Here is a 55,236-nt window from a genome sequence, read left to right as displayed (position 1 = left end):
GGGGGCGTCGAGCAGGGCAGCCAGGCGCGCGGCTTTCAGGGCTGGCCAGTCGGCGGCGCTGGCGGGGCGGATGATCATGTTGTTCAAATCTGCAGGCGTCCTTAACTGGTCGGCGCGGCCGTGGACGACGAAATCTTTTTATACGCTTCAGCCAGCATCGTGACGGTCGCCACACCGTTCACGCTGCGCGCCTCGATGATCGTCCCGTCCGTAGCGATGGTGACATCGCCGTCTGCATAGCTGGCAGGAAAGCGCCGCTCGGTGATCTTGTTGCTGAGGACATTGCGTGCGTAGCGCAGCGCCACGAGCCGCTCGCCTTCCTGCTTGATGACGACATAATTCGGGACGGTGGTGCGTTCCAGTTTCCACGTGCCGATAAAGTCTTCGACGGGGGCGGCGCTGGCGTGCAGCGCACAGCAGGCGGCGAGGGCGCCCAGCAGCAGTTTTTTCATGGTATAGACAGCCTATGCAAGAGTGGCCTGCGGCGCAGGAAAATACGTCCATCATGCTTGAATGGCATGGCAGCTCTCCATGGGATGGCGCCAGTCATTGAAGTATTTGGCAATATTAACAGGAACCCAAACTTGCGCATTCGTATTTCTTGCGTGCGACTTAAGATTGATCCCACACTTCGATGGTGAGCAACTGGCCTGGCACGCAGGCGGCAATGCGTTCCGGATGCACGGTAATGCAGCCGGGCCAGCCCGTTAGCCGGTCCTGTGGAAATTCGCCATCCTGCGCTTCGGCAATGCCCGCCAGCAGCAGGGGTGCGATGATGTCGGCCGAGGCCGTGTAGCGGTTGGGGAAACCGTTGAAGGTCAGCTGGGTCGCCTTGCCTTGTGTGCACAATTGCGCGATCCAGTCCGCGCCGAACAGGCCCGCTTCCCAGCTGGCCAGGAAGGCTTCCTTGTTGACTTTCGTCATATCGGCCAGCTGTTCCTGCGTTTGCGTCGAGATAATGGTCCACCAGCCTGACATGGGCATTCCTTGTAAAAAGTGAAACGAATCAGCGGGTCATGGCGCGGCGCAGCAGGTAGCTGAGGCCATCGACGGCGGCCACCATCAGCAGCATGGCGACGATGACGGTGGCGGCGTTCTGCATCTGGAACAGCGACAGATGATATTTCAGCATCTGCCCCAGGCCGCCCGCGCCGACGACGCCGAGGATGGCGGCGGCGCGGATATTGTTTTCCCAGCGGTACAGGGTGTAGGACATCATTTGCGGGCTGCATTGCGGCAAGGTCGCGTACAGGAAGGCCACGGCGGGGCGCGCGCCATTGATGCGCAAGGTGGCGGCCGGCAAGGGCGGGCAATTTTCGAAGGCATCGGCAAACAATCGGCCCAGCACGCCTACTGTGTGCAGAGCCAGCGCCAGGGTCCCTGCGAACGGGCCCAGGCCGGCGGCGATCAGTAAAATCGAGGCCCACACCAGTTCCGGGATCGAGCGCAGCACGTTCAGGATGGCGCGCGTGGCGTTGCGCGCCAGGTTGCCGAAACGGCCGCTGGCGGGCAGGGCCAGCAGCGCACCCAGAAGTGCGGCGATGACCGTGCCGATGGCCGACATGGCCAGCGTCTCGAACGTGGCGACGCCGACTTTCATGAGGAAGGGGCTGGCCAGCTCCGGCGGGGCGAAGCCGTGCAGGAAGTCGGCGCTGGTGCGCACGGCGTCGGCACTGAAGAATTCATCCCATTTCAGGGGCAAGGTGGCGAAGCTGGCGATGACCAGCAGCACCAAGCCGGCCAGCAAGGCCCAGGTCGACCAGCGCACGGGAGCCGGGACGGGCAGGGCGGGCAACATCGGTTCCGTCTTCATGCCAGCCTCCGGCGCAGCATGGCGGAAACGGCGTCGGCGCCCGCCACCAGCAGCACGAACACCATCAGCATGGTGGCCAGTTCACTGCCCGCCATCATCTTCATCGATTCATCCATGCGTTGGCCCAGGCCGCCCGCGCCGACAAAACCCATGACGACGGAGCCGCGGATTGCACATTCCCAGCGGTAAATCGTGTACGACACCAGCTCGGCGGCCGATTCGGGCAAGGCACCGTACAGCAGGGCTTTTAATCTGCCGCTGCCGTTGTGAAGCAGGGCGTTGCAGGCGGAAGCGTCCGACGATTCGAGGATTTCCGCATACACCTTGCCCAGCATGCCGCAATAAGTCAGCGCGATGGCGATCACGCCCGCCGTCGGTCCCAGTCCCACGATGCGCACCAATAACAAGGCCCAGACCAGTTCCGGCACGCTGCGCAGCAGCACCAGCAGCGCACGGACTGCGTGGCGCACGGTGGCGGCCAGCGGTGAAACCTTGCCGCTGCCGATGCGCGAAATCGACAGGCGCTCCGTCACCAGCAGGGTCAGAGGGATGGCGCCCAGCATGGCCATCGCCATGCCAGCCGTGGCCATGGCGATGGTTTCCCAGCTGGAAATGGCCACCAGTTGCAGGAATTCCAGCGAGTGCGCGGGCGGCACGAAGCTGGCAAGGAATTGCCAGGTGGCCGCCAGGCTTTGCGCATCCCATAAAATCCACGGCTTGAACTCGGCTTGCACCAGCATCGGCCACAGCACGAGCAGCACGACGGCAGCGGTGGTCAGGCGCCCGCGCCAGGCAGGATCGCGCGGCAGGGTGGAGACCTTCAGCAACGGGGCCTCGCCGCGTTGAGATCGACGTCCACAGGCTCGAATGCGGGCGCCGGATCGGCCTTGTTGCGGTACAGCTTCTCTATCATGGCGTCGCTGACCTCGCTGCTGGGCAAGTCGAAGACGACCTGGCCGTCGCGCAGGGCGACGATGCGCGTAAAACAGGCGCGGGCGATGTCCACCTGGTGCAGGCTGCAGATCAGGGTGGCGTTGCGCGCCGTCGCTTCGGCCTGCAGCACATTGATCGTCTGCAAGGCCAGTGTGGGGTCGAGCGCGGACAAGGGCTCGTCGACGAGGAAGACCTCGGCATTCGACACAAGTGCGCGGGCCATGCCGCAGCGCTGGCGTTCGCCGCCGGACAGGCGGTCGACTCTCGCATACAGCTTGTCCTGCAGGTTGAATTTGCCCAGGGCTACCCACGCGGCGCGCGGATCGACGGGCGCCAGCAGCGAACGGATGGCCATCCACAAGCTCCATTGTGGCAAGCGGCCCGCCAGCACGGCGTTGACGACCCGCTGGCGCGGCGGCAAGGGCGGCGTTTGCGGCGCCAGGAACAGGCGCGCGCGCAAGGCGTGGCGCTCGGCGCTGCCGACTTGCCAGGGCGAAGCGCCCAGGATGTCCAGGGTGCCGGACTCGGGGCGCAGCGCGCACGCCAGCGTGTGCAGCAGGCTGGTCTTGCCGGCGCCGGAAGGGCCGATCAGGGCGATCTGTTCACCTTGGGCCACGTCCAGGTCCAGGTTGCGCAGGGCCAGCGCATTGCCGGCGGCGCCCGCGTGGTGGACGCTGACCTTGTGAAGTTGGAATGTCATGCGATGTTTCGGTGTGGGGGAGTGTGTCGGATGCGTCCGCAGGACGTCATCCGACAAGTTTCGGCAGTTACTTCAACAGCTTCGCATCGCGCGCGGCCGCTTCGATATCCTTGTAATTCTCGGCCTTGGTCGGAATAAATTTGGTGGCGCGCTGCAACTCGAGGATTTCCTTGCCTTCCGGCGTGGATGGGTCCAGCGCCAGGAAGGCGTCCGTCAGCTTCTTGCGCACGACGGGATTCATGTCGGCGCGCACGCTCCAGTTGTAGTCGTAGTAGCCGGGCGTCGTGTAGAACACACGCACCTTGCTTGGATCGACTTTTTTCGCTTCGACCAGCTTTTCCCACACGGAAATGTTCAAGGTGCCCGCATCGACCTTGCCGCCGGCCACTGCCGCCACGGTAGCGTCATGCGCGCCGGAAAACGCGATGCGCTTCATGTCGGTGTCCGGGTTGATCTTGGCGGCCAGCAAGTAGTAGCGTGGCATCAAATGGCCGGAGGTCGACGATTCCGAGCCGAACGTGAAGTTCTTGCCTTTCAGGTCAGACAATTGATTGATGTCCTTGCTGGTGGTGACGAACACGGAGCGGAATTTCGTGTCTTCCTCGCGCTGCACCAGCGGCACGATCTTGCCGCCGCTGCGCACGTTCGCTTGCACGAAAGTAAAACCGCCGAACCAGACCATGTCGAGCTTGTGATTGATCAAGCCTTCCACGGAGGCCGCGTAATCGGTGACGGGCGTAAATTCCACCTTCATGCCCAGCTTTTTCTCCAGGTAGCTCCCCAGCGGCTTGAACTTGCGCTGCAATTCCGTCGGCGCTTCGTCGGGGATGGCGGACACGCGCAACACTTGCTGCGCCTGCGCCAGGCCACTGTGGATGGCCAGGGTGGCGGCGACGGTGGCCAGGATGGCGGGGAACTTGTTGAATGAGTTGGAGAACATGGTCATGGGACTACCTTTAAAAAATTGTTCATTAATATACGGAAACCCCGGTACTGCCTTCCTGCATCTCGCCGATGACGACGGCGTCGCCAAAGCCTTCGGCACGGAAAATCGCCAGCACTTGCTCGACAGCTTCCGGCGCACAGGCCACCAGCAGGGGGCCGGCCGTTTGCGGGTCCGTCAGGATCGCCTTGTCCATGGCGCTTAAACTGTCGTCCAGCGCCACTTGTGCGCCGTAGCCCTGCCAGTTGCGGCCGGAAGCGCCCGTGATGTTGCCATTCTGCGCCAGTTGCTGCACTTGCGGCAGCAGCGGCACGGATGCCATGGCGATGCGCGCCTGCAGCTTGGCGCCGCGCGCCAGTTCCAGGGTGTGACCCAGCAAGCCAAAGCCCGTCACATCCGTCAGTGCATGCACGCCGTCCAGCAGGGCCAGTTTCTTGCCCGGGGTATTCAATTTGGTGGTGTTGGCTATCAGCGAGGCGTAGCCATCCGCATCCAGCGCATTTTTCTTCAGCGCGGCCGACAAAATGCCTACGCCGATCGGCTTGCCCAATACCAGTTTATCGCCTGCGCGCGCGCCCGCGTTGCGTTTCACTTGCGACGGGTGCACCAGGCCCAGCACAACCAGACCATAGATCGGTTCCACGGAATCGATGGTGTGGCCGCCCGCGATGGGGATGCCGGCCTGGGCGCAGATGGTTTCGCCGCCCTTCAAGATGAGGCCGATGGTTTCCACCGGCAGCTTGTTGATCGGCATGCCGACCAGGGCCAGCGCCATGATGGGCGTGCCGCCCATGGCGTACACGTCGGAAATGGCATTGGTGGCGGCGATGCGTCCAAAGTCGAACGGGTCGTCGACGATGGGCATGAAGAAGTCCGTCGTGGCGATCAGCGCCTGCTCGTCGTTGAGCTGGTAGACGGCCGCGTCATCCGAGGTTTCTATGCCGACCAGCAATTCCTTCGGCAGGGGAAAACCGCCGCTGCCTTTTAGAATGTCGGCCAGCACGCCGGGCGCAATTTTGCAGCCGCAGCCGCCGCCATGGGCAAATTCGGTCAATCGGATGGGTGTATTGGGTGTTGCTGCGCTATCGGACATGGTCGTCATCCTGCTCAAGAAGTCATTAAAAGCTGCGCCAGCGCTTACGCGGCGGTGGCGGTACGGGGTTCGCCGACGATAGCACATAATGCGCGCGCGGCTTGCTCAAAGGCATGTTCTGAAATGTCGGGCAAGACCAGCGGCGTCGCCTGGGCGTAGCGGATGAAGTTGCGGGCGATCGATTGCCGGTAGACGGGGTCGTAATGCTGGACCAGCAACGCTTCCACCAGCTCGGCCATGCGGCCAGACGCGGCCAGTTGCTGCCAGTTGGCAATTTTCTCCTTGCCATGCAGCTGCGTCAACAGGGCCAGCTGCGCATTGAGGCGTGCCGGATCGCCGACGAAATGCGCATAGTCTTGCATCAGCAATTGCACGCGTTCCCCGATGTCCAGGCGCACGTCGGTGCAATCGGCCGCGCGCATCTTTTCCATCAGTGCGTCGGGCACGCGCAAACGGCCCACTTTCTTGCTTTCCGATTCGATGAAGACGGGCAGTTGCGGGTCGAAACGGCGCAGTTGCTGCCACAGCGCGCTTTCAAACGCTTTTTGCGAGGGCTGGTCCGCGTCCGGCAATCCGCCCAGCACGGAGCCGCGGTGGGCCGCCATATCTTCCAGGTCGATCACTTGCGCGCCTTGCCTGTCGAGCACCTGCAACAAACGGCTCTTGCCGCTGCCCGTGGGACCGCACAGCACGTTGATGAAGTCGAAGCGTTCGGGCAGGGTGGCCAGTTCGGCGTTCACGTGGCGCCGGTAATCCTTGTAGCCGCCCTCGAGTTGCGTGACGGGCCAGCCGATGCGCGCCAGGATGTGCGCCATGGCGCCGCTGCGGTTGCCGCCGCGCCAGCAGTAGACCAGCGGCTTCCAATGCTGCGGGTGGCCGAGAAAACCCTCTTCGATATGCCGCGCAATGTTCTTGGCGATCAGCGCCGCACCCAGCTTCTTCGCTTCGAAGGCGCTCGTCTGCTTGTACAGCGTGCCGACGCGCACGCGCTGCTCGTCGTCCAACACGGGCAGGTTGATGGCGCCCGGCAAATGGTCTTCCGCGAACTCGGACGGGCTGCGCACGTCGATGACGGCATCGAACTCGTCCAGGCGGTGCAAGAGATCGCTGAAAGGCTGAACTGCAGGGTATTTCATCGTGGCGCGGCTGCTTGGAAAGGGGAAAGACGTATTATCCCCGATAAATGCCGCTGGCGTGGCGGTTTAGCCCAGCAGATGTCCCAGCAGCGGCGCCAGCAGCACCGTCACGACGCCCGAGAAAATCATCGTCAGGCTGGCAACGGCGCCTTCTTCCGTACCGACACGGCGCGCCACGGACAAGCCGAAGCCATGGGCCGCCGCGCCATACGGAGCGCCACGGGCGATGCGCATGCGCAAGGGCAGCAGTTTCAGCAGCGGTTTGCCGAGCATCAAGCCGAACAAGCCCGTCATGACGACGAAGATGCCCGTCAGCTGGGCCGAGCCGCCCATGTGGCGCGACGCTTCCAGCGCGAACGGCGTCGACACGGAACGGGCCAGCAGGCTGCGCGCCATGTCGCCATGCACACCCAGCAAGCGGTCCAGCAGCAGGGTGGCGGCGACCGATGCCACGATGCCGGCGCAGCTGCCCAGCGACAGGGCCAGCCAGTGTTTGCGGATCAGCTTGCGCTCCTGGAAGATGGGCAGGGCGAAGGCGATGGTGGCGGGGCCCAGCAGCCACGGCAGCCAGCGCGTCTCGCCGAAATACGTGGCGAACGGCGTCGAGGTCGCCTGCACGACGACGATCAATATCGCCGAGGTGCAGATGGCGGGCGTCAGCAAAAAATGCGGATGGCGGCGGTGCACGGCCTGGTTGGCGTAGAACAGCACCAGGGTCAGCAGCAAAAACAGCAGCGACAGGAGCAGGGTGCTCATGCTTGCGCCCTGGCTGCGCGCTGGCGCAGCAGTTTTTGCAGGCGCAGCTTGCGCTCATAGCGGCACACCCATTCCACCGTCAACGCCGTGGCCAGCATCACGCTGGCAAAGCCCAGGCCGATATTCACGAACAGCATCAGACCTTGCGACTTCAATAATTGTGTAAATTGCACCACGGATACGACCAGCGGAATGAAGAACAACAGCATGTTGGCCAGCAGCCAGTTCGCGCCCAGTTCGATGGCGGCAGGCCGCACCCAGCCCGCCAGCAGCAGGGCCACCAGCACGAACAGGCCCACCACGCCGCCGGAGAACGGCAAGTGCAGGGCGGAAGCGGCCTCGTCGGCTAGCCACCATGCGGCGATCAGCACGCCAACTTGCCACACGGTATGCACGGGCCGGCGCCAGGCGGGGGCATGCATCAGGGGCGTGGAGACAGGGTGTTGCAGGGCTGGGGCTTTCACGGCGGGCTTTCAAACGGCTGGGGGACGTTTTCATTGTAGTGACCCAACATCAAAAGATAAAATGACTTAAACTCATGATTATCATTCGATATTGGAATGCATCATGGATATCCGCTCCTTGCGCTACTTCGTCGAAGTGGTCGAGCAAAACAGTTTTACGCGCGCGGCCAGCAAGTTGCACGTGACGCAGCCCACCGTCAGCAAGATGATCGCGCAACTGGAACAGTCGCTGGACCTGGCCTTGCTGGACCGCGCCGGTAAACGTTTTACCCTGACGGACGCGGGCAAGGTGGTGCTGTCGCGCGCGCATGAGCTGCTGGCCCTGCACGCGGAACTGAAGGTGGAATTGCGCGACCTGCAACATCTGGAACGGGGTGAACTACGGGTCGGCGTGTCGCCGCAGACGCATTCCACCCTGGCACCGTGGCTGGCCGAATACCACCAGCGCTATCCGGGCATCGAGCTGAAAATGTACGAGAGCGGCACGCAAGCCATCGAGCGCGACTTGCGCACCGGTACGGTGGAACTGGGCACCATGCTCGACTATCCGGGCAATGCGGCCACGTGGCAGGATTTCGAGGCGCTGCCGCTCGTGCGCTCGCCCCTGTGCCTGCTGGCTGCACCCGGCTCGCCGTGGCAGGGACGCTCTTCCGTGGCCCTGGCCGAGCTGGCCGACAGTCCCTTCATTTTCTACGGCGCCGCCTTCGCCTTGAATGACATCGTGCTGGACGCCTGCCAACGGGCCGGATTCGCCCCGCGCATCACGGGCCGCAGCGGCCAGTGGGATTTCATTGCCTCGCTGGTGAGGCTGGGTGTGGGCATCTGCCTGCTGCCGAAGATGTATTGCGACACCCTGGAGCCAGCGCAGTTTGCCGTCATTCCCCTGGCCGGCCCGCCCGTGGAGTGGAATTTGATGCTGGCCTGGCGCCGCGGCGGACGGCTGTCTTTCGCCGCGCGCGCCTGGCTGGAGCTCGTCAGGGCGCGCATGGCGCAGCCAGGGCGATTACAATAGGCGCTCGCCAACCACCGCCAAGAATATGAAGAACACAGGTAAAGCCAGACTGAAACGCACGGCAGGCTCGCTGCTGCTGGGATTGCTATGCACCATGGGCCTGATGAGCGAAATGGGCCATGCCCAGGCCGCCATTCCCGTGTATGGCTATTTCGTCAAGAATGCCTATCCGCACGACACCCAGGCGTTTACCCAGGGCTTGCTGTTCAAGGATGGCCATCTGTATGAAAGCACGGGCCAGAACGGCCAGTCTTCGCTGCGCAAGGTGGAATTGACGACAGGCAAGGTGCTGCAGAAAAGCATGCTCGATAAAACAGTGTTCGGTGAAGGCATCACGGACGTGGGCGATGAAATCCTTGGCCTGACGTGGATGTCGCAGACAGGTTATGTCTTCGACCAGAAAACCTTCAAACTCAAGCGCAAATTCAGCTACCAGGGCGAAGGCTGGGGCTTGGCCAGCGACAGTCAATTCGTCTACATGAGCGACGGCACCTCCGCCATCCGCGTGCTCAATCCGAAAACCCTGGCCGAGGTGCGCCGCTTCGAAGTGAAGGCGGAAGGCCGCCCCATCGAACGCCTGAACGAGCTGGAAATGGTTGACGGGGAACTGTTTGCCAATGTGTGGGGCGCGGACGTGATCGCCCGCATCGACCCTGCCAGCGGTAAAGTTGTCGGCTGGATCGACCTGACAGGCTTGCTGCCGCCCGGCCAGCGGGGCACGGCCAATCCCGACGCCGTGCTCAACGGTATCGCCTGGGATGCGCGCGGCAAGCGCTTGTTTGTCACGGGCAAACTGTGGCCGAAGCTGTTCGAGATCGAGCTGATCGAAATCCAGCGCCATTGATGTTTCCTACCGGACAGTGTTGCTGACGAGGAATCGTCTATGATGCTAATCCTTCGCCCAGTGCGACCTTTACAGGATGCCATGCTGTCCCTTTCTTTTCCCCTGCGCCGCCTGGCGGCCGCCGCCAGCCTTGCTGTCGCCATCTTGCCCGCCGCGCAGGCGCAAGCGCCGTATGTGCCGGTGAGCAAACAGTACGGCGACTTCGTCGTCACGCATGACCGCTTCGACCCGCTCGTCACTTTGTCTTTCCGCCAGCACGGTTACTGGCCCGGCGGTGCGCGCGAAGTGGTGGAAGTGCGGCCCCTCAAGGCCACGCGCGAAGGCCAGCCCATGCTGCTGGCCTTTACCAAGGGCTATACGGGCCAGGGCACGATCCTCATCGGCGTGCAGAATGGCGAGCCGCTGATGCGCCCCCTCAGTCCCATGCAGCGCGACAACATGGTGCGCACGGAGCGCGACCCCGAATGGGGCGTGCCGCAGCCGGGCCGCAGCGAAGTGCTGCTGTTTGCCCGCGACGGCCGCGCGCTCGATACGGGCACGGGCGAACTGTTGTGGTTTGACGTGCAGGACACCGTTACCGGCGATTACGCGCCCGCCATGCTGGTCTCCGTCTCGCCCGACGGTCGGCGCGGCGCCTATCTCGCCAGGAAGCTGACCAAGCTGCAGATTATCGTTGCCACGCGTGACGACGGCGTGGCCGGCGTCCTGGCCTTGCCGCCCGACACCTATCAACGGTGGCTGAAGCCCTTGTCGGAAGCCGCTTCCGAACAGGCGGGCGCCGCCATCAAGGCGCGCCAGGGCCGCACGGATTCGAACCGCATCCGGCGCGAGCTGGAACTGGCCTGGTTCGGCCAGCAATTTCAATGGAAACAAGGCAAGAATGGCTGGCAAGTGACGGGGCTGGGCCTCGCTTCCGCGCCGCCGGAGGGAAAACAGCCATGACAAACCCTAAACTTATCGCCGGCTGCTTCGCCGCCTCCTTGCTGGCCGGCTGCGTGCACGGCGAAATGTTCCCCAAGGACTATCTGGCGCAAGATATCGACAAGCAACAAGCGTTGCTGGAACTGGACGTGGTCTTCGGGCAAGTTCCCGATGACAAGCTGACGTCGAGCGTGACGGCCCGCAATACCGTGGAATACACGGGCGCGCCGCATATCGTCGTGCCGTTTTACCAGAAGGGCCTTGGCTTCGACCAGGGTTTTGCCGGCACCTATATCTTTGCCGTCGTGTATCCGGTTGCCAAGGTCGAGACGGCCACGGCCAGCAGCCGCGTCTTTGGCCAGAAACTCGATGGCCAGCAGCCGGGCAGCCCGCGCTACCGCTTCCGCGTGCCGGGCAAGGCGCAGTGGAACAGCAATGAAACCTTCATGCTGAGCTTTGAGCGCAAGGGCCGCCGCGAAGAAATCACTTTCCGCTTCAGCAACGAGCAAAGCTGCCCGTCTGCCTTCCTGGCCACCACGCCAAAATTTGGCTTCCCCATCAAGGTCGTCGCCACCTTCAAGGATAATAAAGGCTGCCTGAAAGTGTGCGACAGCCGCGACCAGTGGCCGGGTTTTTGCGCCTTCCAGCCGCCGCCGGCGGCTTGAGCGGCAATGGCGACAGAGTAATACCTGCAGACGTAAAAAAGGCCGATGAAAATCGGCCTCGATGACATTACATGTGTTGCTTAGCGGTAAAACGCTTCGACTTTGCCCTTCAGCTTGATCTGCAGCGGACGGCCGCGGCGGTCGAGGGACTTGGTGGAAGCGACCTTGATCCAGCGTTCGCTGATGCAATATTCTTCTACGTCAAGACGTTCCTTGTCGTTGAAGCGGATGCCGACGTCATTCTCGAACACGGCTGCAACGTGGTAAGGGCTGCTAGGGTCGATCGACAGGCGATCGGGCAATGGGGGTAAGGTGGTGGTATCGTTCATGGGCGTAATTATCACCCAGAATGCCGATCCAGACAACGGGGAGCGCAAGCTTATCTGGGCGCCTGCGACATGGCGCAGCCGTATTTCCCGTCCCGGCCTTGCTTCTGCCTCTACAGATGCCGCGTTTCCTGCGGCGGCGTGTCCCACTCGTCATGCCAGCCATCGACAAAGGTGACGGGCACCCGGGCCAGTTCGGCCACCGAGGCATCGTCGAGGCAGTTGACGCTGATGCCGACAAACGGGCCGCTGCGCGCAGAATCGCCGCGGCAAAACGGGCGCACGCCACAGTGGCGGCAAAAATAGTGCCGCTCGCGGCCCACGCCGAAGCGGTATTCGCTCAAGGCCGCTTCACCGGCCAGCAGGCGGAAGGCCGTGGGCGGCACTTGGCTGGCCCAGCAACGGATTTTCAGGCAATACGAGCAGTTGCAGCGCAGGCTGGGGGCCGCCAGGTCGATCTCGGCCGCGAAACGCACACTGCCGCAGTGGCAACTGCCATGGTAGGTTTTTTTCATCGTGGCCCACTTTACAGCGTTGCCGTACTGTCATGCAACTGCTGGAATTGCGACAACTGCTGCTGCATCAGCCGCGCATACTGGCCGCCAGCGCGCAGCAGCTCGGCGTGTGTGCCTTGCTGGCAAATCCTGCCCTGGTCCATGACGATGATGCGGTCCGCTTTCACGATGGTGGAGAAGCGGTGGGCGATGATGATGGTGGTGCGTCCTTGCATCAGCGTATCGAGGGCGCGCTGCACCTGCTGTTCGCTGGCGGCGTCGAGGGCGCTGGTGGCTTCGTCCAGGATGAGGATTTTCGGCGCGCGCAGAATGGCGCGGGCAATCGCGATGCGCTGCTTCTGCCCACCGGACAATTGCACGCCCCGTTCGCCCACCAGGGTCTCGTAGCCGTCAGGAAAGGCCGCAATGAAGTCGTGGGCGTGCGCCAGGCGCGCCGCCGCGACCATCTCTTCGCGCGTCACTTGCCGGTCCGGCACGGCAAAGCCGATATTGTCGCCGATGCTGCCGGAAAACAGGGCCGGTTCCTGTTCCACCACGGCCATTTGGCGGCGCAGCTGCGCCACACCGAGCACGCGCGCATCGATGCCGTCGAACTGCAGGCTGCCCGCGTCAGGCTGGTAATGGCCCAGCACGAGGCTGGCGATGGTGGACTTGCCCGCACCCGAAGCGCCGACCAGGGCGATTTTTTCGCCCGCACGTATGGCCAGACTGACGCCGTCGAGTGCCGTGACCTGCGTGCGCTCGGGATACGAAAAGCGCACCTCGCGCAGCGCGATATGGCCGGCCAGTGGCGGTTGCGGCGCCGCCTCGGACACGGCACGGTGGCTGCGCAGAATCTCGAAGATGCGGTCGGTCGAGCCCATGGTGCGCATCCAGGTGTTCCAGAATTCGCTGATGGAGCCGGCCGTGTCCGTCACCATGCTGGCATAGATGACGAAGGCCGTCAGCTCGCCCACGCTCAGGCTGCCCTGGCCGATCAGGTGGGCGCCGAAGCACAGCGTGGTCAGCAGCGCAACAAAAGCCAGCAGCCCTTGCGCGCCCTGGAACACAGCCAGCAGCCGCGTGCCGGCCAGGGATACGCCCAGCAGTTCTCGCATGGCTTGCGCGTAGCGGGCCATGGCGCCGCCTTGCTGGTTGAACGCTTGCACCAGGCGCGCATGGGCAAAGTATTCCTGCGCCACTTTGCCGCTGGCGGCCAGGCTGGCTGAAATGGTCCGCGCGCGCTGCCGATAATTGCTACCAGACAACTTGCCGAGATACAGGCTGATGGGAATGAACAGGGCCAGGGGCAGGCTCAGCATCGGTGACAAATGCAGCAGCATGGCAATGCCGCCCACAAAGACGCACAGCGAGCGCAGGGCATTGGCCGCGCCGATGGTCAGGCTTTCATGCAGTGCCGACACGTCGGACGTGAGCCGGCTGTTCAGTTCGCCACCATGGTGCTTGTCGAAAAAAGCGATGGGCTGGTTGATCACCACGTCGAACAGACGCCGGCGCACGCCCATGACGATCATGTGGCCGCTTGACTGCAGCAGGTAGAAGCGCGCGGCCGAGGCCAGCGCATACAGCAGGCTGAAGACCAGCATGGCGGCGACCATGCCCGACGTGACGCCGCGCCGCGTCAGTGCCGCCACGTTGTCGATGAAATACGCGATGGCTTGCGGGAAGGCCAGCTGCGCACCCACGGTGAGGGCCATGCACAGCAAGCCGGCGGCAATGCGCCAGCGCACGAGATACAGCAGGCGCAGGCGTTCAAAATGCGGGCCGAAGTGTATATGCCTCATGCGGCGCGCTCCTCTGCCGTATCGTCAGCCAGTTGTCCGACTAGGGCCAGCCAGTCTTCGTCGCCGATCAGGCCGGCCGCTTCCACTGTGCCCAGGTGACTGACGAATACATAGGAGGGCGAGCTCATCAGCGGATTTACTCGCCGGTAGTCGCGCAGCGCAAGCTGTGCCGTGACGGCCCGCAGGCTGGTGCCGGGCAAAAAGGCGCGCAGCCGGCGGACCGGCTCTTCGCTGAGCAGCCACAGGGCCAGGCCAGCTTTCCGCGCCAGCGGCAGCAGCCGTTCGATGCCGGCCAGCTTTTCCTCGCATTTCGGGCAGCGGCTTGCCAGGAACAGCAGCACGGTCGCCTGGCCGCCGGCGCCTGGTTGAAAACGCGCGCCGCCAGCCAAGGGGCGGGCTTGCACGGCAGGCAGGGGCTGGCCCTGCACCAGCGCCGTGGGCGCGATGCGTTCGCGGCGGCTGGCGCGCAGCACGGCCAGGCTGAGCCAGATATTGCCGGCAAGGGCAAACGCCAGCGCCGCCAGCACCAGTTGCAAGGTCGTGGAATCCATCAGTCGGCCTTTGCCAAAGTGGCGATCTCGTGCAGGGAAATCGTGACCACGCAGACGATGGCCGCCAGGCCGGCGGCCAATACGGTGGTGGCGACGGGCAAGGCCGTCTCCTGCGCCAGGGCAAAGTAGGCGCCGTTGATGCCGACCACCAGCACATTGCGCAGCAAATCGTAGCGCGAGACGGGACGCGCCGCTTCGCCAAAACAACTGCAGCGCAACACGCTGTGGGTGAAGTAACGGTAGATCAGGATGGCGGTGAGCGTGCTCAGCAGCAATAGCGACAGCAACATCGGCAGGCGCGTGCCGCCGGCCAGCAGCCAGCAGGCCAGCAGCAGCTCTGCCGCCACCAGGGCGGGCGCGGCCACGCTGGCGGCGGCGGGCGCCACGCCAAACGAGGTAGCCAGATTGTCGCGGAAGGCGGCATAACTGCGCAGCTTGCCCACGCTGGCCGCCAGCAGCAGCAAGGCGATGCTGCAGCGCGCGATATCGGCCAATAACGCGGACAGAAGGGGCGTCAGCATGCGGGCGCCACTTGCGTGCTCCACAGGGGCGCGAATCCGCCCGGACGCTGGCGCCGCAGTTGCACGCCGTCGCGCGACGCCAGCAGGGCGTCGTTCCACGCTTCGTCGGGCGCGCTGCGCAGTGCGCCACCTATGCTCGCCTGCAATTGCGTCGAGATGGCCCAGCCCAGCCGTTCGGCGTGAGCATCGCGCGCCATGTGCAAGCCCAGTTGGGCCAGCTCTTCGCGCGTCAAGGCATAGTTATGCGAGTGATACCCGGTCACCAGTTGCGCGACGATGGCGCGCCGCGCCTCGGGTGTGGCCTCGGGCAATTGCCAGGCCAGCAATTCCTCGCCGATCTGCGCCAGCTCCAGGGTGGTGCGGTAAAAGGCCGTCAGGGAAGGGGGGAAGATGCTGCCGCACAACAGGGACAGCGATTGCTGGCGCGCTTCGCTGGCATCCACGCCGAACCACTGTTGCGCCATGTCGCCGAAAACCTTGATGTCGAGGCTGGAAAAGGCGCCGCCGTCGACGCCATCGAGCTGCGGGTCGATGGGCGAGAACAGGGCCAGGTCGCCGGCGATGATTTCATCCGCGCCCAGGGCCAGCAGGGTGGCGGCCGACTGGCAGTGGAAGGGCACGATAAAGCTCAGGTGGCGCGCATGCTGGCGCAGCAGAAGGGCGATGCGGCGCGCCGCGTTGACGATGCCGCCACGTCCGTGCAGCACCACGTCGAGGCGCGTCACGGGCCCGATGCCCTGGCACAGCTCGTACAGGGCCGGCAGCAGTTCCATGTCCAGGTGGGAGGCGGCCAGGACGATGGCCCGGCTGTCTCGTACCTGTTCCAGTTCGCGCAACTGGTGGGGAATCTGGCTCAGGTCTGGCTGCGGCATACGGCTCCTTCGATCAGGGATGCGGCCACGCTTTCCAGCAGGGGCAAGGCGGGCACCAGTTGTTGCACATATAGAAATTGACCAACAGGATTGTTTTCGAGGAAAACATACTCGCCGTCGGGTGTGACGATGAGGTCCAGCGCGCCATACTCAAGGCCATAGCTGTGCACAAAATCGAGGCAGCGCTGGCGTATGTCGTCCGGCAAGGTGCACGCTTCATAGCGGATGGGGGCCGACATGTCGCGCGAATCGATGGCCGTGCGCGCATCGTCCTGGGAATACAGGCGCGCGGCAAACAGTTGCTTACCGATTACGGTGATCCGCAGTTCGTATTGCTTGGCGATATATTCCTGGAACTGGCAGCTCAGTTCGCTGACGGCGTCCAGGCTGTCGAGCATGGCATCGTCGACGATGGTGGTGCCGATGCCGGCGCTGACCCTGTCAACGTCCTCGACGGCTTCGGCGGCCAGGCTCGGCGTGGACATGCTCTTGAAAATGATGGGACCTTTGACGGCCGCGCGGAAAGCGCGCACGTCGTCGGGTACGTTGGTGATCACGGTGGCGGGCACGCGAAAGCCCATGCGCGCGGCCCGCGCAAGCTGTTCGCCTTTCCATTGGGCACCGCGCAGGGCCAACGGATGGCTGAGCCAGTAGCAATCGAGCCCGTACAGCACGCTGAAGATGGCTTGCTCCGTTTCCAGCCGGGCGTAGGCGCGTTCCTGCAGTGTCAGCTCGGCGCTGGCGTAGGCATAGTCGGCCGCCTTGCGCAGCCAGACGGCGCCCACTTGCTGCAAGTCAAGCCAGTTGCCATCGGGCAAGTGGCGCAAGCGCGTGCTGGCGCGGCCGTCCTGCAGACGCTGGCACAGCTGGTAATCGCGAGGAAAGGCGTCGAGGTCGATACGGAAGGGGGCATGGCCGCGGGCGGCGAGGATGGATGCGACCAGGTCGACGTGCAGATCGCCGCTATGGCTGATAATCAAGACCTTTTTGTGCATTTCGGGGCCTGCGGTAAAGGAAGAGGAAAAAGCCTTGCCATGGCAAGGCTTTCAGCTGGCGCAAGTATCAGCAGAACTCGCCGCCGTCACTCGAACCGATACGTGAATAGCGGTATTGCTCCTCGCTGTCGACAGCCGTGCAGCCGGCCACGGCGACACCGTCGCGCACCTTCCAGGGTGCAGGACGGGCAGGCTTTTCTTCTTCTTTTTTTTCCGCCAGTTTGAATGCGAACAGCTTGGTTTCTTTTTGCTTATGCATGAGATCCTCTATTAATGGTTGTGTTCCTATTTTTACCGATAACTACTTTTAAAAAATTGAATCACCAATTGAAAATTGAGTGTGTGGCATTATTCGTGGCGCAATTCCTTGCGCGCAGAAAAGCCGCCCCCGAATTGGCGCCAGCGCCAGTTTGAATATAAGGGAATATATAAAACCCCCACGCCTTGCGGGGGGTGTCGCTTGCCGGGAATCAGCAATACTGGCCGCTATCGTTCGGCTTGAGTCGCGAAGAGTCGCGATATTGATCATTGCTGCCGACCGCAGTGCAGCCGGCCACGGCGACGCCGTCGCGCACTTTCCAGGCGGTGGCGGGCGCCGCCTGTTTTTGTACCTGTTTTTCAGCCAATTTAAACGCGAACAATTTTGGGTGGTTTTGCATTGTACTATCCTCTTATGATGGTTAAGTACTGCTTGCGCTGTATGCCATGGTATATGGCCATTCGATCTTAGCGCCGGAATAAATAGGCGTCAACTTGAAAATCAATCGTATTTCCGATTATCTTCGTGCAATACTCACGAAATATCACGCTGGCCGATTATATTATTGCAGTGCGATAAGTAAAGGGCGCCGATTTAAATGAGCGGCATGCCGCCTGAGTATTGTGTGCAAACGGATCGACTATGCCCGCAGCCACGCACTATAATGGCGCCTCTTGAATGGATAAGGCAGGAGTGACTCTATGGAAATGGCCATCACAGATAGCCTGCGGAACCTGGCATACGCGCAGGCCGCAGCCTTCGTGCAAACGTTGGATCGGCGCGATCCTGTTGCGTTGCAACGCGACTGGGCCCTGCCGCCGGCCGTGGCCGAGGAGATCGTCGAGATGCTCGACAGCTATTTTGAGGCGAGCCAGGCGCTGTCCCTGGCGCCGCTGGCGCGAGCCTTTGTGCCGGGCAAGGGCGGCCGTCCCGCCATCGACGTGTATGCCACCGACGCCGGACCGCTGGGCCTGGAATGCCAGCTGCTGGCCGATGGCAAGCCGGGCGAAGCGATCTTGCACCTGGAAATATCTGGCCACGATGGTGCGCTGCGCCTCCATTACCACTACCTCGGATCCTGAAAACAGCATGACCACACCGATCAGCGAAACACAGCAGCGCATCTGCGACAAATTCGGCTTGCCGGCGCAAGCGCCCGAGCCCATGGTGGCCCTGGCTATTGGCAGCCTGGCGCAGTCGCCCATCTATGGCACGCGCATCGTGCTGCCGGAAAACGGCACCATCAGCTGGTTCATCCACTGCGGTGAGCACGACGACGCCAGCGGTTTTTACCAGCCCCTGCATGCCGACCACCTGCACGAGATGCTGCCACAGGTGGTCGATTACCTGGCCTTGCCCAGCGGCGCCAAGTTCATCCTCGATCGGGAAGGCTATGAAGACGTGTGGCTGGAAGAGTAACTTTCTAGCTGGCAAGATTGTCGTTGACGTTGATAAATAGGTATGGGATGCTGCGGTTCCGTTTTCTTCCGCCGAAAGCCGCATCTTGAACTCACGCCTTCCGTCTGTCCTGCTCGTCATGGCGCTTGCCGCCGTTCCCGTCGGCGTCGTGGCCGCCGCCCCGGCCACCCAGTCCCAGGCACTGCGCACGGAACAGGACATTGCCGCCTTCGTGCGTGGCGAAATGCAGGAGCGCCAGATTCCAGGGCTGCAACTGGTGGTGATCCAAGGTGGCAAGGTTGTGCTGAAGCGCAACTTCGGTCTGGCCAGTCTGCAATACCAGGTACCGGTGACGGACGCCAGCCTGTTTTCCATTAATTCGGCAACGAAAGCGTTTGCGGGCGTGGCCGTGATGCAACTGGTGCAGCAGGGCAAGATCGACCTGGCGGCGCCGATCGGCCAATACCTGACGGGGCTGCCAACGGCCTGGCAAGCCGTGACGGTCACGCAATTGCTCAACCATACCTCGGGCTTGCCCGATGTGCTGGATCAGCGCAGCGGCAAACTGGTGGGTCCGCAGCCAGACGACGCCGACGCGGCGTGGCAAGCCGTGCAGGCGCTGCCCGTGGAAGCCCAGCCTGGCGAGCGCTACCGCTACAACCAGACCAATTACGTGTTGCTGGCGCAATTGATCGAGCGGCAAAGCGGCCAGCCCTTTGTCTCCTTCGTCCAGCGCCAGCAGTTTGACGTGGCGGGCATGCCGCACAGCGGCTTTGGCGACGCGAAGGACGTGGTCGCCAACAAGGCCAGTTCCTACATGCTGGACAGGGGCGGCAAGGGCTACCGTAACGTGAACGAAGACTTTCCTGTGTTCATGCGCGCGGGCGCCGGCATCAACAGCAATGCGGGCGAGCTGGCGAACTGGCTCATCGCGCTGCAGTCTGGGCGCCTGCTGGCGAGCGCTAGTGTAGAACGGCTGTGGCAGCCCACCAGCTTGAACGACGGCAAGCCGGCGACCTGGGCGCTGGGCTGGCCCACCATCGGCCGCGATGGCCACCGCGCCGTGGCCGGCATCGGCGGCGCCCGCTCAGCCTTTTATGTGTACCCCAACGATGGCCTAGCCGTCATTATCCTGAGTAACCTGGCCGGCGGCCAGCCGGAACAGCTGATCGATACCGTCGCCGGCTTTTACATTCCCGCCCTGCGCCAGCAGCGCGGCGGCGCGTATGCCGCGCACCTGCTGCGCAACAACGCTGCCAGCACAGGCTTTGAAGGGCTGGACAAGAAACTGGCGGCCATCCGGCGCCAGCATGGGCTGCCCGAGCCCACAGAAAACGACTTGAATGCCTGGGGTTACCGCCTGCTGGGCCGGAAGCAGCCGAAACAGGCGGTAGCCGTCTTCCAGCTGGGCGTGCAGCTGTACCCGCAAGGAGCGAACGGCCACGACAGTCTGGCCGAAGCGTACGAGGCGGATGGCGCCAAGGCGCTGGCCATCACGCATTACCGCCGTTCGCTTGAGCTCGACCCGGCCAACACGCATGCCGTGGCGCGCCTGCGCGTGCTGGACGCCGACTAGCGAGCCATCTTGCCGTGCTCGGCACCGTGCATGGCCAGGTAGGCGGCCAGGTTTTCATCATCGATGCCCAGGGCGCGCAAGACTTCCTTTGTGAAGCTGACGGGCGCCGTGCCGGGCGCCGTGACGATGCGCTGGTCGGCCACGGCCCACGGCACATCCTGGTACAGGGTGGCGCCCGCATAGCCGGTCTCTGTCAGGTTGTCGGCGGAATTGGACGTGTGGCGCACGGTGTCGAGCACGCCCGCCTGCGCCAGCACGCGCGTGCCGTCGCAAATGCCGGCCAGCACCACGCCCTTGTCACGGGCGGCGCGCAGCAGCGGACTCACGTCGGGCGCCTTGCCGCTTTGCCAGTGACTGCCACCGCATACCATCAGCAAATCGAGTTCCTCGAGCACAATCTCTTCCAGAGCCAGTTGCGGCGTGACCAGCATGCCCCCGGACGAGGTGACGGGCAAGCCGCCCGGCGTGGCGAACTGTGTGTAAAAGCCATAGTACAGGCGCGCCGTGGAATTGATCAGGGCGGTTTCCCAATCGGCAAAGTTCTCGGTCAGAATGGTGATGGCACGTGTCATGAAAGAATCCTGTCGCAGGTGGAGATATCAATAGTACAGGCTGGCTAGCCTGCTGGTGCCGAAAGCATAATAAAAAGCACTGACAATTTCTGTCAGGAGCGCACGAGAAATGATGGTACAAGTTGCAACAGGCTGCGCTACAATCGCGGGCTTGTCTGCGCATGCCTGTCCCTGTTCAATATCTATTACCCATCGCCTCCATGCTGATTCTGTTTTGCCGTGTCCTATTCAGCATTGCTGGCCTGCTGCTTTTCTTCCTTCTCGATCAATTAAGCGCGAACGAATGCCTGAAATTGAGCGTCTTGCTGGCGGCTTTCCTGCTGGGCGTAGGCGGCGTGCTGCACGCCTGGCGCTGCAGCGCCAGCGCGATCACCGTCCTGATGCGCGTCGTCGTGCCCGTGTTTTATCTCGACGCCGCCATCAAAGGGTTTTTGCGTGGTTATTTTGGCATGCGGCCGAATCCCAATGCAGTTTTACAGGCCATGTTTGCGACAGATCAAGCGGAAACGGGCGAGTTTTTCCTGCACAACAGCGTCGCCCTGGCGCAGGCGGCCGGCTGCTTCCTGCTGGTGACGGCGGCGGTACTGCTGGCCGACCGCCAGCTGCAGCGCTGGCAGGCGGCGCGCGATGTTGCGGCGCCGGGCCTGCCGGAAAAATGCTTTGCCGTCAGCATGGCCGTCTTTCTCGCGCTGCTGCACGTCAACACCACCATGCGGCGCGAAAATCCGGCCCTGTTCTGGCCGCTGCGCTACCAGCAGTACAGCGCGCAACTGGAAGCCATGCAATCGATGCAGCATGCGCTGACGGCGGCCATGGCCGCGCCGCGCGACTGGAACGTGCGCTATGCGGGCGAGGATGCCCGCACCGTTATCCTCGTTATCGGCGAGAGCACGAACCGCGCCTCGATGTCGCTGTACGGCTATGCGCGCGCCACCACGCCCCAGCTCGACGCCATGCGGGCCAAGCTGCTAGTGTTCAATGACGTGATTTCGCCGGCCGCCAGCACGGTGGAATCGATGATGACGATGTTGACGCCCGCCGATATCGGCAACCCGGACGCGTGGATGGTCAAGCCGAATGTGCTGATGCTGGCCGAGGCCGCCGGCTACAAGACGTTCTGGGTCTCGAACCAGACGCGCAACGATGGCTGGATCGGGCTGCTGGCGGGTCAAGCCGATGAAAGCGACTTCATCAACTACGGCACCGGCCGCGGCGAAAACAATTTCGATGGTAACCTGTTCCAGCCATTCGCCCATGCGCTGCGCGACGCGGCGCCGAAAAAGCTCATCGTCGTGCACTTGCTGGGCGCGCATCCCAGCTACGATATGCGCTATCCCAGCCGCTTTGCGCATTTCGACCGGGCCCACGACGCCGTCAGCGCGCAGATGGAAAACCAGGGCAGGTCAAGCTGGATACGCAACCAGCGCGACGAGTACGACAACGCCATCCGTTATGGCGATTACGTGCTGGGCACCCTGATCGGCATGGCGGAAAAGGCCAAGACCGACCACGCCGCTTCGCTGCTGTTCGTTTCCGACCATGGTCAGGAAGTGGGCTACAGCCGCAATCATGCGGGCCATTCCGCCTCGGACAAGAGTGGTTATGAAATCCCCATGCTGATCTGGAACAACCAGCAAGCGCCGCAATCGGCGGCAGCGCGCGCCGCGTTGGAAAGCCGGCCATATCAGACGGACAAGCTCGATGCGACCGTGCTGGGCTTGCTGAAGATCGAAACGCGCTACTACGCGGCGCAGGACGATATCCTCAGCAGTGCCTTTACGCCCGTACGGCGCCTCATGAATGGCTTGCAGTACCAGCGCGGTGCGCCGCTGGCCCGCTGAAGCGCCAACGAAAAAGGCCCGGCGCCGCCGCAGGAAGCGGCGGGGCCGGGCCCCTGGAGCGTTGCGGATTACTTCTCGGCGAACGCGCGCTCGACAACGAAGTCGCCAGGCGTCGAGGTATTGCCTTCCTTGAAGCCACGCGCTTCCAGCATTTCTTTCAGGTCGCGCAGCATGTCCGAGCTGCCGCAGATCATGACGCGGTCTTCGGCAGGATTGAGTGCCGGCACGCCCAGATCTTCGGCCAGCTTGCCGTTCTCGATCAGTTCGGTGATGCGGCCCATGTTGCGGAAGTCTTCGCGCGTCACGGTCGGGTAGTAGCGCAGCTTGTCGCTGACCATTTCGCCCAGGAATTCATGCTTCGGCAGATGCTCTTCCAGCAAATCGTGGTAAGCCAGTTCATCGACTTGGCGCACGCCGTGCACGAGGATCAGCTGGTCGAAGCGCTCGTAGATGTCCGGATCGCGCACGATGCTGAGGAAAGGCGCCAGGCCGGTGCCCGTCGACAGCATGTACAAGCGCTTGCCTGGCAGCAGGTAGTCGGACACCAGGGTGCCCGTCGGCTTGCGGCCGACGATGACGGTGTCGCCCACTTGCAAGTGTTGCAAACGCGACGTCAAGGGACCGCCCGGTACCTTGATGCTGAAAAATTCCAGGTGGTCTTCGTAATTGGCGCTGGCGATACTGTAGGCACGCAGCAAGGGCTTGCCGTCGACGCGCAGGCCGATCATGGTGAAGTGGCCATTCGAGAAACGCAGCGACGGGTCGCGCGTAGTGGTAAAGGAGAACAGGGTATCCGTCCAGTGGTGCACGCTTAATACGCGCTCTTCATTCATCGAACTCATAGTATTTGTTGGCTGGTCAAGAAAATGGTTAGTTGCTGGCAACTGCTGGCAAAAGTGAAACCCTGTGTAGGCCCAGACGCTATTGTACCGGCCTCCACATGAAATTGTTACCGTCTATCGCCGCCAATGCTGCCGCACGCGGTGCCAACATTATAGTGCGGTTGGCAAGTTTGGGCTGAAAACCACCGTGAAACGCGTAGGCGACATGCGGACTCTTGACCTGGCTCACTTTTCAGGGCGCCGCTCCTGGGCTACCGCCCGCGCGTGCAGGCGCGGCCGTTACGCCGCGGCGCCAGCGCTGACGGATGGCGGCATTGGCCGGTTCGGACACGTAGCGGGCGACAAGGGCGGCCGCCAGCGCCGTCGCAGCCAGGAAGAGCGCCAGCCACGGCAGGCGCTCGGCGTAGCCCAGGCCCGTCTTGTCGACCACGTTGCGCATGGCGGCCAGCACGATGATATGGAACAAGTACAGCTCATAACTATGCCGTCCCAGCCATTGCAGCGGTCCGGTGCGGGCCTGGCTGGCCGCCTGGCCCGCCGTGGCGCCCACGATGTAGGCGGCGCTAGCCAGCGCGATCGCACTGAAGCCGAAGACTTCATGGCCGCCGATGCCGCGCACGTACAAGGCCGCCAGGGCCAGGCCCGCTGCCCAGCGCAAGACTTGACCGGTACGCGCGCCAGCTTGCCAATGTTGTGTCAGCAGGGCCGTCAGGCAACCGATGGCGATGGCGTCGAAGCAGGCAATATAGCCGTACATGAAGTAAATCTCGTTATCGGCGTGCAGGCTGCGGTAGACGGGGCCTGCGACGATGGCGGCGCCGCACAGCAGCATGATCCAGTGGCGCCGGCGCAGGATGCGGCACGACAGCGGCAGCAGCAAATAAAACATTTCCTCGACGGATAAGGACCAGTACACGTTCAGGCAGTAATTGAAATAGCCGGCGCTTTGCATCAGCACGTTATGCCAGAAAGTCAGCACGGAGGCGATGGCGATGAGGAAATAGCTGGCGGGCAAATCCTTGCCGCCGTCCGAGTTGGCAAAGTAGGGCACGTCCAGCACGCCCAGCAGCACGATGATGGACAGGGCCAGCAGCAGCGCTGGCAGCAGGCGGGCGATGCGGTAAAGATAGAACGCCGCCAGATCGATGCGCGCGAGGCTGCCCCAGCGGTGCAGCGAAGTCGAGGTGATCAGGTAGCCGGAAATGACGAAAAACATGGTCACGCCGTAATTGCCCTGGTAGGCGGCGCGCAGCAGCCAGGAGGGCAGGATGTTGAGCGGGCTGTTCTTCAGGCCGTAGGCGAGGGCGAAGTGCAGCAGCAGCACGCACAGGATGGCCGCGCCGCGCAAGGCGTCAATATGGTGGTTGCGGGTTTTCAATGTGTTTCCTTGTCATCATGTCCTGCGACTTATGGGGGCATAATGCGACATATGTCGCTTGCCGGTCAACGATTATGCAGATAGTGGGTGTCGAACGTGGCAACGGGGCGGGGACAGGGAAGTCTTGCGTGTATGATATTGCCGAACAGAATTGTTGGGCATCAGTCATCTTGCGGGCTCACTTCTTGTGCCTTTCAGCCCATGAATCTGCGTGCACGATTCCGACCGCCACGATGCCTGACCCACAGCGAAAGGTAATAAAGATGTATAAAACAGTGCGCGACATGTTCCTGCATTTCAAGGAAGCCGTCCCATTCCGCCTCGTTCCCGCCCTGATCTGCACGGCCTTGCTGGTGAGCATGCTATTGCTGCCGGCGCCGGACGGCTTGACGCCCAAGGCCTGGGGCCTGGTGGCGATTTTCCTCACCACCATCCTGGCGATCATCCTGAAAGTCATGCCGATCGGCGTGATGGCCATGATGGCCATCGTTATCGTGTCCTTGTCGCAAGTGACGTCGACCTCGTCCAAGGGCGCCATCACGGATGCGCTCAGCAGTTTTTCCAATCCCCTGATCTGGCTGATCGTCGTGGCGATCCTGATTTCGCGCGGCCTGAAAAAGACGGGACTGGGCAGCCGCATCGGCCTGCTGTTCATCTCGCTGCTGGGCAAGAGCACCATGGGCATCGGCTATGGCCTGGCCATCTGCGAACTGGTGCTGGCGCCCTTTACGCCGAGTAACACGGCACGGGGCGGCGGCATCGTCCACCCCGTCATGAAATCGATCGCCAATGCCTTCGATTCGGACCCGGCCAAGGGCACGGAAAAGAAGGTGGGCACCTATCTTGCCCTCGTCAATTACCACGCCAACCCCATCACGTCGGCCATGTTCTTGACGGCCACGGCGCCCAATCCGCTGGTGGTCGATTTCGTGGCCAAGGCCAGCGGCCAGAGTTTCCACCTGACGTGGACCACCTGGGCGCTGTGCATGCTGCTGCCGGGCCTGGTCTGCCTGCTGGTCATGCCTTTGATCATCTACTGGCTGTCACCGCCGGAACTGAAAGCCACGCCCGACGCCGTCACCTACGCCAAGGCGGAATTGAAAAGCATGGGCCCGCTATCGCCGTCGGAAAAAGTCATGCTGGGCACCTTCGCCTTGCTGCTCTTGCTGTGGGCTAACGTGCCCGCCATGCTGTTCGGTCCCGCGTTTTCGCTCGATGCGACGGTGGTCGCCTTTGTCGGCTTGTTCGTGCTGATCATTACCGGCACCATCGACTGGGACGACGTGCTGTCGGAGAAGAGCGCCTGGGACACCCTCGTATGGTTCGGCGCGCTGGTGATGATGGCCGAGCAATTGAACAAGACGGGCGTGATCGCCTGGTTCTCGGCTGGCATGAAGGCCGCCATCGTCGCCAGCGGCATGGACTGGCTGCCGATTGCCGCCGTCCTGGTGCTGGTGTTTGTTTTCTCGCATTACTTCTTTGCCAGCACGACGGCCCACATCAGCGCCATGCTGCTGGCCTTCCTGACGGTGGGCCTGCACCTGATCCCGGCCGAATACCACGTGCCGTTCATGCTGATGATGACGGCCGGCTCAGCCATCATGATGACCCTGACCCACTACGCCACGGGTACCTCGCCCATCATCTTCGGCAGCGGCTTCGTGACGATGGGTAACTGGTGGCGTGTCGGCTTCATCATGTGCGTGGTGGAACTGCTGATCTTTGCCGTCGTCGGTACGACGTGGTGGAAGGTGCTCGGCTACTGGTAAGAGGTGGCGGCGTCCCGCAACCGTGGGCGGGCTTCGTCACGGCAACTGGCCGCGCACGACATGCAGCAGATATTCGCGCGCCGCGGCCCGTTCCATGCCTTTTTCTTGCAGCAGGGGCAATAAGCGTTCAAACAGGAGGCGACGCTGCTGATAAGCCTCCGACGTGCCGCGCCGGTCCGAAAAGAAATCCATCAGGGTCGAGCCGCACAGGCAATTGCGGTAGACCTCCACGATGGCCACGTTGTTGTCATCGAAGCTTTGTTTCAGTCCGGAGACATTCTGGCGCAGCGCCTGCGTCTGCTGTATGAACTCGTCCGCCGTGGCGAAGACGCGTCCACAGCAGGCGCAATGCTTGGGAAAGGCGGCTTCGGCCAGGGCGCGCAAGCCTTCGAAGAACAGTTGCTCCTGCATGATGGCTCCTGGTGGCACGCCTAAGCGGCACGGTTGCGGATCTCGACGGTATGGGGCCCCTGCGGCGGCCGCTGTATGCCCGATTCGAAGCGCAAGAAGGCCTCGCGCAAATGGTCTTTCAGCAAGGTCTCATCCCAGGGCTTGGTGATGAACTTGTATACCGAACCTTCGTTGATGGCCGCCGTGACCGAATGCAGTTCGGGATAGCCGGACAACATCACGCGCACGATCTCGGGGTACAAACCCTTGATGCGGTGCAATAGTTCGTTGCCGGACATGCCAGGCATGCGCGCATCCGTGAGTATCACGCCCACCGTATGGGTGGCCACTAGTTCCAGCGCTTCCTGCGGCTTGCTGGTGCTGAGTATCTGGTAGCCCTCCTTGCGCAGCGAGCGGCGCAGGGAGGACAGGATATGCTCTTCGTCGTCCACCAGCAGCAGCACGCGTTGCAGTGCTTCCGCATGGCAGTTCTCGGGCGGCAAATGGGTACCTGCATGCAATAGCAGGTCCATCTCGGCACCGGGTAGCGGGCGGCTGAAGTAATAGCCTTGCATGGCGTCACAGTGGTTGGTATTAAGAAACCCCAGCTGGCCTTCCGTTTCCACGCCCTCGGCCACCGTGGTCATGTGCAGCGACTTGGCCATGGCGATGATCGACCTGGTCAGCGAAGCGCCATCCACGCTGTCGGTCACGTCGCGGATGAACGATTGGTCGATCTTGACGACGTCGATGGGGAATTGCTTGAGATAGGACAGGCTGGAGTAGCCGGTGCCGAAGTCGTCCAGCGACAACGTGACGCCGATTTCCTTCAACTGTTCCAGCGCCCCCACCACGTGCTCCCGGTTTTGCATCAGCACGCTTTCCGTCAGCTCCAGTTCCAGGCAGTGGGCCGGCAGGCCGCTGGCGGCCAGCACTTCGCGCACCAGTTCCGGCATGTCGACCTGGCGGAACTGGCGCGCCGACACGTTGACCGCCATCGTCAGGTGCGCAAAACCGTAGGCATGCCAGACGCCAAGTTGCGCGCAGGCCGTGCGCAGCACCCATTCACCGATGGGCACGATCATGCCCGTTTCCTCGGCCAGGGGAATGAAGCGGTCCGGCGGCACCAGCCCGATGCCTGGCCGACGCCAGCGCAGCAGCGCTTCCATGCCATAGATTTTCCCGCTGCTGAGGTCGACCTTGGGCTGGTAGTGCAATTCCAGCTCGTCCAGCGCCAACGCCTGGTGCAGCGCGTGTTCGATTTCGGCCCGCTCTTCGACCAGCACACCCATCTTGTGGTTGTAGAACTGATAACCGTTACGCCCCTTGTCCTTGGCGCTGTAGAGGGCCGCATCGGCCGTTTTCAGCAGCAAGTCGCCGCTGTCGCCATCGAAGGGAAACACGCTGGCGCCGATACTGGTGCTGACGTGCAGGGTATGTTCGCCCAGCTGGAAGGGATCGGCGAACACCGCCAGCACTTTTTTCACGATGTGCTCGGCCGTCTCGATATCGGGCAGGTCCGTCAGCAGGATGACGAACTCGTCGCCGCCCTGACGGGCCACGGTGTCTCCGGCGCGTACCGCCATCTTCAGTCGGCGGGCCACCTCCTGCAGCAGCGCATCACCCACCGGATGGCCATAGCTGTCGTTGACGAACTTGAAACGATCGAGGTCCAGCATCAGCGTGGCCAGGTGCAAACGGGTGCGGTGGGCATGGGCGCAGGCCTGGCCGATGCGGTCGTTCAGCAACTGGCGGTTGGGCAGATCCGTCAGCGCATCGTGGTTGGCCAGGTACTCGATGCGCAATTCCTGCAGCTTGCGTTCCGTGATGTCCTGCACGGTACCGCGCGTGAGCAGCACCTGATGGCCTTCGCGCACGGCCTCGGCCTGGTGAAAGACGATGCATTCGCCGCCATCCGGCCGCAGCACCTTGTGTTCCAGGCTGTAGCCGGTGCCGCTGGCATGCAGTTCCATGAAGGCATCGAGCAGCAGGGGCCGCTGCGCTTCCGGCAGGCACTGCAGCAGGCGGTCGAAGCTGGTGGGGCCGCAATCGGCCTCCAGGCCCAGGATGCGCAACAGTTCCGGCGACCAATAGCCATCGCCGTCGGCGACCCGGTATTCCCAGTTGCCGAGGCGGGCCAGCGCCTGTGCATGGCTGAGGCTTTCCTGGATACGGCTCAACTCGGTTAGCGCGCTGCTAGCCCGCAGCAGGTAGCGCAGCCGGTGCGCCAGCAAACGCCATTGCATGGGCTTGGAGATGAAATCGCTGGCGCCCGCTTCCAGTGCCTGCTTGATGGAGTCATCGTCGTCGTTGCCTGTCAGAACGACGATGGGCACATGCGCGCCGCCGGGCAGCCGGCGCAGCTGGGCGCAGCACTCGAAGCCGCTCATGCCGGGCATGGCGACGTCGAGCAGGATCAGGTCGGGCACGCCACGCTGGAAGGCGGCTAGCGCTTCCGGGCCGCTGGCCGCTTCCTCGATGCGGAAACCTTCCGGCTCCAGCGCTTCCGTCACCAGGATGCGCGTCATTGTGTCGTCATCGACCACCAGGACCAGTGCTTGCGGGGGCAGTGCGGTATTCATATGGCTTCCTTCTCAATGGCCAGGGCGGCGAGGACACGGTCGAGTTCTTGCTGGATGCCGCGGATATGCTTCAGCGCGCTGCCGACATCATTGCCGCGCGCATATTGTTCGATTTCACGGCAGGTGGCCGACAAGCCCAGCGCACCCACGTTGGCGCAGCTCGACTTGAGCGTATGCGCCGCCAGTTGCAGGGCTGCGGCATCGCTGGCCCCGGCGGCCACTTCCAGCTGCCCCAGCAGGCGCGGGGCGTCGCTGTAAAACAGGTCGATGATGCGGCCCAGCACGTCGGGACGGCCGGGACGGCGCATGGCGCGCAGGTTTTGCAGGGCGGCGGCGTCGAGGATGGCGCCGGAAGCCTCCGCCGTCACTTTCGACGTCTGCGCGGCCGCCGGCGCGGCGGGCGCCGGGCGCCAGCGGGCCAGCACCGCCAGCAGGGCGGCGCGCGTGTACGGCTTGGCGAGGTAATCGTCCATGCCCGCATCCAGGCACAGTTCGCGGTCGCCCAGGACGGCATTGGCCGTCAGGGCAATGATGGGCGTGCGGCCACGGCCTTGCTGGACTTCCATGCGGCGCACATGCCGGGTCGTTTCGAAGCCGTCCATTTCCGGCATCTGGCAATCCATCAGGATGACATCGAAGGGGTGCCGTTCCCACAGGGCCAGCGCGCGCCGCCCGTTGTCGGCCGGCGTGGCCTCGTAGCCCGTATCTTCCAGCATGGCCAGGGCAATTTCCTGGTTGATCGCGTTGTCTTCCACCAGCAGCATGCGCAGCGGCGTCTGGACTGCGACCGCGGCTACGTTATCCGGCGGAGCGGGCAGGGCATGCATCGTTGGCGCCAGGGTACCGAAGCCACCGACGGCTTCGATGCAGTGGCGCAGTTCCAGCGCCCGGACGGGCTTGGTCAGGCAGTATTCCACCCCCAGCGCCGTCACCTGGCGCAGCTCGGCCGAAGCATCCAGCGAACTGAGCATGATGATTTTCAGCGCCGCCATGCCGACGTCGGCCTTGATTGCCCGCACCAGTTCGGCGCCATCCATGACGGGCATGCGCAGGTCGATGATCGCCAGGTCAAACGGGCGTCCGCTGCGCAGCGCGCCTTGTAGCAGGCCCAGCGCTTCCGCGCCGTCTGCGGCGCTGGCCGTGGCCATCTGCCACTCGATTGCGTGCTGCAGCAGGATGTTGCGGTTGGTGGCATTGTCATCCACGATCAGCACGCTCAAGGCGCCCAGCGATACGCGCGGCGCCGGCGCCGGCGCCGCGTCCTCGGGCGCCACCTTGCCCACGACGACGGTCACGGCGAAGCTGGAACCCTGTCCCGCCACGGATTTCAGCACAATGTTGCCGCCCATCATTTCCGCCAGTTGCTTGATGATGGCCAGGCCCAGACCCGTGCCGCCATATTTGCGCGAGGTGGTGCTGTCGGCCTGGCGGAAGGGCTGGAAGACGGCCGCCGCCGCTTCGGGCGCCATGCCGATGCCCGTATCGCTGACTTCCAGGCGGATCTTGCCGGCAGCGGGGCAGCTGACATCGACGGAAATTTCGCCCCGTTCCGTGAACTTGGTGGCGTTATTGAGCAGGTTGGTGAGGATCTGGCGCAGGCGCACGGGGTCGCCGCGCACGTGCTGCGGCACGTCGGGCGCGATGCGGCAGGTAAATTCGATGGCCTTGCGCTGGATGCCGTCGGCAAACAGCGCCACGACATCGTCGATCACCTGGCGCAGGTCGAAGGCAATATGTTCGAGCACCAGCTTGCCCGCCTCGATCTTGGAAAAGTCGAGGATGTCGTCGATGATGCTCAGCAGGCTTTCGCCGGAACGGTGCACCGTGTGCACGAAACGCTGCTGTTTGGGACTCAGTTCCGTCCGCTGCAGCAATTCCGTCATGCCCAGCACGCCATTCATCGGCGTGCGGATTTCATGGCTCATCTTGGCCAGGAATTCCGACTTGGCGCGGTTGGCGGCGTCGGCCTCGGCCTTGGCCTGCTTGAGCGACAGGTCGCGCTGTTCGACGTGTTCAAGCATGCCGTTAAAGCCCAGGATCAATTGTCCCAGTTCATCGCTGCCATGCTGCGGCACGCGCACCGACAGCGCCTTGCCGCCACGGATATGGGCGATGGCGTGGGACAGGCGCGCCAGCGGCCTGGCGATGGAGGCGCTAATCAGTCCCGTGATGGTCACGCAGGCCAGCAGCAGGACCAGCGCGATGCCGAGGATCAGCACGAAGGCATGCCGCACGCCATCGCGCACCTCGGTCACCGCGTCCTGCTGCTGCCCGGTGATGCGCGCCACCTGCTGCGCGGAGTAGGCGGCCTGTTCGCGCTCGAAGGCGCGCACATGGTCGCTGACCTCGTCCAGCGCCTTCTGGCTGTCCAGTACGCTGCCCTTGGCTTGCACCAGCCGCTGTCCCGACCGCGCCACCGCGTCCAGGTAAGTATTGACGGTCCTCGTTTCGGCCAGCAAGCGCAGCTGGCCTATGCTTTGCAGCAAGGTTTGCATGGTGGCCATATCGCGGTGCAGGGCGCTGATGCGCTGCGCGATATCGTGGCCCAGGTGCGTGACGTCGCCGGCTGCCGTGGCAAGCATGACTTCGCCCACATCGATGCTGATGGCATCGACGGCAAGGTTGATTTCGCCGCTGGCATCCTCGATGTGGGCCGAGGTGCGCATGTAGCGGCCAGCTTCCGCCATCCGGTCGCGTCCCATCGCCAGCTGCAGTTCGATGGGATCGAGCTCCTCGGCCAGGCGCAGGTGGGCCGTGGCCAGGGCGGCGCTGGTTTGTTCCTTGAGGGCAGCATATTGCGCTTGCTGCGCCGCGCTGGCGCCGCCCTCGGCCAGCATCCCGGCGCGCAGGGCCACCAACCCGATGGCTGGCGCAAGCATCTGGCGCGCCGTGGCGAGCAGTGTCGCCCGCAACGCTTGCTGGGCCGGGCTGATGTCGCGCTCGCTGCTTCCCGCCAGGCGCGCGGCTGCCGCGGTCAGCCGATCGCGCACGGGGGCAATCCGAAAACGACTCTTCACGGCCTCCGTTTCGGCCAGTGAAAGCTGCATGTCGAAGATGCTCTTGCGCAGCTCGGTCAGGTAGCGGGCGTTCTGGTTCAGGCGCTGGCTTTGCAGCTGCACCTCGGCTGCCGTGGCCTGGGCCTGGCTGTCGACCAGGCGGATCTTGCCGCGCGCGCTTTTGGCGGCGGCCTTGATCTGCGCCAGCACCTGGCGTATCTCCGTCGCCTGCGCCTTGTAGTAGGCCTCGTTTTCCAGGCGTTTGCGCACGGCGACGCGCATGCGCTGGAATTCCTGTTCGAAGGCCGCGTGATAGCGGGGCGGCTGCGACTCGCCATGGCGGCGCAAATCATTGCTGATGCTCTCGGCGGTCTTGATATTGGCGACGATCTCGTTTGACACCTGCTCCAGCTGCGCCAGGTCTTCCGCCTTGCCCAGCTCGAAAAAATCCGATGCCATATCCTGCACGGTATAGCGCAGGCGCAGCACGTCCGTGTAAAGCGGCACGGTCCGGTCGGTCAAGCCGTGCACATGGGTTTCAATGCCTTTTACCAGCAGCAGGCTGGCCGCCGCCATGGCCACCACCCCCGCCAGCAGGACGCTGCTACTGATGATCAGCTTGGTCCTGATTTTCATGCCAGGCTCCAGGGGAAAGCGGCTGGTGGGCAGGAGGCGCGCATCACTTCGCGCCAGGCCCGGGGTCCACCGGAACGATCCTGCCGTCCACGATACGGGTCAGGAAGACGGCCGTCGACGCCTGGTGCTCGCTTGGTCGCAGCGTCACCCGCAAGCCGCCGAGATCGAGCCGGTCGAACGTTTCGAAGCTCTGGATCAGGCGCTCGCGCGTGAGGTCGGCGCCTGTGCGGCGCAGCGCCGCCACCATCAGGGTGGCCGAGATGCAGCCTTCGAAACTCACAAAAGAGAGCCTGGCCGCCGGCACATGCCTGGCCAGCAGCGCGGCGCAGTCGGCGGCGATGGGCAGCGTATGGTCGTCCGGCAGGGGCACCACTTGCGAAATGACGAGCTTGTTGCCTTCCGTGCCCAGCAGTTGCAGCAGGCTGTCCGTGCCGACAAAGGAGACCGTCGCCAGGGCCGCCTTCAGCCCGGCCTTGCTGGCTTCGCGCACGAACGCGGCCACCGGGGTGTAGGGGCCGGCCATGACCACCGCTTGCAAGTCATGCCCGATCAGGGCCGCCAAGCCCGCCTTGATGGCCGTGGTGCCGCGCTGAAAGGAACCCTTGGCAACGAGCTCCATGCCGCGCCGTTGCAGGGCGCGCGCGGTGCCGTCGAGCACGGCATTGCCGAAACCGTCGTCCTGGTACAGGACGCCAAAGCGCTTGACGCCGCGGCTGGCGAAATACTGCACCAGGGCATCGGACTCATCGTCATAACTGGCGCGGAAGTTGATGACTTCATGCACCACGGGGCGGCGCAAGGTCATCGCGCCCGTAAACGCGCCCACCAGTGGCACCTTCATTTCCTGGACGATCGGTATGACGGCATTGGTGGTGGGCGTGCCCACGTTGCCGAACAGGGCGAATACCTGTTTTTCCTCGAGCAGCCTGAGCGTTTCGCTGATGGCGCGGTCCGGATCGTAACCGTCGTCCGCGACCACCAGCTCGATGCTGCGGCCATGGATGCCGCCGCGCAGGTTCGCTTCCTGGAAAACGGCCGTCGCGCCGTCGAGCATGGCCCGCCCCAGCCCCGAGGCCGCCCCCGTTTGCGCATTGACCATGCCGAGCCGGACTTGCGTATCGGTGACGCCCGGTTCGGCGGCGTGGCCGATCCCGGCTACGAGGGCGATAGCGAGCCAGCAGCATTCCGGGGGAAAGCGCATGAGCTACCTTTATTGAGGTTGACCGATATCAACAGGCACGGGGTTGACAATGAGTATGGAGGAAATTACCAACGCAAAACTCACACATAGTCACAGTGCCGAAAGCAATCCAAAGGCCACTCAGGCAACGGGCATCCGCACCACCACCTTGCCCCGTGCGCGTCCCTGCGCCAGGTAGGCCAGCGCCTGTTTCGCTTCGGCAAAAGGAAACACCTGGTCGATGACGGGACGGATGGTTCCCGCTTCGAGCAGGCCGGCGATCTGCGCCAGCTGGCTGCCGTCGGGACGCACGAAGTGGAAGGCGTAGCGGGCGCCGCGCCGCCGCGCCAGGCCGATGATCTTGCGGCTGAGCAAACCAAACACCAGCTTCAGCACCACGTTCATGCCGCGCGCGCGGGCGAAAGCGGCGTCTGGCGGACCGACCAGCGAGACAACCTGGCTGCCTGGCTTGACGATGCGCAAGGCCTTTTCCAGCCCGTCGCCGCGCACCGTGCCCAGCACGGCGTCGTAATCGCGCAGCACCTCCTCGAACGGCTGTTTCTTGTAGTCGATGACTTCATCGGCGCCCAGGCCGCGCACCAGTTCCACATTCGCCGTGCTGGTGGTGGTGCCCACGCGGGCGCCCAGGTGCCTGGCCAGCTGGATGGCAAACGTGCCGATGCCGCCGGAACCGGCCGGGATGAACACTTTCTGACCAGGCTGGAGTTGCATGCGCTCGTGCATGGCTTGCCATGCCGTCAGACCGACCATGGGAATCGAGGCTGCCTGCACGAAATCGAGGTTGGCGGGCTTGAGGGCGGCCGCCTGTTCGGGCACGACGGCAAATTCGGCCAGGCTGCCGTGTGGTGTGTCGAAAATACTGGCATACACGGCGTCGCCCACTTTGAAGCGCGTGACGGCGTCGCCTACGGCCACGACGACGCCGGCCAGGTCGCTGCCCAGGGTGGCCGGCAAGCGCAGTTTCAATATCGGCTTGAAGTCGCCTTTGGGAATCAGGTTGTCGATGGGGTTCAAGCCCACGGCGCGCACCTGCACCAGCAGTTCGCCGGGGCCGGGCGCGGGGCGGGGGAGTTCGGCAAACGCGACATGATCGAGGCCGCCATATTGTTTGAGTTGCAATGCTTGCATGATGTTCTCTCTGAAGACTGGAAAAAATGCTGGCGTTCAGGCCAGGCGCAGGTCCTTGCGCAAGCCGGCGTCCATCAGCGCGGCGGGCATGAAACGGCGCATCAGGCGCAAGCGTGCCGCCAACGGCCCGGCCGCGTAGCGCAGTTTCGGCTGGCGTGCCTGCGCCGCCGCCAATATGGTATCGGCCACGACGCCAGGGTCATCGGCGCCGGCCATCAGCGCTTGCAGCCGGCGCGTGACGGCCGCGCTGACTTGCCGGTAGGCGGACAGCGGGGTGTCGGGCGCCAGCAGATTGGCTTCGAACGTGGTTTTCGTATAAGCCGGCTCGATGACGCTGGCGCGGATGCCCCAGCCGCGCACTTCATGGTCGAGTGATTCAGTGTAGCCCTCAATGGCGTGTTTGGTGGCGGAGTACAGCGCGCCGTAGGGCATGGGCAGGAAGCCCACGACGGAACCGATATTGAGGATGCGCCCGCCGCCCTGGGCCCGCATGTGCGGCAGCACGGCCAAGGTCATGCGCAGCACGCCATAGAAATTCGTGTCGAAGATGGCTTGCGCCTGCGCCACGCTGCTTTCCTCGGCGCCCGCCGGCGCCACGCCGAAACCGGCATTATTCACCAGCAGGTCGATGCGGCCTTCGCGCTGCATCACCTCGGCTACAGCGGCAGCCACCGAAGCATCGCTGGTAACGTCGAGCGCCAGCATCGCATGGTCGACTCCGGCCGTTTGTGCGCCGCGGCGGCTGGTGCCGTACACCGTGTAGCCCGCTTGCGCCAGGCGCTGGGCCGTGGCCGCGCCGATGCCGGACGAGGCGCCGGTGACCAGGGCAATCTTCTTGTTTTTCATGGCAGTTCCTTCAGTGGTTGACAGCTTTGGATGTAAAATATGATGACCATCATATCGCAATTTTCAAAATGGCACAGGGCCTGTAGCGACAAGTGCTGCGGCAAGTTGTTCGCTTCCTGGCACGAACGGCGCTACGATGCACTTTATCGACAATCGACCAGGAGCGAAAAATGGCACCTATTCCAGCGGCAACGACGGAACACCTGTTTTCCTACGGCACCTTGCAGCAGCCCGGTGTGCAACTGGCCACCTTCGGGCGGCTGCTCGACAGCCGGCCCGACCAATTGCCCGGCTACTGCCTGGCGTTGCTGGCCATCGAGGATGCGCAAGTGGTGGCGACCAGCGGCAAGACGCATCATCCGATCGCTTCGCGCGGCGAACCGACGGATGGCGTGCCGGGCGCCGTGCTGGCCGTCTCGGCCGAGGAATTGCGCCAGGCGGATGGCTACGAGGTGGCGGCCTACCGGCGCGAGCGCGTGACCCTGGCGTCGGGCAAGCAAGCCTGGGCCTACGTGGATGCGCGCGATGCGCCGCAGTGAGGTCCGCGCGCGCTTTTCCGAACAGAGTGAATATTGTTTGACCTAAAACAATCAATTACCGCCATCCCCAATGGCTGCCTGCTGTCATTGGGGAGAAACGCCCATGCCGGCGCGTTTCATGGGGCGAGTGTCAAGCTCAGGCCAGCTTGCGCTTGCCTGCTGACACGCGGTTCCAGCCATAGCCGGCGACGATGATGGCCAGGATGGCCGCTTGCGCCAGCAAGGTTTCCAGGGTCGGCAGGATGCCCAGGAGATCAATGCGCATGAAATCGACGGGGGTGACGCCGACCCAGCCCGCTTCTTGCAGCGCGGCCACGCCTTTGCCCATCAGGATGACGGCCAGCACGGCCACGAAGGCGGAGGTCAGCGAGAAGAATTTGCCGATCGGCATGCGCGCGCTGGTGCGCAGCAAGGCCCAGGCGATCACGACCAGCAGCACGATGGCCACCAGGAAGCCGCCCAGCAGGGCGCCGCCATTGCCGTCCGCCGCCAGGGCGGAATAGAACAGCACGGTTTCAAAGACTTCGCGGTAGACGGCGATGAAGGCCAGGGCGAACAGTCCCCAGGCGGAGCGCCGGCTCATCGCCGCCGTGAGTTTCTCGTGCAGGTATTCCTGCCAGCGCCCGGCGCTGCTCTTCTGGTGCATCCACAAGCCCACGCTGAGCAGGACCAGGGCTGCAAACACGGAACCAAGACCCTCGCTCACTTCACGGCTGGCGCCGCTGATAGTCACCAAATACGTTGCCGCCACCCACGTCAGGCCGCCTGCCACCAGCGCGCTGGCCCAGCCAGCATGCACGTAGGGCAGCACATCGTTGCGCTTGGCCTTGCGCAGGAAGGCGATGATGCCGATCACGATCAGCAGCGCTTCCACGCCTTCGCGCAGCAAGATCGTCAGGGCGCCGATAAAGGTGGTCATCGGCTCGGCCTTGGCGTCGCTCAGTTCCGCTTCCACGTGGGTAAACAGTTGCTGCAGCTTTTCGCCCGCCGCATCGGCATCGGCCACCGTGCCCTTGGCAACGGCGGAACGGTAAGCCAGCATGGCGTTTTCCACGGCCAGCAGCAGCGATTTGTTGCGCGCGCCAACCATCGGCTCGATCGGCTCGAAGCCGTCCAGGTAGGCCGACAGGCCCAGGCGCGTGGCGCCCGCGCGGTCGCCAGCGTGCATGGCGGCAAGGCTTTCCGCCAGGCGCAGACGCGACAGGGCCAGGCCGGCCGGCTTGTGCGCCTCGGCCTGGCCAGGGTTGCTGCGCAAGTACGCCGTCAGCGCTTGCGACTCTTCCGCGCCCAGCTTGGCGGCAGCCGCTTCCTGCGTCAGGGTCGTCACGGCAGCCAGGTCCGCGTACAGCTTCTTGGCCCGTGGATCGTCCTGCCACAGCTTTTCGCCGCGCGCGCTTGCCGCCGCGTCGTGCGACATGCCGCCAATATAGAAAGCCAGGTCCCAGCGCTCGTTTTCGGACAACTGGCCGAAACTGGCCATCGACGTGCCGGCCACGCCTTGCGAAATGACCTGGTACAGCGCCATCAGGCTGCGCGACTGCGCCCGTTCACCGTCCGTGAAGGCGATCGGTTTCGGTTCCAGGCTGGTCGCCAGCGGACCATCGCCGCCGCCGGCCACGCCGTGACAAGAAGCGCACTGGGCCGCATACAGGGCCGCGCCGCGCGCCAGGTTGGGCAGCACTTTCGGCGCCACGGGAATCGGGTAGGCGGCAATCAGCAAGCCATTCGCATGGTGCGCCAGGCGCTTGACTTCCACGCCATCCGCCTTGGCGACGACGGCCGCGCGCAAGTCGGCGATGGCGGCGGCAATGGCCGCTTTCGAAGCGTGGGCGGGCAGGGCGGCGATCTGCGTCGTCGCGTTGTCCGTGAAGTCGAGCATTTCCGCGTATTCCGCCTCGCTGACCACTTTGCCGTGCTCGACGGCGCCGCTGTAATCGACGGCAACGTAGTCAATCAATTGCCACAACTGCTTGGCGCCGGCGTCCTGGTCGGCCACTTGCGCTTGCGCGCCTCCGGCCAGCAACAGGCTGGCGGCCACGAGCGGATAGCATACGAGCCATTTCTTGATAGAACTGAACATGATTCTCATTCTCATTTGTCGTTAACCCGGCGACTATAGGACAGACCGTGCGGGGTGTCAACGGCGCACGGGCGTGCGCGTACGGCCCTGGTCAGTATTCTTGACCAGGGCAACGTGCCTGGAGAGTGGAACGAGGGGGGAATGAAGACTATTGCTTCGCTGCCGGTTTGGCGTACAGGCCCCTGGCCAGGCCATTGTCCGCATCGTCCACTTTCAGGCCACCCTTGACGACGCGCAAGGCCAACTTCTGGAAGGCCTGGCCTTGCAGCCACTGGCGGTCGGTGACGGCGAATGCGGCGAGGCGTTCCTGTGCGCGCTCGGGGGGCACGGCCAGCCATTGATAGTCGGCCTTCGAGCCCTGGCGGCGCAAGCCTGCCCGCACCCAGCGTTCCGACGCCGGCATGCGGACGATGGCGTCGCCGTTCGCCACGCTGACGGCCGTGGCCGTCTTTCCGCTTTGCGCTTCGAACTTCACTTCCACGCCGGCCATCGGCCCTAGCTGGGGGAAGCCGACGATGGCCACCCATGCTCCCGCTTCGGCGGGTTTCTGGATGCGCATTTCCGATTCCTCGAATACGCGAAACTGCGGCTCCTTGCCGCCATTGCCCGCCACCAGGGTCACCATGTCGCCGGCAACGCGCCACTCGCCGCTGGCTTGCTCGTCGGTATTGCCATAACTGAGCATCCATTCGAACTTGCCGTCTTTTTTCAGCAGCAGTTCGGAGCCCACTTCCATGACGCCTTGCAGATAATAGTGTCCGGGCAGCGAAGGTGCAGCCTCGTCGGCCGCGCTGGCCTGAAACGGCCAGGCGAGGGCGGCGCAGGCCAGAAGGCCGGAGAGGGATTTTTTCATCGGTGTGTCCTCGGTGTGTCCTTTATGATATGCCATCATAACAACATCATTCCCGTGCCGTCGCGCACCAGGACACACCTTGCAGCCGCCAGCCGGCGTGCCGCTCAGTTGCGACTCAATTGCGGCTGAAATCGAGCACCACGCGCGAGGCAACCTTGCCTTGCTCCAGCCGGCTGAAAATTTCATTGATGGCAGACAGCGGCTGCAATTCAATGCCGGCCTTGACCTTGCCAGTGGCGGCGAAGGCGAGCGCCTCGGCCATGTCCTGGCGCGTGCCGACGAAGGAGCCACGTATCGTCACGCAATTGGCGACCACATCGAACAGTGGCGTCGGGAAGTCGCCTGGCGGCAAGCCCACGAGCACGCACGTGCCGCGCTTGCGCGTCATCGCCACGCCTTGCTGGAAGGCGTCGATCGACGGCGCCGTGATCAGCACGCCGTGGGCGCCGCCGCCCGTCGCTTCGCGCAATGCCGCAACGGGGTCGCCCTGGCGGGCATTGATGGTCACTTCGGCGCCCAGGGCGCGCGCGTGCTCCAGCTTGCCTTCATCGATATCGACGGCCGCCACGCGCAAGCCCATCGCCAGCGCATATTCGATGGCCAGGTGGCCCAGTCCGCCGATGCCGGATACGGCCAGCCACTGGCCCGGCCGCGCCCCCGTTTCCTTGATGCCCTTGTAGCTCGTTACGCCGGCGCAGATGATGGGCGCCGCTTGCACGGCGGACAGTCCGGCCGGAATATGCGCGACGTAGCGCGGGTCGGCCAGGATGTACTCGGCAAAGCCGCCATTCTTGGTGTAGCCGCCAAACTGCGCCTCGGCGCAGACGGTTTCCCAGGCTGCCAGGCAATGTTCGCAATGGCCGCACGCCGAGTAGAGCCAGGGCACGCCGACCCGGTCGCCCAGCTGCACCTCGGTCACGCCCGTGCCCACGGCCACCACCAGGCCGATGCCTTCGTGGCCGGGAATGAACGGCGGCGACGGCTTGACGGGCCAATCCCCGCGCGCCGCATGCAAGTCCGTGTGGCAAACGCCGCAAGCTTCCGTCTTGACGAGGATCTGTCCGGGACCGGGCACCGGTACGGGAACCTCGCGCAGCACCAGCGGTTGGCCCAATTGCTCGACAACAGCGGCTTTCATGGTAGTGGGTATCATGTTATTCCTTATGAAGTTGGTCATGCGTGGTGCAGGGCGCAGGCGCGAGCGCAGGGCTGGAGACAAGGCACGTAGTGTGGATTGCTGCGCCAGTCAAGCGCTCTGCCATGGTCTATTCGACAGAGCCTTGCGCATGCTCATATTCTGCTGCACACAGTAGGAAAATTGATTGATCTACATCAATGTATACCGGCACGACGGTGAGGATGCCAGGTACTTTCGTACGCCGGCAGCCTTCTACGGGACATAGTCAGACCGGGGCATTGATGCGTTTGTCCAGCGGCCTCTCGTTGAGCGCATCGGTGGCCCGGTCCACGAACTGCCTGACGTCGCCCACCTCGGCAAACAAGCCGGCATAGGCCGCTCGAATCAGCACCGTGCAGTGTTCGAATTTCGCAAGCTGCGACAAGCCTTCCTCAGTGGGCTTAAATATCCGTCGCCGGCCATCATTGTCATCGTTCTGATACTGTATGAGGCCCAGACGGAGCAGCTTGGGTATCTTTTGCATGACCAGCTGGTGCGAATGTCCGAGTTCGCGCGCCAGATCCGAGGCGGAGGCCGTACCGAGCGTGGCAAGAACAGTCATCAGCGAACACGAACGAACGGGGATGACGATCCCCATCGTATCGAAGACCATCTTGGATTGCTCAGCGATCAGGACGCTCAGCCGTTCGACAGCGCGGCCGAGAAACACGGCGTCATCGATCGCGGCCGGGTGAGGTGTTCCCTTAGTCAAGGCGCTTGTACCTCTGGATGCTGCCGTCCTTGTTCACGCGTTCCAGCGCCGTCACTTTTCCGCGCAAAGCGTTCAAGCGGTATCGGAAATCGGACACGCCTTCCACCGCGAACAGATCGGGGCCGATCGGCTCAAGCGCGACCCGAAACCGGTCGCGCCAGATATAGTAGAGCGTGCCATTGTCCAGGATGAGCTGGCGGCCTTCATATTTTCCGGCGGCTTTCGTCAGCATCCCGGCATCGACGTGCGGGCGCTCGATGGCGGCCGTCAAGCTCGGCAGCAGCCAGGCAAATTCGGTTCGCCTGGCGTCATCGGCCTTCGCCAGATTTTCAAGCGCCAGCTTGTGCGCCAGAGGCAGCGCGCGAATAGAGGGGCTTGGGATATCAGCTTGCACGCCGGCTCCTTCGAAATCGCCATGGTCCACGGGATCCTGGATCTGGCCGATCGGCACTTGCACGAAAAAATCGTCGTTGAGCGGCTTGCGCGCAACCGGATGCGCACCGCCGGCGGTCCGCTCCCCGATCAGTGTCGCTCGCCCGAGTTTCTTCATCGCATAGGAAAACCATTCCGCGGAGGAAAACGACGTGGAACCGGTCAGGATATAGACCGGCTTGTCCACCATGCGCTTGCCCGGCAGGCCCGGCAGCACCCATTGCCCCCGCTGGATACGCTTACCATCCTCATTGTAATAGTAGTCGAAGAGCAGCTGGTCTTTCTCGCTGGAGAAGAAATAGCTCGCTAGAAATTGCGCCATTTCCAGATGTCCGCCATTGTTATAGCGCAAATCGATGATAAGGGCATCCGTATTGCCGACGAAGCGCATAACGGACGCGGCCGTATCATAGGCAAGTTCCGGATCGGCAAAATAGCTGAAGCGTATATAGCCGATATTTCCCTTCAGGCGAGCGACCTCGTCGAAACCGAAATTGCTCTCCTCGAGCCTGCTCGACTCTTCTTTTCGTATCTTGGCCTTGAGCGCCGGGTTGGCCTTCGCCTTGAATTCCGCGATCCATTTTGCGTCGGCACCCACGAAGAAATGCAGGTCGCCGCTGACTTTGATGAGATCGTCGGTCAGCTTGCTCGCAAACTCGGCCTGCGTGGCCGCCGAGTCATAATTTCCCTTTTTCAGACGCTCCTGAAGCACAGGCGCAATTTTTCGTGCGATGTCCGGAAACGGGTAGTTCGCACTCAAGGTGCTATCGAGGGAGGCGATGATCGCACCCTTTTCGTCTCGTGAGATGCCCGGCGCCTCGGCAAAAGCGCCCGATGCGCACACGATGGACAAGGCCGACAGCGTTTGAAGCAGACATAAGTGATAGCGCATTTTAAGGCCCCCCCTCGGTGAGACCCGATCATACAATATATTGTGCAATATGTTGTAAAAAAATAGCTGAACTCGATTTGCATTGCACCGACGGCCTGCAGGCCTGGTGCAACAACAATCTCGTTCAGTTATCTCGTGGCGATTCAGCCTATCGACTTACGACCGCTTCGGCATCTTGAAGTTGCCCGCCGCCACCGAGCGCCTTGAAAAGCGCCACCGCCGCGCGCGTGGATTCGGTTTGGGCCTGTGTCCGCATGTCAGAGGCCTGTAGCAGCTTGTCGTCGGCCTGAAGAACTTCGATCAGGCTGACAACGCCTTTCTGGTAAGCGGCAAACGAGGATTTTCTCGCCAGCCTGAGCGAGTCGACGCCGTGTGCCAGTATTCCAGCCTGATCTTCGCGCTTCACCAAGTTTGACATCGCGTTTTCGACGTCTTCGGTAGCACGCAAGGCGGCAAGCCGGTAAGCCGCCAAGGCCTCTGCTTCCTGGCCCTTGGCCTGAGCAATCTGTGCATTGATGCGACCGAAGTCGAACAGCCGCCAGCGCAATCCCAGCACTGCGGCGCTCTGGCTGGCGCCACCGGTGAAAAGATGGCCACTGGAAAGCGAGGTCGCGCTGCCAATCAGTCCACTCAAGGACAGCTTCGGATAATATTCGGAGACCGCGATGCCGATACGTGCGTTCGACGCAGCAAGGCGGCGTTCCGCCACGATCAGATCAGGACGGCGGCGGAGCAAATCGCCGGGGGATCCTGCTGGCGCAATCTGCGGAGCCGCCGGAAGAGGGCGCACCGTTGCCAGTTCTTCTCTGTGCGTGCCAGGCGGCGTGCCCAACATCACATCCATTGCATTCATGGCGGCCTCCAAACCTGCTTCGAGCGCCGGCACCGCAGCCTTCACTTGAGCCAGCGCGCCCTCGACCTGTCGCACTTGAAGTTCTGCCGCCAGGCCCTTCCCATACAGCAGATTAATCGTCGCCAACAGTTCTTGTTGCGTCCTGACCTGGCTGCGTGCGATATCCAGACGGGTTTGCAGTCCGCGCATGCTGATGTAAATATCGGCAGTCTGCGCCGCTACCGTCAAGCGGGTTGCTGCCACTCCGGCTGCCGAAGCCTGATACTCGGCAATAGCGGCTTCCCGTTCGCGACGCAAGCCACCAAATATATCGAGCTCCCAGCCGACGCCGAGGCTGGCCTCGTAAGCGTTGCCGTAACGATCAAAATTCGGCTGTGCGTTGAGAACCTGCCCTAGCGGGGTTTCTACCGATGAGTAGGCGCGTGCCGCCTGAGCACTGACGGCGCCAGAAGGAAGGAGTGCGGCATTAGCTGCCCCGAGTCCTGCCCGCGCCTGGGTCGCGCGCGCAGATGCTTGCGCCAGATCCAGATTTTGCTCCAATGCAAGCGTGACCAGGCGGTTAAGCTGGGGATCACCGAAACCCTCCCACCATTTGGAGAAATCGGCACCGGTGCCGGCATTGGCATACCTTTGCTCAACTGCCGCTTGGCCCAGGTATCGTTCTGGCAGATGCGTTTCTGGGCGAGTGTAATCAGGTCCGACAGTACAAGCTGTAGAAACACCGGCGACGGCGCACATAATGAGGGTACGTTTGAATAACATGTGACCTTCCACGTCAGAGAAAGAGAAAGTATTTTTAGTGACTATATCACGATATAGTCACTATTTGTGCAAATCTACAACTAGGGGTAAGCTGTAGGGCATGATTAAAGCAACCACCATTCCGGGTTCTGCCCGAGGCCCCGTCGACCATGAAGTGCGGGATCAGATCATTTCCGCCGCGACTGCGCATTTTCGCCTCTACGGCTACGAAAAAACGACGGTGTCAGATCTTGCCAAGTCCATCGGTTTTTCCAAGGCATACATCTACAAGTTCTTCGAATCCAAACAGGCCATCGGAGAGCTGATCTGCGCAAATTGCCTGAGCGAAATCGAAACCGACGTCAGGGCGGCCGTTGACAGCGTTGAACGCGCACCCGAGAAGTTGCGGCGGATGTTCAAAGCGATCGTTGAGTCCAGCCAACGGCTGTTCTTCGATGATCGCAAGCTATACGATATTGCGGCCTCGGCCGCTATTGAGCGCTGGGAATCGGTGCGTGCTTACGAGGTTCGCATCCAGCACATGCTGCTGGAAGTGATACGCCAAGGACGCGAAGCCGAGGATTTTGAACGGAAGACCCCGCTCGACGAGGCGGTGAATGCGATTTACCTGGTCATGCGACCTTATCTCAATCCCTTGCTTTTGCAGTACAGCTTGGACCATGCCGAAGATGCACCTGCTCAACTATCCAGCCTGGTACTGCGAAGCTTATCAAGATAGTCAGACTTTAATATGTGACCATTGACTTAATTGGTCACTGGTCTCAAAATGAAATCCTGTTTAGTTTTTTACGGGATTTCTATGCTGCGCCGTCGACTCGCTTTCTCTGTTGTCATCTCTGTATTGCCATTGGCCTTGATCGCCTGCGGCGAAAAGAAGCAATCTGATCCACGTAACGAAGCCCCGCTCGTGCGGGTGGCAACCGTCCGCGATGCGACGGCTGCGTCCCGTGCATTCACCGGTGTCATTGCTGCCCGAGTGCAAAGCGATCTGAGTTTCCGGGTCGCCGGCAAGGTGCTGGAGCGCCTCGTGGATACCGGACAGTCCGTAAAGCGTGGACAGCTGCTGATGCGCATCGACCCCGTGGATCTGCGGCTTGCCGCACACGCCCAGCAGGAGGCGGTGGCTGCTGCACGTGCCAGGGCGCAGCAAACAGCGCAGGACGAGGCGCGCTATCGCGATTTGCGCGGAACTGGCGCGATCTCGGCTTCCAGTTATGACCAGGTCGCGGCGGCCGCAGCGGCGGCCCAGGCCCAACTCAATGCTGCCGAAGCGCAGGCCGAAGTGGCCCGTAACGCCAGCCGTTACACCGAACTGCTGGCGGACGCCGACGGTCTTGTCATGGAAACATTGGCCGAATCCGGCCAAGTCGTGGCCGCTGGGCAGGCTGTGGTGCGCGTGGCCCACACGGGGCGCCGCGAAGCACTCATCCAGTTGCCAGAAACCTTGCGTCCTGCGGTCGGCTCGGCAGCGCTAGCCACGCTGTTTGGCAAGGAGGGCGCTACCGTTCCGGCGAAATTGAGGCAGTTATCGGATGCCGCGGACCGGCAGACCCGTACTTTCGAGGCACGCTATGTGCTGGACGGCGAGCTTGACAATACGCCCTTGGGCGCCACCGTCACCATACAAATATTGGACGCACAGTCCGCCAGACAAGGCGGCATGTCCGTGCCAATCAGCGCACTGTACGATGCGGGGAAAGGGCCGGGAGTCTGGCTTATCCAGGGGCAGCCCGCAAAGGTGAGCTGGCGGCCGGTAACGGTCCGCAGCCTGGGTGACAACGAGGCGGGGATTGCAGCACAGCTCAAGCAAGGTGACAGGATCGTTGCGCTTGGCACGCACCTGCTGCACGAAGGCGAGCAGGTACGTGTAGCCGATCAGTCGGCCACGACGGCAGGAGCGCGCCCATGAGCACCGGCCGTTTCAATCTGTCGGCGCTTGCCGTGCGCGAGCGCTCCGTCACCCTGTTCCTGATTTGCCTGATCTCATTGGCTGGAATTGTTTCCTTTTTCAAGTTGGGCCGAGCGGAAGATCCTGCCTTCACCGTCAAAGTCATGACGATTGTTAGCGCCTGGCCAGGCGCTACGGCACAAGAGATGCAAGATCAGGTCGCTGAAAAAATCGAGAAGCGCCTGCAGGAGTTGCGCTGGTACGACCGTAGCGAGACCTACACCAGGCCAGGCCTGGCCTTCACGACACTGACGCTGCTGGACAGCACACCGCCGGCGGAAGTGCAGGAGCAGTTCTATCAAGCGCGCAAGAAAGTTGGTGATGAGGCGAGTACCCTGCCGCCAGGCGTGATCGGGCCGATGGTCAACGACGAATACGCGGACGTCACTTTTGCCTTGTTCGCGCTGAAGGCCAAGGGCGAAGCGCAACGCTTGCTGGTACGCGACGCGGAGACGTTGCGGCAACGTCTGTTGCACGTCCAGGGCGTCAAAAAGGTCAACATCGTCGGTGAGCAGTCCGAGCGTATCTATGTCGAGTTTTCGCATGCACGCCTGGCAACGTTGGGTGTCAGTCCGCAGGAAGTCTTTGCGGCCCTGAATAGTCAGAATGTCCTCACGCCGGCCGGCTCCGTGGAAACCAAGGGGCCGCAAGTGTTCATACGCCTGGACGGTGCTTTCGATGAATTGCAGAAAATCCGCGACATGCCCGTCGCGGCGCAGGGGCGCACCTTGAAACTGTCGGATATCGCCACGATCAAGCGCGGCTACGAAGACCCTGCGACATTCATGATACGCAACGGTGGAGAACCAGCTTTGCTGCTTGGCATCGTCATGCGCGATGGTTGGAATGGACTCGACCTTGGCAAGGCGCTGGAGAATGAAGTCGGTGCGATCAATGCAGAGTTGCCGCTGGGAATGGGCTTGAGCAAGGTCACCGACCAGGCCGTCAACATCGGTTCATCGGTCGATGAGTTCATGATGAAGTTCTTTGCCGCGTTGCTGGTGGTCATGGTGGTGTGCTTCGTCAGCATGGGCTGGCGAGTAGGCATCGTGGTTGCTGCGGCCGTGCCGCTGACTTTGGCTGTCGTTTTCATCGTGATGGCCGCTACCGGCAAGAATTTCGACCGCATTACGCTGGGTTCCTTGATCCTGGGGCTGGGCCTGCTGGTTGACGATGCCATTATTGCCATTGAAATGATGGTGGTGAAGATGGAGGAGGGCTACAGTCGCATCGCAGCCTCGGCCTATGCGTGGAGCCATACTGCTGCGCCGATGCTTTCGGGCACGCTGGTCACGGCGGTCGGCTTCATGCCGAATGGTTTTGCGCGTTCGACCGCGGGCGAATACACCAGCAATATGTTCTGGATCGTGGGTATTGCCCTGATCGCATCGTGGGTCGTCGCGGTGGTATTTACTCCCTACCTTGGCGTCAAACTGCTGCCCGAGCTGAAACGGGTCGAAGGTGGCCACGACGCGCTCTACGACACTCCGCGTTATAACCGCTTTCGTCAGTTGCTCAAGCGCGTCATCACGCGCAAATGGCTGGTAGCAGCGACAGTGGTGGGCCTGTTCACCATGGCCGTGCTGGGTATGGCGGTAGTCAAGAAGCAGTTCTTCCCCATCTCGGACCGCCCCGAAGTCCTGGTCGAGGTGCAGATGCCTTATGGCACGTCGATCGTACAGACCAGCAGCGCCGCGGCGAAGGTCGAAGCATGGCTGGCCAAACAGGCGGAAGCAAAAATCGTCACTGCCTATATCGGCCAGGGCGCGCCGCGCTTCTATCTGGCCATGGGGCCCGAGATGCCCGATCCGTCGTTTGCAAAGATCGTCGTCCGTACCGATAGTCAGGACGAGCGTGACGCCTTGAAGCAGCGGCTGCGCGAGGTGATTGCCGCAGGTCTCGCGCCGGAAGCGCGCGTGCGTGTCACGCAGTTGGTATTTGGTCCCTATTCACCGTTCCCGGTCGCCTACCGGATATCAGGCCCGGATCCTGACAAGTTACGCAACATTGCGGCAGATGTGCAGCGGGCCATGGAAGTCAGTCCGATGATGCGCACGGTCAATAATGACTGGGGGACGCGCACGCCTGCATTGCACTTCACCTTGCAGCAGGATCGCCTGCAAGCCCTTGGCTTGACCTCCAGCGCTGTGGCACAGCAACTGCAATTCCTGCTGAGCGGCGTGCCATTGACTTCTGTGCGTGAAGATATCCGCACGGTGCAAGTAGTGGCCCGATCCTCCGGCGACAACCGTTTTGACCCGGCCAAACTCGTGGACTTTACGCTGACAGGTGCAAGCGGGCAACGTATTCCGCTATCGCAAGTAGGCAAGGTCGACGTGCGCGCTGAGGAACCGATCATCCGCCGACGTGACCGGATGCCGACCATCACCGTGCGCGGCGACATTGCCGATGACTTGCAGCCCCCGGACGTGTCCAGTGCCATTAGCAAGCAGCTTCAGCCGATCATCGACAAGCTGCCGGGCGGCTACCGGATCGAACAAGCCGGCTCCATCGAGGAATCGGGCAAGGCGACGACCGCCATGCTGCCCTTGTTCCCTATCATGCTGGCGATCACGCTGCTTATCCTCATTTTCCAGGTGCGTTCGATTTCGGCGATGGTCATGGTGTTTCTGACCAGCCCCTTGGGGCTGATCGGCGTGGTGCCGACGCTCATCGTGTTCCAGCAACCGTTCGGTATCAATGCACTGGTCGGGCTCATTGCACTGTCTGGCATTCTGATGCGCAACACGCTGATCCTGATCGGCCAGATCCACCATAACGAGCAGGCTGGACTGGATCCCTTCCGCGCGGTGGTCGAGGCAACCGTGCAGCGTTCCCGTCCCGTAATCCTGACTGCGCTGGCAGCCATCCTGGCCTTTATCCCGCTGACCCATTCCGTTTTCTGGGGGACGCTCGCTTACACGCTCATCGGCGGTACTTTTGCGGGCACGGTACTCACACTGGTGTTTCTGCCGGCCATGTACGCCATTTGGTTCAAGATTGTCCCGACAAGCAAGGTCCAAGCGAACTGATCTGCCGTTCTTCACCATTTGTCTCAAAGGATTTGCCATGTCGAAGTCTATTGTTGTCGTTGTTACCGGGGTGTCGTCGGGCATCGGGCGTGCTGCTGCGGAACAGTTCGCCAAGCGCGGCTGCACGGTGTTTGGCACCGTGCGCAGTCTCCTCGACGCAGCGCCCCTGGCCGGCGTTGAGTTGCTTCAGATGGACGTGCGCGACAGCGCATCCGTTCAGGCTGGAATTGCACTAGTCATCGCTCAGACCGGCCGTGTGGATGTGCTGGTTAACAATGCGGGAATGAATATGTTTGGCGCGATTGAGGAAACCTCAGCCAGCGAAGCCGCAGCACTATTGGACACCAACGTACTTGGTATACTACGTACAGTCCAAGCGGTGCTGCCGCACATGCGTCAGCAGGGTCACGGCAGGATCGTCAACGTCAGCTCGGTACTGGGCTTTCTCCCTGCGCCGTACATGGGACTGTATTCTGCCTCCAAGCACGCGGTCGAGGGGTTGTCAGAAACGCTGGATCATGAGGTGCGCCAGTTTGGCATTCGCGTCACATTGGTCGCTCCGCACTACACCAGGACCAATCTGGAGGTCAACTCGCCGCGGGTCAAAATGGTCATCAACGGCTATGATCACGAATGCAACGCTGTTGCGAACACCGTGGCTGCAAGTATTGAGAGCGCGCCAGGACCGGCCCTGGTGGCCAGCACCATCGTCGAGGCGGCGCTGGGCGCCTGGCGCATGCGCCGCATGCCATCCGGAGAGGCAGCACTTTTGAGTAAACTACGCCGCTTCATGCCCGCCGGCCCAGTCGATTCCAGCCTGAGAAAAAAGCTGGGTCTTGAATGAAATGGGGGACTGTGGAAATGAAGCCCACTCCACGCATGTGGAGCGGGCGCATCGCGGATAATTTACTCGTGTGGCTGCGAGAAATCCTGCCGAGGGTGTCGTCGGCAATCAGCCGTTAAGCGTGCGGCCGCCGTCAACGATGATTTCGGAACCGACAGTCCATCGGGACTCGTCGGAAGCGAGGTACAGCACCGCCTTGGCCACTTCCTCCGGCGTGCCGAAGCGGCCGAACGGAATGGTTGCGGCAATGTCCTTGTTGACCTGGTCGCGGTAGGCGGGGGGAATGCCGAGCTTGTCGTACAGCGGCGTTTCAACCGGGCCAGGACTGACGGCGTTGACGCGAATGCCGCGTCCGAGCATTTCGCTCGAAAGCGTCTTCGCCATGTTCAGAAATGCGGCCTTGCTTGCGGCATATACCGACGAATTCGCTGCGCCGACGTGCGCGTTGACCGATGTATTGAGCACCACCGATGCGGGGTTCGCGAAGACAGGCAGCAGCGCCTGGATCAGGAAGTAGGGGCCCTTGACGTTGATGTCGAAGGAGCGATCGAACATCTCTTCCGTCCACTGTTCGATCGGTGCCCAAACGGATACGCCGGCGTTGAGAAAGGCGATATCGAGCTGACCATAGTGAGCCTGAACGGCTTGCGCCAGCTCCTTCTGGGCGGCCACGTTGGCTGAGTCGGCGCGCAGCACCAGGACCTCGGCGCCAAGCTCTGCCTTGGCCTTCGCAATGGAATCCGGATTGACGCCGGTGACGATGACGCGTGCGCCTTCGGCGAGGAACTGCTTGGCTGTTTCGAGGCCGATGCCGCTGGTGCCGCCGGTGATGAGTGTACGTTTGCCTTGTAAGCGGGACATAAAAGTTTTCCTGTCGATGATTCATGGTCAGCCAAGGTTGGCTGACTTACCGTGAGGAGAACTATGCGCTCATGCTTGAAATTCGATAAGATCGTATCTTTGCATATGTTTCATGCTTCTATTGCATGAATGAAGGGATAAATTGGACCGATTTCTTGTGATGACATGCTTCGCGCGTGCGGTGGAGACTGGCAGCTTTTCCGCTGCCGGCCGCGACTTGGGCCTGGGGCAGCCGAACGTCAGCCGCTATGTGGCGGCACTGGAAGAGCATCTACAAACGCGACTGCTGCACAGGTCAACACGCAAACTTGCCCTCACGCCAGAGGGGGAACGCTACTATGCGGAAGTGCGGCGCATCCTTGACGCCGTGGCGGAGTCTGAATCGTCCTTCAGGGAGAACGTCGATCCATCCGGATTGCTGCGCGTCGCCTGCCCAACTGCTTTGGCCCATGCATTCGTGTTGCCGCATGTCCCTGCATTCCTGGAACGCTATCCAGGGTTGTCGCTGGATCTCCAGATCAATGATCGCTATGTAAGCCTGGTCGATGAAGGTGCTGAACTGGCGATTCGGATCGGCCATTTGGACGACAGCGCACTACGCGCCCGGCGCATCGGTCTGTTCGAGCGCGTATTCGTGGCCAGCAAGGGCTATCTCGCCAAACGCGGCGTTCCCGTCACGCCCGATGATCTGCGCGGACACGATTGCGTGATCTACACCTTGCTGTCGTCAGGTGCCACATGGCGCTTCCGGGATACCGAAGTTCCGGTATCGGGCAGGCTCCGGGTCAACTCGCCCGAGGCCGTACGCGAATCGGTCAATGCGGGACTAGGGATCGGACATGGACCGGAATGGCTTTTCGAGGAGGGGCTGAAGAACGGTAATTTGCAGTTGCTGCTGACGCAACACACCGCCCCTCCGGTCCCGGTGCAAATCATCTATGTTGCAAACAGGCTGCTACCGACGCGCGCCGTCGTCTTCATGGATTTCATCGCCGAAGCGTTTTCAAAGGTGCTCGCACTCAACGCACGCCATGAGCTGCCTCTGGTGCGATAAGGCTCTTGTGATGAGGTGATTGACGGCGGAGGTGAGGGCGGCCAGTCCTGCGATGGGATCATCCCGATGGGCAAAAAGACGTGATCGCTGACGGTTGGCCTCCTTGCGCTGCGGCGGCGTCGACGACACCAGTTCCAATCGCATTGTGGTTGGTATTCGGTTTTTTTTTGTCGCAGGGTCGGGACGGCGGTCAATCCTTACTGAATGTGTTACCGTTGAAAAGTGGGAATCGCAGGATCGTCTGCTGGCCTTTGAGTTATCGCCTTTGTCGTACCGCTTGCTTTCAAACGAACATACTAGAGCGACGCTATGCCGGACATCAACCTGATACATTTTGACCAACTCGGACTGATCGACGCCCTGATGCTGTCGACCGATGCGAGACTGGATGAACTTACATTTGGCGTGATAGGATTTGACGGCGAAGGCGTGGTGCGCCGTTATAACACATTCGAATCAGCAATCTCTGGTTTGTCTCCCAAGAACGTGCTGGGCTGCCCCTTATTCACGGACGTTACACCGTGCATGAACAATTTCATGGTCGCCCAACGCTTTGAAGATGCGCGTGAGCTTGGCACTGACCTTGATGACACCATTGACTATGTCCTTACGTTGCGCATGCGTCCGATCCGAGTGTCATTGCGTCTTCTGTCGACAGTTGCCGGACCGATGCGCTTCATACTCGTCAAGCGCGTGCCATGAATGCACTTTTTCCGTCGCCGGATTTGGTTGCGGAGCATGAAGCATTGTTACAATTTCTCTATCTGGCGCCGGTTGGCCTGATCCAGACGACCTTAACTGGCGACGTGCAATTTATCAATCCCTTGTCGGCGCAACTGTTAATGCCGCTGTCGAAGGACGGCGGCCTGTCCAATTTATTCGACGTGCTGGAATCCGTAGCGCCAGAGTTGCGCCTGATGGTGTCCGAATTTCCACAAGCGAGAGGGACGGTTTGTGAATGGTTCAGGGCGCAGTTAACATCCGGAATTCGGGGAAAACTAGATGCCCGCGTACTGGGCATCAGCCTGATCAAACTTGACGACCAGCGCCTGATGGCCGTGCTTAGCGACCTGACTCGACAAGTGGCGCAGGAGCAGCAACTCAAGTACAGTGCCGCGTGGTTGAATGCAATTACTATGGGAATTACTGATTATGCGTTGATACCGCTCGATGAAAATGGTTTTATCGAAGAATGGAATCCAGGAATTGCCCGCATCACCCGGTTCTGCGCCGAAGAGATAACCGGACAGCCTTTTTCAATCTTTTATCCGGTCGATAGTATATCGACGGACAGAATGTCCGATCTGCTCAGCGAAGCCGAGGAGGGTGGCTGGAGCCTTACTGAAGGATGGCGGATCAAGGCCGATGGCGACCGCTTCTGGTGTAGCAGCATGATCGTCCCGATTGAGGAAATTGAAGATTTCAAAACCGGCACCGCACTGTTCAATCATAAGGCAAGGGGCTTCGCCCTGATTTTGCGCGACATCAGCGATCAGAAAAAAAATGTTGGCGAACATGTCCGCACCATGTTCAACGATTACCTGACAGGCTTGTCGAACCGGCGCGCACTATTCGAGGCCGCCGAAGTCGAGCTGAAACGCTGGCATCGCCACCCGCGTCCGCTCTCGCTGATCATCATCGACGCAGATTACTTCAAGAGAGTCAACGATACATTCGGACATGCGGCGGGCGACCAGGTCTTGCGCCAGATTGCAAGTGAACTCCAGGGATCGGCACGCGACATCGATACCGTGGCGCGGATCGGCGGTGAAGAGTTCGCCGCCCTGTTGCCGTCAACCGATCTCGCGGGAGCGGTGGCGATGGCGGAACGTCTGCGCAAGAGGGTGGAGGCGGCATGTACAAACTTCGATGGAACCGACATCAGATATACCGTGAGTATTGGCGTGAGTACGATGGATGAGACGGTCACAAGTTTCGATGATTTGCTCGAGCGCGCCGATAAAGCGCTGTTCGATGCCAAACATGGCGGGCGCAATCGCGTTGCGAGTGCTGCCAAACGGGAGTGAACTATCTTGCTTACGGACCGGAGCGGCATGAAGCCAAGTAGCAACTGCAACGTCACGGCGTGGTGGGAAGACCAACAGCTTATGCGGCGTTTCGCCTGTGATTTCATCGCCGCCGAACTGGCCCATCTTCGCCCCGGCAGCATGCCAGCGGCAAGCCGCCATTGGACCGCCGATACCGACATCGGACTGGACCTTGGCGCAGATTCGCTCGAATTACTGTCTTTGGCTACCGCGTTTTCTGAAGCGCTGCATTTGCATCAGTCTGGCGTCGCGGACGACTTGCTCGAGCGCCGGCGCGTGGACGATTGGGTCTACATCGCGCAGCAAGGTTTGCGTCGATTTTCAGATGCAATTACTTTTCGTACATCCGGTAGCAGCGGCCCTGCCAAGCCATGCACGCATCGTAGCGACGCGCTCTGGCAGGAATCCCGCCAATTGGCACAGCTGGTCGGGGCGCGGCAGCGGATTTTGTGCGCCGTACCGAGTCACCATATTTACGGTTTTCTATTTTCCGTGCTGTTGCCGCGCGCATTAGGGCCGCATCCCGTTCCAGTCATTGACTTGAGGGGCGGTGCTCCAGGATTGCTGGCGCATGAGCTGCGCGCGGGCGACTTGATCGTCGCCCATCCCGATTTCTGGCGTGCAGCCTTGCGGCTGGCACCGGCGATCGGACCCGACGTCATTGGTCTGACATCGACGGCACCGTGTCCGGATGAACTGGCCAATGCATGGGCATCGACAGGCTTGGCAGCACTGCTACAAGTCTATGGCAGTTCGGAAACGGCCGGCGTAGGGTGGCGTCAACGCGCGGGACAGCCGTTCCAGTGTTTCCCGTATTGGCAGCGCGATTCACTCGACAATACAATGCTAGTGCGCTCACTCGACGATGGGACGCAGCAGCGTTGCAGCGCA

54 protein-coding genes (2 of these 54 cut by a window edge) are annotated in these 55,236 nt (G+C 62.2%); 18 read left to right on the top strand and 36 right to left on the bottom strand.

The window, feature by feature from the left end; genetic code table 11:
• The 11 genes from ACQ4WY_RS01285 to ACQ4WY_RS01235 form a co-directional block, all read right to left on the bottom strand.
• On the bottom strand, positions 1–78 hold the 5' end (the start) of the coding sequence (locus ACQ4WY_RS01285) for a GNAT family N-acetyltransferase (RefSeq protein WP_436502480.1). 447 nt of this gene lie to the left of the window's left edge; only the first 78 of its 525 coding nucleotides appear in the window; the start codon lies at positions 76–78; its stop codon lies beyond the left edge, outside the window.
• Positions 79–101: 23 nt separating this feature from the next.
• The gene (locus tag ACQ4WY_RS01280) at positions 102–452 is read right to left on the bottom strand and encodes a hypothetical protein (protein WP_436502479.1); all 351 of its coding nucleotides are present in this window, start codon (positions 450–452) and stop codon (positions 102–104) included.
• A gap of 160 nt (positions 453–612) precedes the next feature.
• Positions 613–978: a hypothetical protein gene (locus ACQ4WY_RS01275; RefSeq protein WP_436502478.1), complete on the bottom strand. Its 366-nt coding sequence runs from the start codon at positions 976–978 to the stop codon at positions 613–615.
• A gap of 28 nt (positions 979–1,006) precedes the next feature.
• Positions 1,007–1,813 carry a phosphonate ABC transporter, permease protein PhnE gene (gene phnE, locus ACQ4WY_RS01270; RefSeq protein ID WP_436502477.1) on the bottom strand — a complete coding sequence of 269 codons (807 nt, stop codon included), beginning with the start codon at positions 1,811–1,813 and terminating at the stop codon, positions 1,007–1,009.
• Positions 1,810–2,640, bottom strand: a complete 831-nt coding sequence (locus ACQ4WY_RS01265; protein WP_436502476.1) for a PhnE/PtxC family ABC transporter permease — start codon at positions 2,638–2,640, stop codon at positions 1,810–1,812. Before ACQ4WY_RS01265 ends, phnE begins: the two co-directional genes overlap by 4 nt.
• Positions 2,634–3,446, bottom strand: a complete 813-nt coding sequence (locus ACQ4WY_RS01260; RefSeq protein ID WP_436502475.1) for a phosphonate ABC transporter ATP-binding protein — start codon at positions 3,444–3,446, stop codon at positions 2,634–2,636. Before ACQ4WY_RS01260 ends, ACQ4WY_RS01265 begins: the two co-directional genes overlap by 7 nt.
• A gap of 67 nt (positions 3,447–3,513) precedes the next feature.
• Complete coding sequence (locus ACQ4WY_RS01255) at positions 3,514–4,386, bottom strand: putative selenate ABC transporter substrate-binding protein (protein WP_353661032.1); 873 nt, start codon at positions 4,384–4,386, stop codon at positions 3,514–3,516.
• A 31-nt stretch (positions 4,387–4,417) separates the two neighbouring features.
• Positions 4,418–5,482, bottom strand: a complete 1,065-nt coding sequence (gene selD, locus ACQ4WY_RS01250; RefSeq protein ID WP_436502474.1) for a selenide, water dikinase SelD — start codon at positions 5,480–5,482, stop codon at positions 4,418–4,420.
• A 44-nt stretch (positions 5,483–5,526) separates the two neighbouring features.
• The gene (mnmH, locus tag ACQ4WY_RS01245) at positions 5,527–6,618 is read right to left on the bottom strand and encodes a tRNA 2-selenouridine(34) synthase MnmH (protein ID WP_436502473.1); all 1,092 of its coding nucleotides are present in this window, start codon (positions 6,616–6,618) and stop codon (positions 5,527–5,529) included.
• Positions 6,619–6,684: 66 nt separating this feature from the next.
• Complete coding sequence (locus tag ACQ4WY_RS01240; RefSeq protein WP_436502472.1) at positions 6,685–7,374, bottom strand: LrgB family protein; 690 nt, start codon at positions 7,372–7,374, stop codon at positions 6,685–6,687.
• A complete protein-coding gene (locus ACQ4WY_RS01235; RefSeq protein ID WP_436502471.1) occupies positions 7,371–7,838 on the bottom strand; it encodes a CidA/LrgA family protein in 468 nt (155 codons plus the stop codon). Before ACQ4WY_RS01235 ends, ACQ4WY_RS01240 begins: the two co-directional genes overlap by 4 nt.
• Before the next feature lie 103 nt (positions 7,839–7,941).
• Between ACQ4WY_RS01235 and ACQ4WY_RS01230 the strand changes: the two genes are divergently transcribed.
• From ACQ4WY_RS01230 to ACQ4WY_RS01215, 4 genes are all read left to right on the top strand, one after another.
• Positions 7,942–8,850 (top strand): LysR family transcriptional regulator, encoded by a 909-nt coding sequence (locus ACQ4WY_RS01230; RefSeq protein ID WP_436502470.1) that lies wholly within the window; start codon positions 7,942–7,944, stop codon positions 8,848–8,850.
• 25 nt (positions 8,851–8,875) lie between these two features.
• Positions 8,876–9,694 (top strand): glutaminyl-peptide cyclotransferase, encoded by an 819-nt coding sequence (locus ACQ4WY_RS01225; RefSeq protein ID WP_436502469.1) that lies wholly within the window; start codon positions 8,876–8,878, stop codon positions 9,692–9,694.
• 81 nt (positions 9,695–9,775) lie between these two features.
• Positions 9,776–10,636: a hypothetical protein gene (locus ACQ4WY_RS01220; protein ID WP_436502468.1), complete on the top strand. Its 861-nt coding sequence runs from the start codon at positions 9,776–9,778 to the stop codon at positions 10,634–10,636.
• Positions 10,633–11,280 carry a hypothetical protein gene (locus ACQ4WY_RS01215; RefSeq protein WP_436502467.1) on the top strand — a complete coding sequence of 216 codons (648 nt, stop codon included), beginning with the start codon at positions 10,633–10,635 and terminating at the stop codon, positions 11,278–11,280. The genes ACQ4WY_RS01220 and ACQ4WY_RS01215 overlap by 4 nt, the downstream gene beginning before the upstream one ends.
• 80 nt (positions 11,281–11,360) lie before the next feature.
• Here the strand turns inward: ACQ4WY_RS01215 and ACQ4WY_RS01210 are convergent, their stop codons facing one another.
• The 9 genes from ACQ4WY_RS01210 to ACQ4WY_RS01170 all read right to left on the bottom strand — a co-directional run bounded on the left by ACQ4WY_RS01210 (position 11,361) and on the right by ACQ4WY_RS01170 (position 17,503).
• Positions 11,361–11,609 carry a DUF3297 family protein gene (locus tag ACQ4WY_RS01210; protein WP_010398340.1) on the bottom strand — a complete coding sequence of 83 codons (249 nt, stop codon included), beginning with the start codon at positions 11,607–11,609 and terminating at the stop codon, positions 11,361–11,363.
• A gap of 110 nt (positions 11,610–11,719) precedes the next feature.
• Positions 11,720–12,121 (bottom strand): GFA family protein, encoded by a 402-nt coding sequence (locus ACQ4WY_RS01205; protein ID WP_436502466.1) that lies wholly within the window; start codon positions 12,119–12,121, stop codon positions 11,720–11,722.
• 11 nt (positions 12,122–12,132) lie between these two features.
• Entirely contained in the window at positions 12,133–13,905 is a 1,773-nt protein-coding gene (locus tag ACQ4WY_RS01200; RefSeq protein ID WP_436502465.1) for an ABC transporter ATP-binding protein, read from the bottom strand.
• A complete protein-coding gene (locus ACQ4WY_RS01195; protein WP_436502464.1) occupies positions 13,902–14,456 on the bottom strand; it encodes a thioredoxin domain-containing protein in 555 nt (184 codons plus the stop codon). Before ACQ4WY_RS01195 ends, ACQ4WY_RS01200 begins: the two co-directional genes overlap by 4 nt.
• Positions 14,456–14,977, bottom strand: coding sequence for a MauE/DoxX family redox-associated membrane protein (locus tag ACQ4WY_RS01190; protein ID WP_436502463.1), 522 nt, complete (start codon positions 14,975–14,977; stop codon positions 14,456–14,458). Before ACQ4WY_RS01190 ends, ACQ4WY_RS01195 begins: the two co-directional genes overlap by 1 nt.
• Positions 14,971–15,849: an SDH family Clp fold serine proteinase gene (locus tag ACQ4WY_RS01185; protein WP_436502462.1), complete on the bottom strand. Its 879-nt coding sequence runs from the start codon at positions 15,847–15,849 to the stop codon at positions 14,971–14,973. The genes ACQ4WY_RS01190 and ACQ4WY_RS01185 overlap by 7 nt, the downstream gene beginning before the upstream one ends.
• Positions 15,831–16,844, bottom strand: a complete 1,014-nt coding sequence (locus ACQ4WY_RS01180; RefSeq protein ID WP_436502461.1) for an ATP-grasp domain-containing protein — start codon at positions 16,842–16,844, stop codon at positions 15,831–15,833. The genes ACQ4WY_RS01185 and ACQ4WY_RS01180 overlap by 19 nt, the downstream gene beginning before the upstream one ends.
• A gap of 67 nt (positions 16,845–16,911) precedes the next feature.
• The gene (locus tag ACQ4WY_RS01175) at positions 16,912–17,103 is read right to left on the bottom strand and encodes a hypothetical protein (protein ID WP_353657138.1); all 192 of its coding nucleotides are present in this window, start codon (positions 17,101–17,103) and stop codon (positions 16,912–16,914) included.
• Positions 17,104–17,314: 211 nt separating this feature from the next.
• On the bottom strand, positions 17,315–17,503 hold the full coding sequence (locus ACQ4WY_RS01170) for a hypothetical protein (protein ID WP_436502460.1): 189 nt from the start codon (positions 17,501–17,503) through the stop codon (positions 17,315–17,317).
• Positions 17,504–17,804: 301 nt separating this feature from the next.
• Between ACQ4WY_RS01170 and ACQ4WY_RS01165 the strand changes: the two genes are divergently transcribed.
• The 3 genes from ACQ4WY_RS01165 to ACQ4WY_RS01155 all read left to right on the top strand — a co-directional run bounded on the left by ACQ4WY_RS01165 (position 17,805) and on the right by ACQ4WY_RS01155 (position 20,077).
• Positions 17,805–18,185 carry a hypothetical protein gene (locus ACQ4WY_RS01165; RefSeq protein WP_436502459.1) on the top strand — a complete coding sequence of 127 codons (381 nt, stop codon included), beginning with the start codon at positions 17,805–17,807 and terminating at the stop codon, positions 18,183–18,185.
• A gap of 7 nt (positions 18,186–18,192) precedes the next feature.
• A complete protein-coding gene (locus tag ACQ4WY_RS01160; protein ID WP_436502458.1) occupies positions 18,193–18,522 on the top strand; it encodes an immunity protein Imm33 domain-containing protein in 330 nt (109 codons plus the stop codon).
• A gap of 85 nt (positions 18,523–18,607) precedes the next feature.
• On the top strand, positions 18,608–20,077 hold the full coding sequence (locus tag ACQ4WY_RS01155; RefSeq protein WP_436502457.1) for a serine hydrolase domain-containing protein: 1,470 nt from the start codon (positions 18,608–18,610) through the stop codon (positions 20,075–20,077).
• Here ACQ4WY_RS01155 and ACQ4WY_RS01150 read toward each other — a convergent pair.
• Positions 20,074–20,649: a type 1 glutamine amidotransferase family protein gene (locus ACQ4WY_RS01150; protein WP_436502456.1), complete on the bottom strand. Its 576-nt coding sequence runs from the start codon at positions 20,647–20,649 to the stop codon at positions 20,074–20,076. The two genes, ACQ4WY_RS01155 and ACQ4WY_RS01150, sit on opposite strands and share 4 nt — an antisense overlap.
• A 293-nt stretch (positions 20,650–20,942) precedes the next feature.
• On the opposite strand from ACQ4WY_RS01150, the gene ACQ4WY_RS01145 reads away from it, so the two are divergent.
• Positions 20,943–22,490, top strand: a complete 1,548-nt coding sequence (locus tag ACQ4WY_RS01145) for a phosphoethanolamine transferase (protein WP_436502455.1) — start codon at positions 20,943–20,945, stop codon at positions 22,488–22,490.
• A 68-nt stretch (positions 22,491–22,558) separates the two neighbouring features.
• Here ACQ4WY_RS01145 and ACQ4WY_RS01140 read toward each other — a convergent pair whose 3' ends face one another.
• Together ACQ4WY_RS01140 and ACQ4WY_RS01135 are read right to left on the bottom strand one after the other, a co-directional pair.
• Positions 22,559–23,332, bottom strand: a complete 774-nt coding sequence (locus tag ACQ4WY_RS01140) for a ferredoxin--NADP reductase (RefSeq protein ID WP_034748152.1) — start codon at positions 23,330–23,332, stop codon at positions 22,559–22,561.
• Between the two features lie 232 nt (positions 23,333–23,564).
• Entirely contained in the window at positions 23,565–24,710 is a 1,146-nt protein-coding gene (locus ACQ4WY_RS01135) for an acyltransferase family protein (protein WP_436502454.1), read from the bottom strand.
• Between the two features lie 263 nt (positions 24,711–24,973).
• Between ACQ4WY_RS01135 and ACQ4WY_RS01130 the strand changes: the two genes are divergently transcribed.
• Entirely contained in the window at positions 24,974–26,479 is a 1,506-nt protein-coding gene (locus ACQ4WY_RS01130) for an anion permease (protein WP_436502453.1), read from the top strand.
• A 36-nt stretch (positions 26,480–26,515) separates the two neighbouring features.
• On the opposite strand, the gene ACQ4WY_RS01125 is transcribed toward ACQ4WY_RS01130, so the two are convergent.
• From ACQ4WY_RS01125 to ACQ4WY_RS01100, 6 genes are all read right to left on the bottom strand, one after another.
• A complete protein-coding gene (locus tag ACQ4WY_RS01125) occupies positions 26,516–26,890 on the bottom strand; it encodes a hypothetical protein (protein ID WP_353657147.1) in 375 nt (124 codons plus the stop codon).
• A gap of 20 nt (positions 26,891–26,910) precedes the next feature.
• Positions 26,911–29,451, bottom strand: coding sequence for an EAL domain-containing protein (locus ACQ4WY_RS01120; RefSeq protein ID WP_436502452.1), 2,541 nt, complete (start codon positions 29,449–29,451; stop codon positions 26,911–26,913).
• Positions 29,448–33,083, bottom strand: coding sequence for a response regulator (locus tag ACQ4WY_RS01115; RefSeq protein WP_436502451.1), 3,636 nt, complete (start codon positions 33,081–33,083; stop codon positions 29,448–29,450). The genes ACQ4WY_RS01120 and ACQ4WY_RS01115 overlap by 4 nt, the downstream gene beginning before the upstream one ends.
• Positions 33,084–33,126: 43 nt before the next feature.
• Positions 33,127–34,284 carry an ABC transporter substrate-binding protein gene (locus ACQ4WY_RS01110; protein WP_436502450.1) on the bottom strand — a complete coding sequence of 386 codons (1,158 nt, stop codon included), beginning with the start codon at positions 34,282–34,284 and terminating at the stop codon, positions 33,127–33,129.
• Positions 34,285–34,404: 120 nt separating this feature from the next.
• Entirely contained in the window at positions 34,405–35,412 is a 1,008-nt protein-coding gene (locus ACQ4WY_RS01105) for an NADP-dependent oxidoreductase (RefSeq protein WP_436502449.1), read from the bottom strand.
• A gap of 36 nt (positions 35,413–35,448) precedes the next feature.
• On the bottom strand, positions 35,449–36,258 hold the full coding sequence (locus ACQ4WY_RS01100; RefSeq protein ID WP_436502448.1) for an oxidoreductase: 810 nt from the start codon (positions 36,256–36,258) through the stop codon (positions 35,449–35,451).
• A 170-nt stretch (positions 36,259–36,428) separates the two neighbouring features.
• Between ACQ4WY_RS01100 and ACQ4WY_RS01095 the strand changes: the two genes are divergently transcribed.
• On the top strand, positions 36,429–36,797 hold the full coding sequence (locus ACQ4WY_RS01095; RefSeq protein ID WP_436502447.1) for a gamma-glutamylcyclotransferase family protein: 369 nt from the start codon (positions 36,429–36,431) through the stop codon (positions 36,795–36,797).
• Between the two features lie 136 nt (positions 36,798–36,933).
• On the opposite strand, the gene ACQ4WY_RS01090 is transcribed toward ACQ4WY_RS01095, so the two are convergent.
• From ACQ4WY_RS01090 to ACQ4WY_RS01065, 6 genes are all read right to left on the bottom strand, one after another.
• Positions 36,934–38,877, bottom strand: coding sequence for an FTR1 family protein (locus ACQ4WY_RS01090; RefSeq protein WP_436502446.1), 1,944 nt, complete (start codon positions 38,875–38,877; stop codon positions 36,934–36,936).
• Positions 38,878–39,025: 148 nt separating this feature from the next.
• A complete protein-coding gene (locus tag ACQ4WY_RS01085; protein ID WP_436502445.1) occupies positions 39,026–39,730 on the bottom strand; it encodes a hypothetical protein in 705 nt (234 codons plus the stop codon).
• A 115-nt stretch (positions 39,731–39,845) separates the two neighbouring features.
• Entirely contained in the window at positions 39,846–40,880 is a 1,035-nt protein-coding gene (locus ACQ4WY_RS01080) for a zinc-dependent alcohol dehydrogenase (protein WP_353661034.1), read from the bottom strand.
• Between the two features lie 253 nt (positions 40,881–41,133).
• A complete protein-coding gene (locus ACQ4WY_RS01075) occupies positions 41,134–41,619 on the bottom strand; it encodes a MarR family winged helix-turn-helix transcriptional regulator (RefSeq protein WP_436502444.1) in 486 nt (161 codons plus the stop codon).
• Positions 41,612–42,943, bottom strand: a complete 1,332-nt coding sequence (locus tag ACQ4WY_RS01070; protein ID WP_436502443.1) for a S41 family peptidase — start codon at positions 42,941–42,943, stop codon at positions 41,612–41,614. The genes ACQ4WY_RS01075 and ACQ4WY_RS01070 overlap by 8 nt, the downstream gene beginning before the upstream one ends.
• Before the next feature lie 148 nt (positions 42,944–43,091).
• Positions 43,092–44,558, bottom strand: a complete 1,467-nt coding sequence (locus tag ACQ4WY_RS01065; protein ID WP_436502442.1) for an efflux transporter outer membrane subunit — start codon at positions 44,556–44,558, stop codon at positions 43,092–43,094.
• A gap of 100 nt (positions 44,559–44,658) precedes the next feature.
• On the opposite strand from ACQ4WY_RS01065, the gene ACQ4WY_RS01060 reads away from it, so the two are divergent.
• The 4 genes from ACQ4WY_RS01060 (at position 44,659) to ACQ4WY_RS01045 (ending at position 50,382) form a co-directional block, all read left to right on the top strand.
• On the top strand, positions 44,659–45,276 hold the full coding sequence (locus ACQ4WY_RS01060) for a TetR/AcrR family transcriptional regulator (protein WP_436502441.1): 618 nt from the start codon (positions 44,659–44,661) through the stop codon (positions 45,274–45,276).
• Between the two features lie 81 nt (positions 45,277–45,357).
• A complete protein-coding gene (locus tag ACQ4WY_RS01055; RefSeq protein WP_436504374.1) occupies positions 45,358–46,467 on the top strand; it encodes an efflux RND transporter periplasmic adaptor subunit in 1,110 nt (369 codons plus the stop codon).
• Complete coding sequence (locus tag ACQ4WY_RS01050) at positions 46,464–49,538, top strand: efflux RND transporter permease subunit (RefSeq protein WP_436502440.1); 3,075 nt, start codon at positions 46,464–46,466, stop codon at positions 49,536–49,538. The genes ACQ4WY_RS01055 and ACQ4WY_RS01050 overlap by 4 nt, the downstream gene beginning before the upstream one ends.
• Positions 49,539–49,575: 37 nt before the next feature.
• Positions 49,576–50,382 (top strand): oxidoreductase, encoded by an 807-nt coding sequence (locus ACQ4WY_RS01045; protein WP_436502439.1) that lies wholly within the window; start codon positions 49,576–49,578, stop codon positions 50,380–50,382.
• A gap of 108 nt (positions 50,383–50,490) precedes the next feature.
• Here the strand turns inward: ACQ4WY_RS01045 and ACQ4WY_RS01040 are convergent, their stop codons facing one another.
• On the bottom strand, positions 50,491–51,243 hold the full coding sequence (locus ACQ4WY_RS01040; protein WP_436502438.1) for an SDR family oxidoreductase: 753 nt from the start codon (positions 51,241–51,243) through the stop codon (positions 50,491–50,493).
• A gap of 142 nt (positions 51,244–51,385) precedes the next feature.
• Between ACQ4WY_RS01040 and ACQ4WY_RS01035 the strand changes: the two genes are divergently transcribed.
• From ACQ4WY_RS01035 to ACQ4WY_RS01020, 4 genes are all read left to right on the top strand, one after another.
• Positions 51,386–52,297: a LysR family transcriptional regulator gene (locus tag ACQ4WY_RS01035; protein ID WP_436502437.1), complete on the top strand. Its 912-nt coding sequence runs from the start codon at positions 51,386–51,388 to the stop codon at positions 52,295–52,297.
• Between the two features lie 309 nt (positions 52,298–52,606).
• Positions 52,607–52,999: a phosphonate transporter gene (locus ACQ4WY_RS01030; protein WP_436502436.1), complete on the top strand. Its 393-nt coding sequence runs from the start codon at positions 52,607–52,609 to the stop codon at positions 52,997–52,999.
• Complete coding sequence (locus ACQ4WY_RS01025; protein WP_436502435.1) at positions 52,996–54,324, top strand: GGDEF domain-containing protein; 1,329 nt, start codon at positions 52,996–52,998, stop codon at positions 54,322–54,324. Before ACQ4WY_RS01030 ends, ACQ4WY_RS01025 begins: the two co-directional genes overlap by 4 nt.
• Positions 54,325–54,351: 27 nt before the next feature.
• On the top strand, positions 54,352–55,236 hold the 5' portion of the coding sequence (locus ACQ4WY_RS01020; RefSeq protein ID WP_436502434.1) for an AMP-binding enzyme. 384 nt of this gene lie beyond the right edge of the window; 885 of the gene's 1,269 nt are visible here — the first part of the coding sequence; it begins with the start codon at positions 54,352–54,354; the stop codon falls past the right edge of the window.

The organism is Janthinobacterium salmonicoloratum (assembly GCF_051380845.1).
In the GTDB taxonomy this organism is placed as follows: domain Bacteria; phylum Pseudomonadota; class Gammaproteobacteria; order Burkholderiales; family Burkholderiaceae_D; genus Janthinobacterium; species Janthinobacterium lividum_F.
The sequence above is the reverse complement of the archived record's forward strand: the minus strand, read 5'-3'. Positions and strand labels throughout refer to the sequence as shown.

What these genes read in the sequence shown, in the direction of transcription:
- ACQ4WY_RS01280 (WP_436502479.1), bottom strand. Translation starts at nt 452, where the DNA reads ATGAAAAAACTGCTGCTGGGCGCCCTCGCCGCCTGCTGTGCGCTGCAC.
- ACQ4WY_RS01275 (WP_436502478.1), bottom strand. Translation starts at nt 978, where the DNA reads ATGTCAGGCTGGTGGACCATTATCTCGACGCAAACGCAGGAACAGCTG.
- phnE (WP_436502477.1), bottom strand. Translation starts at nt 1,813, where the DNA reads ATGAAGACGGAACCGATGTTGCCCGCCCTGCCCGTCCCGGCTCCCGTG.
- ACQ4WY_RS01260 (WP_436502475.1), bottom strand. Translation starts at nt 3,446, where the DNA reads ATGACATTCCAACTTCACAAGGTCAGCGTCCACCACGCGGGCGCCGCC.
- ACQ4WY_RS01255 (WP_353661032.1), bottom strand. Translation starts at nt 4,386, where the DNA reads ATGTTCTCCAACTCATTCAACAAGTTCCCCGCCATCCTGGCCACCGTC.
- selD (WP_436502474.1), bottom strand. Translation starts at nt 5,482, where the DNA reads ATGTCCGATAGCGCAGCAACACCCAATACACCCATCCGATTGACCGAA.
- mnmH (WP_436502473.1), bottom strand. Translation starts at nt 6,618, where the DNA reads ATGAAATACCCTGCAGTTCAGCCTTTCAGCGATCTCTTGCACCGCCTG.
- ACQ4WY_RS01240 (WP_436502472.1), bottom strand. Translation starts at nt 7,374, where the DNA reads ATGAGCACCCTGCTCCTGTCGCTGCTGTTTTTGCTGCTGACCCTGGTG.
- ACQ4WY_RS01230 (WP_436502470.1), top strand. Translation starts at nt 7,942, where the DNA reads ATGGATATCCGCTCCTTGCGCTACTTCGTCGAAGTGGTCGAGCAAAAC.
- ACQ4WY_RS01225 (WP_436502469.1), top strand. Translation starts at nt 8,876, where the DNA reads ATGAAGAACACAGGTAAAGCCAGACTGAAACGCACGGCAGGCTCGCTG.
- ACQ4WY_RS01220 (WP_436502468.1), top strand. Translation starts at nt 9,776, where the DNA reads ATGCTGTCCCTTTCTTTTCCCCTGCGCCGCCTGGCGGCCGCCGCCAGC.
- ACQ4WY_RS01215 (WP_436502467.1), top strand. Translation starts at nt 10,633, where the DNA reads ATGACAAACCCTAAACTTATCGCCGGCTGCTTCGCCGCCTCCTTGCTG.
- ACQ4WY_RS01210 (WP_010398340.1), bottom strand. Translation starts at nt 11,609, where the DNA reads ATGAACGATACCACCACCTTACCCCCATTGCCCGATCGCCTGTCGATC.
- ACQ4WY_RS01205 (WP_436502466.1), bottom strand. Translation starts at nt 12,121, where the DNA reads ATGAAAAAAACCTACCATGGCAGTTGCCACTGCGGCAGTGTGCGTTTC.
- ACQ4WY_RS01200 (WP_436502465.1), bottom strand. Translation starts at nt 13,905, where the DNA reads ATGAGGCATATACACTTCGGCCCGCATTTTGAACGCCTGCGCCTGCTG.
- ACQ4WY_RS01195 (WP_436502464.1), bottom strand. Translation starts at nt 14,456, where the DNA reads ATGGATTCCACGACCTTGCAACTGGTGCTGGCGGCGCTGGCGTTTGCC.
- ACQ4WY_RS01190 (WP_436502463.1), bottom strand. Translation starts at nt 14,977, where the DNA reads ATGCTGACGCCCCTTCTGTCCGCGTTATTGGCCGATATCGCGCGCTGC.
- ACQ4WY_RS01185 (WP_436502462.1), bottom strand. Translation starts at nt 15,849, where the DNA reads ATGCCGCAGCCAGACCTGAGCCAGATTCCCCACCAGTTGCGCGAACTG.
- ACQ4WY_RS01180 (WP_436502461.1), bottom strand. Translation starts at nt 16,844, where the DNA reads ATGCACAAAAAGGTCTTGATTATCAGCCATAGCGGCGATCTGCACGTC.
- ACQ4WY_RS01175 (WP_353657138.1), bottom strand. Translation starts at nt 17,103, where the DNA reads ATGCATAAGCAAAAAGAAACCAAGCTGTTCGCATTCAAACTGGCGGAA.
- ACQ4WY_RS01170 (WP_436502460.1), bottom strand. Translation starts at nt 17,503, where the DNA reads ATGCAAAACCACCCAAAATTGTTCGCGTTTAAATTGGCTGAAAAACAG.
- ACQ4WY_RS01165 (WP_436502459.1), top strand. Translation starts at nt 17,805, where the DNA reads ATGGAAATGGCCATCACAGATAGCCTGCGGAACCTGGCATACGCGCAG.
- ACQ4WY_RS01160 (WP_436502458.1), top strand. Translation starts at nt 18,193, where the DNA reads ATGACCACACCGATCAGCGAAACACAGCAGCGCATCTGCGACAAATTC.
- ACQ4WY_RS01150 (WP_436502456.1), bottom strand. Translation starts at nt 20,649, where the DNA reads ATGACACGTGCCATCACCATTCTGACCGAGAACTTTGCCGATTGGGAA.
- ACQ4WY_RS01140 (WP_034748152.1), bottom strand. Translation starts at nt 23,332, where the DNA reads ATGAGTTCGATGAATGAAGAGCGCGTATTAAGCGTGCACCACTGGACG.
- ACQ4WY_RS01130 (WP_436502453.1), top strand. Translation starts at nt 24,974, where the DNA reads ATGTATAAAACAGTGCGCGACATGTTCCTGCATTTCAAGGAAGCCGTC.
- ACQ4WY_RS01125 (WP_353657147.1), bottom strand. Translation starts at nt 26,890, where the DNA reads ATGCAGGAGCAACTGTTCTTCGAAGGCTTGCGCGCCCTGGCCGAAGCC.
- ACQ4WY_RS01120 (WP_436502452.1), bottom strand. Translation starts at nt 29,451, where the DNA reads ATGAATACCGCACTGCCCCCGCAAGCACTGGTCCTGGTGGTCGATGAC.
- ACQ4WY_RS01115 (WP_436502451.1), bottom strand. Translation starts at nt 33,083, where the DNA reads ATGAAAATCAGGACCAAGCTGATCATCAGTAGCAGCGTCCTGCTGGCG.
- ACQ4WY_RS01110 (WP_436502450.1), bottom strand. Translation starts at nt 34,284, where the DNA reads ATGCGCTTTCCCCCGGAATGCTGCTGGCTCGCTATCGCCCTCGTAGCC.
- ACQ4WY_RS01105 (WP_436502449.1), bottom strand. Translation starts at nt 35,412, where the DNA reads ATGCAAGCATTGCAACTCAAACAATATGGCGGCCTCGATCATGTCGCG.
- ACQ4WY_RS01100 (WP_436502448.1), bottom strand. Translation starts at nt 36,258, where the DNA reads ATGAAAAACAAGAAGATTGCCCTGGTCACCGGCGCCTCGTCCGGCATC.
- ACQ4WY_RS01095 (WP_436502447.1), top strand. Translation starts at nt 36,429, where the DNA reads ATGGCACCTATTCCAGCGGCAACGACGGAACACCTGTTTTCCTACGGC.
- ACQ4WY_RS01090 (WP_436502446.1), bottom strand. Translation starts at nt 38,877, where the DNA reads ATGTTCAGTTCTATCAAGAAATGGCTCGTATGCTATCCGCTCGTGGCC.
- ACQ4WY_RS01085 (WP_436502445.1), bottom strand. Translation starts at nt 39,730, where the DNA reads ATGAAAAAATCCCTCTCCGGCCTTCTGGCCTGCGCCGCCCTCGCCTGG.
- ACQ4WY_RS01070 (WP_436502443.1), bottom strand. Translation starts at nt 42,943, where the DNA reads ATGCGCTATCACTTATGTCTGCTTCAAACGCTGTCGGCCTTGTCCATC.
- ACQ4WY_RS01065 (WP_436502442.1), bottom strand. Translation starts at nt 44,558, where the DNA reads ATGTTATTCAAACGTACCCTCATTATGTGCGCCGTCGCCGGTGTTTCT.
- ACQ4WY_RS01060 (WP_436502441.1), top strand. Translation starts at nt 44,659, where the DNA reads ATGATTAAAGCAACCACCATTCCGGGTTCTGCCCGAGGCCCCGTCGAC.
- ACQ4WY_RS01055 (WP_436504374.1), top strand. Translation starts at nt 45,358, where the DNA reads ATGCTGCGCCGTCGACTCGCTTTCTCTGTTGTCATCTCTGTATTGCCA.
- ACQ4WY_RS01050 (WP_436502440.1), top strand. Translation starts at nt 46,464, where the DNA reads ATGAGCACCGGCCGTTTCAATCTGTCGGCGCTTGCCGTGCGCGAGCGC.
- ACQ4WY_RS01045 (WP_436502439.1), top strand. Translation starts at nt 49,576, where the DNA reads ATGTCGAAGTCTATTGTTGTCGTTGTTACCGGGGTGTCGTCGGGCATC.
- ACQ4WY_RS01040 (WP_436502438.1), bottom strand. Translation starts at nt 51,243, where the DNA reads ATGTCCCGCTTACAAGGCAAACGTACACTCATCACCGGCGGCACCAGC.
- ACQ4WY_RS01030 (WP_436502436.1), top strand. Translation starts at nt 52,607, where the DNA reads ATGCCGGACATCAACCTGATACATTTTGACCAACTCGGACTGATCGAC.
- ACQ4WY_RS01025 (WP_436502435.1), top strand. Translation starts at nt 52,996, where the DNA reads ATGAATGCACTTTTTCCGTCGCCGGATTTGGTTGCGGAGCATGAAGCA.